Origin of the sequence: Neobacillus niacini (assembly GCF_019749295.1) — a bacterium.
Taxonomy (GTDB): Bacteria; Bacillota; Bacilli; order Bacillales; family Cytobacillaceae; genus Neobacillus; species Neobacillus niacini_D.
In genome coordinates this window covers 519,044-576,046 of sequence record NZ_JACWFG010000011.1, presented here as the reverse complement: position 1 = coordinate 576,046, position 57,003 = coordinate 519,044, and the positions used below count along the sequence as shown (strand labels likewise).

Below are 57,003 nucleotides of genomic sequence, written 5' to 3'. Positions count from 1 at the left end.
TCCCCATTCAGGTAGGCAACACCATTCTTCTCTCCAAAGGTAGATCTTTTCTTTAAAAACATGACTTCCTCCCCTTTCTACCAACCTAAAATATTCATATTTTTCCCGTTCATCAATTGACAGGCACCATTTGTGCGCCCATACATATTGTAAATAAAAATGTCGGGAGGTCATTCTATGGAAGACAAACAAGCATCCTTTACCAAGTCCGCAAGATCAAAATGGCAGACATTTGAAGTAGTTGGTATATTGTTAGTTTTTGGATCCTTGATTCTGCTCTTATTTGCTCCTAATTCGCTGTCCAGCCTTTTTGATACCATTATTAAAGAAGTAAAACCAATCGTCGTAGACATTTTTCTGACAAGTGAAGTGGGAATTGCAATTATTGTAAGCGTTATCGTCGGACGTCTTTTGGAGAGATTAGGATTTACAGATGGGTTAATTCGTCTTTTTGTTCCGATTATGAAGTGGTTCAAAATCAATCCATCGGTCATCATTCCAAGCGTATACAATATTCTAGGTGATATTAACGCTGCTGGAAAAATTTCTGGTCCGATTCTAGTCAAAGCAAATGTAACCAAAGCAGAGCAAAAAATTGCGGTAGCAACGATGATTCAATCTCCACAATCCTTTGCAACCTTTGTGTTAGGGCTCATCGCACTTTCAGCATTCAGCATTAATGCCTTCCCACTCGTCATTCTTTCTATTTTTGTCCCAATTATTGTTGTACCGTTTCTCTTATCTAGAACCATTTACCGTGATACTAAAAAAGTGGAGCTTGAGGAATTGCCCCGTTTTACACCTACTACTAAATTTTTGCAAACCATTTTCTCATCCGCTAAAGAAGGTGTTGAACTGCTGTTTTTAATTATTATTCCAGCGGTTGCGGCCGTCTTTTTCTTTATCGGAGCCTTAAAATTTATAGGTGTTTGGAGTTTCATAGAATCTAGCTTATCTTCTGTTCTTACGTTCCTAAGTATTGAACCCGCTACCGGTATTGTATCCATACTAGCAGCTCCTACATTGGCAGTTGCTCAGCTTGCGGAACTCGCCAGCACCATTGATCCTCGGTTAATTGTAGGTTCATTTGTGCTAGCCAATTCCGGGCTCCCACTTTCCGTCATCTTCGGTCAGGTGCCTGTCACTTGGGCTGAGACATCCAGTCTAAATGAGAGAGAAACGTTAGAGGCTGCCATTATTGGCATGGTTCTTAGGTTGATTACGGCATGTGTCTTGGGGTATTTTTTTACTCCATTTTTGGTGTGATGACTGATGAATTACTTGATTCGCAGTAAAAAGTTAGTAACGGTAAGTCAGTTAGGGACTGTAAAAGATGGTGCAATGGTTATTGAGAATGGTAAAATCGCTGAGATTGGCATCTGGGAGAGTTTGAAGGAGAAATTTCCGGGGTTAGATGTGATGGATTGTTCGAACTATGTGATTACACCTTCACTGGTAGATTGCCATACTCATTTACTAGAATTTGCCCCAACCTCTCTCTATCCAGTGAGTTCTGAAACTCATTTTTTAGCCGGAAAAGCGATACTCCTTCAAGCATTATCAGCTGGTATAACGGCACTTGGCGAGCAGATCTGCGGCCATCCGCTGTGTGATTTTTCAAAAGAAGATTACCAAAAAGCCGTTGATGGTATTCCTATTGATGTTTCCTTTGCAACAACAAGTATCTCTATTGGGTTTGAAAATTTGGCTCATTTTACTGCCATCACCCAATCGCGCGGCGTTACTCAATACGATTTGTCCGATCCCATTTTGGTACAAATGATTGCGCTTCTAAGTGATTATCCTGGTGAAAATATCTTTATCAATGCGACACCGGCAAATTTTACCGAAAAAGAAGTCCCGCGGGCTGGAGAAATCATCTACACGCTCGAGGAATTAAAAAAGATTGTAAAAATCTATCATCGATTAGGAAAAAGAATTGGTGCTCATGTTGGAGGTGAAGAAGGAATCAAACTTGCACTAGAGGCAGGTATCGATGTCCTGCACCATGCACATGGAATCTCCGATAAACAAATTAACATTGCTGCAAAGCAAGGAGTTAAAGTGGTCGCCACCCCAATGGGCGGTACCCATTTACAGCCGAACTCGCCAGAAGAAATTCTTAAGTTCTTTCAAAAAGACATCCCGGTTTCGATTTCGACGGACTCCTATCTTCCGCCCTATCCAGGAACTTCCTGGCTGCCGTTTCAAGATCAAACTTTAAAAGGACCTGACGTCTTAATGCTGATTGCTCAGCCAGCTATGCAGCTTTTAAAGAAGCATCATTACGATGAAAATAAGATTCTAGCATTATTAACAGACAATCCTGCTAAGCTATTAGGAAAGGATGACACTTTCGGACGACTAGAAGCAGGTTTGGAAGCAAATTTCTTAGTTTCTGAAGGTATTCCTGGCCTGGAAATAACAGCAATCGATCAGATAAAGCATGTTTTCTATAAAGGCGTTAAAGTAATTGACCGCCTATAAAAAGTATATAGGCAGAGTAATTCGATTACCTAGGAATTAGCTCTGCTTTTTTAATGGCTACCTCTCTAAAATCAAGTAATCCTTAGTCTTAGTAACCGGAATATCATACACATTAGCAAAATCAATTAAATCCTGATATATATTGTTGGGGTTGAAGTTTGCTATTTTAATAGGGAACCCTTTTTCATTTTTTATCATGACGCATTTCTGTGCCCAGCCAATCCGTTTAAACTTCATTGTTTTAATATTTTGATGATGAACCACTTTTTTGTACAGTGTTAAATTAAATAACTGAATTTGATACGTTAAATATCCTTCATTTATTTCAACCTTATATTCTGCCAAAAGTGCCATACCAATAATAAAGGCCAAGACTAACTGCAATATTTGTAACCCTTGGGGAAACTCCTCAACCTTGAACAAAATCAACACTAGAAATAATAACGAACCCAAAACCCTTCTCTGTGCTCTTGCATAATACAAACACTCCACCTCACTCTTATCAATAAAAATATTAAACTAATACAATTATTTCAAATAATGGAAATATTAGCAATGGCGAATCAACCTGTTGATTAGAATTATAGAGTTAAAGAAAAAAGCGGTTTTATTCTAATATAAGAATAAAACCGCTTTTCATTTTCCCATTATGATACATTTAGACAAAATTCAGGAATGTCGATTTTCACTTCACTGCCCTGCTCGGATGAACGTAATATCCCATCAATGATCGCCTGATTGATCACAATTTGTTCACCTGGAATGGGTGCAGGTTTACCACTCTTTATTGCCACAACAAAGTCGCGTACCTTTTCATAAAAAATATTTAACTGATGATTTTGAACAGGAATTGCAGATTCTACATGGTGCCCTTTTATATCATGGAATAAGCTGATTGTGCCGATTCCACCGTCCCACACACCGCTCCATGGTCCGCTGCCTGCTGGCGTTAATTTCAACCCAGCATCTTTTCCCAGGAAGAGAGTTGGACCGAGAGAGTCCATATGCATGGCCCATGATATTTTAAAATTTAGAACAATTCCGCCTTCTAGACGGATCATCGCTGCACCAAAATCCTCGACTTCAAACTTATCCGCCTCCTTGTGATATAGCGGATTGGTTCCGAAATGATTAGACGTATAAGCTGATACAGTTAAGGGCTTAGGATAGCCCAATGTATTTAAAGCTAGGTCTAATGAATAACAACCAATATCCGCCATCGCACCTGCACCTGCTAATTCTTTATTGATAAAGGTTCCTTCTGGCATTCCCCGCCGTCGTCCGCCGCCTGTTTCAACATAATAGACATTCCCTAATTGACCCGATTGAACGATTTCTTTTACCGCTTTCATATTCGGATCGTATCTTGGTTGAAATCCGACAGTCAGGATTTTATCTGCCTTTTTGGAGGCCTCCACCATTTCAATTCCCTGGCTTAAGGTAACAGCCATCGGCTTTTCTACTAGCACATGTTTTCCGGCATTAAGGGAATCAATGCTTGTACGGTGATGGGCCACATTTGGAGTACAAATACTCACACCATCCAGATCCATATGTAAAAGCTCTAGGTGGTCATCAAAAGCTTGAGCTTCTTTTAATTCAAGCTGTTCAATAAATTGCTTAGCCTTGCCTGGAATCACGTCGGCAACAGCTACAATCCTTACATCTGGCATTTGCTTATAAGCTCTTGCATGAGCAGCTGCAATTCCGCCGCTGCCAATAATACCGATATTGAGCGCAGTTGACATCGTATTTCCTCCAACTATTAATTTTCCGTTACTTGACTAAAGTAATAGGTTGATAAGTTCCCTCAATCAAGTGTCTTAAATTATCTAAGCTCTCATTAATTCGTAATAAAGGAAGATTGCTCTTGAAAGTAAACAGCTTTTCCTGTCTTAGCAGATTCATAGATTGCCTCTAAGATTTGCGTCACCACCAATGCTTGTTCCGGCTTTACCACTGGCTCTGTGTCGTGAAGGATATTATCAATCCAAAGCCTTGCTTCTAGGTCGGCATCTGACTCCGAGTTTCCATCATAAAAGGCTACTCCACCGGCACCAAGCTCAATATTGGTTGTATAAAGCTTTCCGAAGCTTTCCCCGTTGATTCTAAGTCCATCCTTCATATCCGCTCCTCCCTCTGTTCCGCTTAGTGAACATTTTGCCTCATCCTCATCTAGAGAATTTAAAGCCCAGCTTGTTTCGAGCACAATGGTAGCGCCATTTTCCATCGTAATAAAGCCAAAGGCGGAATCCTCAACGGTAAATTTTTCTGGGTCCCACGTTCCCCATGCATTGGCAGCATTTTTCTTTTGGCTTAATTTATGATAAGTGTTACCCATAACGGATTTAGGTTTATAGTTATTCATCATCCATAATGTTAAATCCAGGGCGTGGGTGCCAATATCAATTAACGGGCCTCCCCCTTGTTTTTCTTCATCCAAAAACACACCCCAAGTTGGAACTGCACGGCGGCGGATCGCATGGGCCTTCGCAAAGTAAATCTCGCCTAAATCCCCGCGTTCACATACTTGATTCAGATGCTGGCTATCTGGACGGAAACGATTGTTATATCCGATTGTCAGTTTTTTACCAGAGCGTTTTGCCGCCTCCACCATGGTTTGGGCTTCAGCAGACGTCTTCGCCATCGGTTTTTCACACATTACATGCTTACCTGAATCCAGAGCAGACACAGTTATTTCCGCATGCGAATCATTTGGAGTTAGAACATGGACCACATCAATACTTTCATCCTGAAGGAGTTCATGATAATCTTCATACACCTTCGCACCGGGAGCTCCGTATTTAACGGCCGCCTTTTCAGCTCTTTCAATCAGTACGTCACAAAAAGCCACTAATTCAACATGCTTCAGCTTAGATAAACTTGGCATATGTTTTCCATTTGCGATACCGCCACAACCAACAATGGCTACTTTCACTTTTTTTGTCATCTTCATTTCCTCCTGTTTTGTTTATTTAAAATAAAGAGCCAGATGTTCTTTCGCTTTTCTAATTCCTTGCTGCTCCTTCTCTAAAGACCCCCAATAGCGATGATCTTCTAGTTCTATGCTAATGGGACCCTGATAACCGACTTTTTCTAATCGCACCGCTACCTTTGACCAATCCACATCCCCTTGCCCAGGGATGGTGTATCTCCAAGGCCCTTCTGAAAAATCATAGTTTGCTCCAAAGGTGGCAGTAAGGGTTCCAAATTCATATTGTTCATCATGTAATATTTCAGTGTCTTTACCATGACAGTAATTAATTCTATCACCAAATTCACTCAATACTCGTAAATGGTCAATTCCTAACCTTACTAAATGGGAAGGATCATAATTGATCCCGAAATGTTTAGAAGGTATAACGTTGAACATCGCTCTTAGCATTTCAGGTGTGCATCCTAACGTTGGATAATAGGGAGCAGGTCCCGGCCACCCTTCTAAAGCAATATAAATGTTTTCTTGTTCTGCGTGTTTAACAATAGCAGGAAAGGTTTCTTTCCAGATTTCAAACGCCCTTTTTCTCGGCAAGGTTATATCATCCGGAACCAAACACATAAACATAACTTTTCCGCCAAGCTGAGAAATCTCAGTCATTTGCGTTTTTAAAGCAGTCACTGCTTCTTCACGACTTTTCTCGTCTTCACTTAAGAGCTTTGTATTGCCAACGGCACCTACACCATCAATGGACCCTACTTCAAGCCCAGCATTTTCTAAAGCGGATTTCACCTCTTGGTTATAAAAGGGAACATCGATGACATCCAAGCCAATACTAGCAGCGAATTTTGCTACCGATTCCATTCCCTCTGCACCGATTTTTGGTGATATTCTCATTCCTATTTTTTTATTCATATGAACAACCTCCTACTAGTTTTAATTACTATTAATAGATTCCTATTTAATTCCACTGAAAGTGATACCTTTAATAAATGTTTTTTGCAAAAAGAAGAATAAGATCACAACAGGAATCGTCATCATTGTCGATACAGCCATCATGAGTCCCCATTCAGAACCCTTCTGGCTTTGGAATTGCTGTAAACCTAGAGATAAAGTGTATTGGACGGAATCTGTTAAATAGAGTAATGGGCCGATAAAGTCTGTCCAACTTGCCATAAATTGAAATAGTCCTACGGCCAATACCGCTGGTTTTGCTAGTGGAAGCATGATTTGCCAATAGATTCTAAATTCGCTGGCACCATCTATTTTCGCTGCCTCTCTTAAACTATCAGGTAAGCCCATAAAAAATTGCCTTAATAGGAAGATGTAAAAAGGAATTCCGAAAAATGCCGGAAGGATTAATGGATAAGGTGTACCTACCATCCCTAATTTTTCAAACAATAAAAATAATGGAATCATGGTCACCTGCCCTGGAATCATCATCACACCAATGGTAATGATAAAAAGGATATTCCTCCCTGGCCACTTCAGTTTCGCGAAGCTATATGCAACAATTGGACACGATAAAACAGCGCCAACGGTACTTAGCACGGTAATAATGATGGTGTTTTTTAAATAAGTGAAAAACGGGATATAATTCATGGCATCAATATAATTGCTCCACTTCACCGGCTTTGGAATCCATTCAGGCGGAAATGTAAATACTTGTGTTAATGGTTTTAATGATGTTGAAACCATCCAGATAAATGGAATCATAAAGAAAAATGATGCGATGATTAGAACAATATGTGCTGAAAAAACCGATACTTTCTTTTTCCTTGCTGCATCCATTTTTTCTCCTCCCTTATTTGCCCTGGTAGTGAACCCAGCGCTTGGATGTTAGAAATACAAAGGCCGTTAGTGCCATAACAATTACAAATAAAACCCATGCCATAGCAGACGCATAGCCCATTTTGAAAAATTTAAAGCCGTTATCATATAAATACATCACATAAAATGTTAACGAATTCGCGGGTGTCCCTTTTCCTTGTGTCAATGTGTAAGGTAATGTGAATTGCTGGAATGCCCCAATAATACCCATGACCAAATTAAAAAAGATAACCGGTGTTAATAAAGGCAAAGTAATATGAAACGTTTTTTGAAACCAGTTTGCTCCATCAACATTTGCTGCATCATAATAATCCTCCGGAATATCTCCCAGTCCCGCTAAATAGATGACCACAGCCTGCCCTATTCCCCACAAGGACATCAGGATTAGTGAAGGCTTTGACCATGTCTCACTTCCAAGCCAGGATGGCCCTTCAATACCAATCGTACTTAAAATTCCATTTACTAACCCAAACCCTGGATTTAACAGCCACATCCATAAAACCGCCAACGCTACATGCGGGACAAGAGTCGGTAGGAAGAAAATGGTTCGGTATACGGCCATCCCTTTAACCTTCATGTTCAACATCATGGCCAGTGCCACACCAAAAATGATTCCTAATGGCACATAAAACACCGCAAAGTAAACGGTATTATAAACGGATTTCCAAAATAATTGATCTTTCAATAAATCTTTATAATTCTGCAACCCGATGAATTCACCTGGCTGTAGAATGCTGTATGTAGTAAAGCTAAAATAAATGGATGAAAACAAGGGAATCGCATAAAAAACAAGTAAACCGATAATCCAAGGTGAGGCAAATAAAATTCCGGTTTTGTATTGCCCCCCATTAGGAAGCCTTTTCTTAGCAGTGATGTTTATTTGATTAATAGACTCTGTTTTAGGAGAGTTCTTATTTTCAGCCAATTGTATGTTACCTTTCACTTTAATAACCGCTCCTCTCCGCTATTCATATTTCAGGAGGAGAAAAACTCCTCCCTTGTTTATTCATTTCCTGCACCTGCATCTAGCCGCGATACGATGCTGATTAGGCACTTAGATTTTTCATTTACTTAGTTCTTTATTTACTTTTTCATTCACTTTTTCCAGTAACTCTTCTGGAGTTCCATTTCCACGTGTTGCATTTTCCACCGCGCTCGCCAATTCATTCCAGTATAAGGATCCTTGGGTCATAACAGGTCTATGGTGAGAAACAGGCAGGATATTGACAAACTCTTTTAAAATTGGGTCTTCTTTATATCCTAGTTCTCCGTTGACGGAATCGATAACAGAGAAGTCTCTAGCGATTCCACTAAAAATCTTTTGACCTTCCTCCCCGCCAAAGAACTTCATAAATTCCCATGCAGCGTCTTTATTCTTCGCGCCCTTAGGAATCACAACAGACCATCCGCCAGACCATGTTGTATGATTTTCTCCTGTTGGAGTCGGCATAGGGAATACCCCATATTTCAAATCAGGTTTGAATTTCTTAATGGCGGAAACCTCCCATGGTCCGCTTACCTTCATGCTTAGCTGGCCCGTTAAGAATGGGTCCATAGCACCCTGTCCTTGTGAATCAGTAAAACCTGCAATATCCTCGACATTGTATTTTTTTGCATAGTCTGTAATCCATTGAAGAGCCTCTACAACCTTTGGATCAGTGGCAGTTGCTTTATTTGTTTCAGTATTAAAGAATTCTCCTCCGAACGACCAGCCCCAGCCATAAAACCAGCCTTGTCCAAACCAAGGAATAAAACCAATACGTTCAAAGCGCTTTCCTTTTTTCTTGGTTAATTTCTCTGCCGCAGCTTCTAATTCTGCAATTGTTTTCGGTGGGTTTTCAGGGTCTAAGCCCGCCTCTTTAAAATGATTGATATTAAAATACACGAGCCTAGAATCTGTAGTGGTAGGGATTCCATATAGTTTTCCTTGGTAATTAGCCTCATCCCATGCAAATGGATAGTAGGTATCCTTTGTAACACCGCTTGATGCAGCTAATTGAGTCAAATCCTCCAAGGAGCCTTGTGCTGCCCATGATCCGATTTCGAAACGATCGAAGTATGCAACATCAGGTGGATTTCCTCCAGAGATAGCAGTCATTAATTTTTCATTTTGGCCTTCACCTTGATTTGCTGTATAGACTGCATTGATTTTGATATCTGGATTTTGTTTTTCAAATTCCTTAATAACTGCGTCAACCGCTTCACCCGTAACATCTGTCATCGGATGCCAAAATGTCACCGTTGTTTGATTTTTGTTTCCTTTTTCTGAAGAACTAGATTTCGAGGAACATCCAGAAAGAATCATTGATAATGTCAGAACGAATATTAATGCTAAAGCCCCGATTCTTTTTTTCTTTTGTTTCATCTTCATCCCCCTGCCTTTTTTACTATTATTTTTTAATCACTTCCTATGTACTTTCTTAGATGCACCATTAATAAAAGCGCTTTCAAAGGTTGATAAAAAAATATAACTTAAGATGATATAACAACTCATGCTTGTTATTATTAATGGTATATTGATAGATTACCAAGTGCATATATTTATGTCAACATATTTTTTGAATATTCGTTCTTTATGTTCTCTTTAGGTATTCCATATCATCTATTCCTTTCTTTTTTCCCAAAAAGAATGGGAATAAATAAAAAAAAAACAATCCTTACTCAATGGATTGTTTTTTGGATTAATTTATTATGGAAGATTCGGAGCCGTTGATTTTCCTTTAAAAAGTGTAAAATCAATAACAGTATGCTTGGGAATTTTTTCTCCATTTAACTGTTTCATTAATAAATGAACGGCCTTCTTTCCCATTTCTTCCTCATGTTGATGGATATGAGTAAAGAGAGGCTGTTCATAACGGTCTTCTGGACAGTCAAAACAAACAATGGAATAATCTTCGGGAACTTTTTTTCCCAACTTGTTTAATACATTATTAAGAGTAAGAGCCAAATTATATTCACCTACAACAAAGGCCGTGACTTCCGGATGGTTTTCAATAAAACGTTTGATGGATTGCGAATCGGCTTGCAAGGTTATACCTGACTGATCTTCATTATTTTGCGGTAAGGAACTGATCAAATCAATTACTAATAAATCAGGATTCAATTTCAATCCTTGCTTTGAATAAGCGATGTGAAACCCTTGGAGTCTCTCTTCAATCGTCGAATTACCGTTTGGAGTCGGGGACATGAAAGCGATTTCCTTATGACCTAAAGTGAATAAATAATTCGTTAAGGTTTCAGAGGCTGATTGATTATTTGTACAAACAGAACTTGCGGGAATTCCCTTCAAGTAACGATCCACCAACACGATTGGAAAATCCTTTAATACTAGTTTTAATATTTCTGTATTGTAATGTTCACCGTGGACAGGAAAAATGATGAGACCATCCACTCCACTATTTACAAGATCAATTATCGCATTTTCCTCTTCTTTTGTTTTCCCTCCTGTACGACGGATAATCAAGTTGCAGTTGTTTAGCAGACAGACTTTTTCTATGGTTTTCACTAGGTTTAAGCCAAAGGCATTATCAAAATCAGGTATGATTAAAGCGATTAATTTACTATTTGGTAGAATGGGACTTGGGATGTCATTTGTAGAGCAATCGTTATTTTCTTGCTGCAGATTGGCCACAAATGATCCTTTCCCTCTTATCCGCTCAATGATGTTATTTTGAGCTAGCAAATCCAACGCTTTTTTTGATGTAATTCTGCTTACATCAAATTCTTCTGCCAGCTCCTTTTCTGAAGGAACTCTATCTCCCTCCATTAAATGTCCTTGTTTTATCTGATTGATAATATATTCATATATTTTTTCGTATAAGGGAGTACTCATTCTCTTATTCACCTTTTAAAGTTGATATATTTATTATATATAAATATATCATCTAAAAGCTGTTAAAACAACTAAAATAGTCATTTATTACTAGTTAGTATGTGTACCGCAAACAAAAATAAACCCGTCCTAAGGAAAGAACGTGAGATAAAATACGCATTATGTCACTTATTTAGAAGGCAGCTCGTTAAAGAATGCTACATCCTCTATTGGAAGTCGTGTAGTAGGATGTCCTGGTTTTGCTGCTTTTCCGATAGCAATGAGCATAACTGGCACAAACTGTTGGGAAATTCCGAATGCTTCCATGAATTTCGCTTTATCGTACCCGCCCATCGGAACCGTGTCGTAACCTTTGGATCGGGCCACAAGCATAAGCAGCATGGAGATTAGGCCGCCATCGGTATATACGATCTGGCGAGCTGTTTCAGGCGGTAAGCTTGAGTACATGCCAACTGTTCGTTCGATGAAAGATTTAGCCGTGTCAGCTGGCATAAAGCCTGCTTCCGCTGCCTGACCATAAATTTTTTCAGCATTCTTGTAGCTTTCCACATCGCCAAGTACTGCAATAACAGCAGAAGCTTCGACTACTTGTTGTTGGTTAAACGAGATGGGTAAAAGCTTTTCCTTTAACTCAGGTTTATCGATGACTAGAAAACGCCATGGCTGCAGGTTTGATGACGAAGGAGCTAATGTTGCTAGCTCCAGTATTTCAGTCATTTCTTCACGTGAAATCTGCACTGTCGGATCGTAAGCACGCACAGATCGACGTTCACGAATAACATCTATAAACTTTTGCTGTTCGATTTTTTCTAAGGTTTGAGTGTTTGACATTCTAATTCCTCCAAGTAATACATGATAGTTCGTTCAACTCTATTGTGAACATTTTTATAAGATTCTTATATTAGTAATGTGATTAACCCTATATGTGGATAAGATATATCGTATCTTACAAAGTCACCTTACCCACTTTAATGCTAATTGTCAAAAGTAATGCATTCGCCGCTTATTTGGTTTTCTGTTTTCTTAAATGATGCTCTTATGCATTAACTTCCTTTATAAGTTGAGTCATTGAATTCAATTTCGCTGACAGCTCATTAAACCATTCTTCATCTCCGGTTGATAACGCCAAGTCAATTAGGAAAAGGATTTGTTCCTTATTAGATACATTCGCAGCTGGCAGGCATTTTAGCTGGCTGGTTAATAATGCTACTGTTTTGCCGCATATGTCTTTGTTGTCACTTGTGACAATCGTGACCTTAGCCACTCCTTCTAAAATGCTCAGTGAGTCAATATAACCTATAATTAATTCCCCGCTCAGCAAATTACCCTTAACCCAATCACCTAGTTCTAACATTGGAAAATGATTATTATTCAACATAATTTTTCACCTGCTCGGAAAAGTATTGTACTACTAAATATTCAACATTTACTGTAATTTAAATTATTACAGTTAAATTAGAAAGAAACTTGTTGCCAAGTCTTTATTCTTTTTGATTGATTAGATCAACAATTTCTCTAATGGTGTAGTCTTTTAAATATTCACCCAGATGGTCTTCCGCACCTAAAAAAATGGTAAACAAGACACTCTGCATATTTGCCCCTACAATGCACCGTTCATTTGATTCAGGGCATTTAGGCTGAAGTGTACCTTCAGAAGTAATCTTATATATATCCCAGAGATTAACCTCACTAAGATCTAGAGCAAATATAAATCCGCCGCCTGTTCCTTCTTTTGATTTAATAAAACCATGTTTTTTTAATAAACTTAATACTTTTCGAATACGTACTGGGTGGACTCCGGCACTTTCTGCGATATACTCACTTGTTGACATCCGATCTGGCTGTAATGCAAGCAGTGTTAAACTGTGAATGGCAAGTGTAAAATCACTGTTCATGACCTTCCTCCTAAACATTCATCATATTTTATTATAGCTACTATTACCTATTATATCATTTACTATACTGTATTGATAAACGTTACAGATTGGCTGCACATAACTTTCATTTACATCCCTATTAGTTAGCGGCTTTTTGCGATTCAATGTGTACAAATGTACGAAGCCTGCGTGGTAAAAACCTGCTAATTTCGTCCTCGTTATATCCAACTTGTAATCTCTTTTCATCTAGGATGATTGGGCGTCGCAACATTTTCGGGTTGTCGATTAATAATTTATATAAGGCATTGAGTGGCAGAGATTCAATATCGACATTCATTTCCTGGAAAGCTTTTGAGGTTGTTGAGATAATCTCGTCCGTCCCTTCTTCTGTCAGGCGAAGAATCGATTTAATTTCATCAATGGTAAGTGGACTAGCAATTATATTTCTTTCAATATAATCAATCTGACGATCCTCCAGCCACGCCTTTGCTTTTCGACAAGAACCACAGCTTGGTGTTGTAAATACTGTTACCATACCTTTACACACTCCCTTTTTATCATTCAACCATTGCTTAATATCCTAAATGTAACGAAAAATATTACAGTTATAAGGCCATAAGAACATGTAAATTACAAACTAATTTAGAGAGCTAAACTCAATGGCTATACTGTAATATTAATTTTTACAGTTGAATTTGTCAAATGTAATTATATGGGTAAATGAATTATTTTTATGAATAACGATTAATTACGGGTCTAACCTCTTTCTTTGAGGCTAGACCACTCTTCCATTATCTTATTATTTCCTATTTCTTATGCAGCGTTTAACCAAATCCTAATAAAATTGAATAAATCGGTTATAGACAGCTCGCGCATTTTTCGCTTCATTCGTACCGTGAATAATTGCACGGCCATCCTTAAAGAATACAACTCGATAATCCTCAAATTTACATGAAAGCAAATATTGGTTTAATACAGGATTCTTAACGTGACTCTCCAATCTCTCCAACAAGTGAGGGAGGGAATATGTTCTTCGTCCTAGCCCTGGACGAAGCTGGACAGCATCTCTTCCACATAAGACATCTGTTTTCATCTGGTTTTCAAACGATAAAAAAGGATGGGATGGATGTTCTCCACAAGTTGGACAAAGTTTGTTTTTTAACTGAGTCACATTAATCTCCGCTTTTTCATTTTTCCAAATATCCATGGATTGAAGTATCGGAAAAAGTGTTTCACCTGAAAGAATCTGTAAAACTTGTGTAATTTGTAATGCCGCCGTAATTTGAACAATCGGACTTATCACGCCTACAGTATCACAAGTCATCCCATCCATTGGCAAATAATTTAGTAAACAATGTAAACAAGGTGTTTCTCCCGGAATAATCGGATATGTAAGTCCATAACTTCCCACACATGCTCCAAATAGAAATGGAATTCCATGTTTCACAGCTGCATCATTTACAATTAAACTAGTTTCAAAATTATCAGTTGCGTCCACAATCACTGAATGACCTTTTATCAATTCTTCAATATTCAGTCCGTTAACATCTTCTATGAAACAATTAATCGTAATTTCGCTGTTTATTTGTTCGAGTCTTGTTTTGGCAGCAATGGCCTTTGGTAATTGATTACTTACGTCTTCTTCTGTATATAATTGCTGCCTTTGTAAATTGGTCAGATCGACATAATCTCGATCGACTACCGTCAGGACCCCGATCCCAGCTCTTACTAACATTTCAGCACTTGCAGATCCAAGTGCTCCAGCACCAATGATGATTACACTCGCCTCATTTATATTAGCTTGTGCCTTACTTCCTAAAAATAACTCCTGTCTGGAATACCGATTACTCAAGATGTCACCATCCCAGTTGTTGGACTGCTCGCTATCGCATACTCCTTTTCTTCTATTCTTCCAGCTTCAAATCCTAAACGCCCTGCTGTTACTGACAGCTTCATTGCCTGAGCCATTTTAACAGGATCTTTCGCACCTGAAACGGCTGTATTTAGTAACACTCCGTCCGCACCAAGCTCCATCGCAAAGGCTGCATCTTTAGGAGAACCAATACCCGCATCAATGATCACCGGAATCGAAGACTGTTCAATAATAAACTTTAGGTAAAGTGGATTGATAATTCCCTTACCAGAGCCAATCGGTGATGCAGCTGGCATGACAGCGTGTACCCCAAGTTCTTCAAGACGTCTTGCTAACACAACATCATCGGATGTATAAGGCAAAACAATAAATCCTTCTTCCAATAACATTTCAGAGGCTTTTAATGTTTCAATAGGATCTGGTAAAAGTGTTCGATCATCTCCAATCACTTCTACTTTAATCATGTCACATAATCCAGAGGCTTTTGCCAGTTTTGCAATCCGCACCGCCTCTTCAGCTGTTTTAGCACCTGCCGTATTAGGAAGAAGTGTATATTTTGACAAATCTAGTTGTTCAAGAAAATTCGGCTGCTCCTCAGCAAATATATTCATTCTTCTAACAGCAAAGGTTAAAATTTCTGCTTCGGATACTTCTACCGCCTTTTTTTGAATTTCAAATGATGGATATTTACCCGTTCCTAATAACAATCTTGATTGAAACGTACGATTGGCAATTTTTAACATGTTTCATCCTCCTCCTACAAAATGAATAATTTCAACGACATCCCCATGCGAAAGACTCATTGTTTTATAGTTTTCTTTCATGACAATTTCCTTGTTGATTTCAACTATGACAATACGATTTTCTAAATGATAGTGGGAAAGTAATTGTTCCACCGTATTGACTCCCTCTCGAAGGTCAACACTCTTTCCATTTAATGTAATGGACATTTATTCACCTACTTACCAGCAATGGCTGATGGCGGTCGATTTTAAAGGCCTCCACCCATTCGCTTTTTATTTGTCTTTTAAGTATCAAATCAGTAATCATCTGCCCCGTTGCAGGAGCAAGCAGGATCCCATTTCGATAATGGCCTGTAGCAAATAAAATCCCTTCTTCTTCAGGATGATGCCCAATGAATGGCTTTTGATCAAATGTTTGAGGACGTAATCCAGCCCAAAATGAGTCCATTTTCATATCTGCAACAGTCGGAAGCATCGTTTTTGCCTTCGCAATGATACTGTCAATTCCACTGAGACTAACTCTTTCATTCCAGTCATTCTCAATCATGGTAGCTCCAATCACAAGCCTTCCGTTATTTCTAGGGACAATATAACAGTGATCATGAAAGATGGTTTTTTTCAGAGTCGCTTTTTCATCTATTACAGAAAGGCATTCCCCTTTTACAGGAGTCAATTGATGGTCTAACCCAAGCTGTTTAAAAAATGTTGTACTCCAAACCCCGCTTGCCACCACAACATGCTTAGCTTCAACTTGACTTGTTGCTGTTTGAATCAAGTAGCTATTATCTTGCTTTTGAATATCGAGTACAGGGTAAAATTCGAAAAGAGAAGCTCCAAGTATTTGGGCACTTTTGGCAAATGCCTCACAAACAGCGGTTGGCACAACATTGACATCTTCTTCAATGTAGGCTGCCCCTGCTACTTCGGAAGACACATCAGGTTCCATCTCCCATACAGCCTCTTTATCGAGCCATTTTACAGTGTGTTGAGATAAGGTGGAACGAAGCTCATTTATATCCTTTTCATTATAAGCAAGCTTTAAAATCCCGCCTTTTCTGTACCCTATATCGAGACCGCTCAAATGATGTAATTCTTCTTTAAGTTGGGAATAGGCATACTGACTGCTTCTTGCAAAAGGGAAAAATACATCAAAATCCTCGTCACATTCAGAGTGAGCTCCAAGCATTCCAGCTGCAGCACTAGTCGACTTCGACCCTATTTGATTGCCCTCAAACAATGCCACATTCATCTTTTCCTTTGCTAAATAATAGGCAATTGAGCAGCCAATGATTCCGCCTCCAATGATGGCTACTTCAAATTTTTGTTTCATGATTTATCGCCTCATAATACTGTTTTGTTGAAGAGAATGGATTTTCTGCAGAAAAAATTCCTGACATCACCGCTATACCATCTGCTTTTACCTGTTGTAAAGTATCTATTTTATTCAATGTAATACCACCAATAGCATAAACAGGGATCCTAAGCTCCTGTTTCATTTTGAGAATAGGCTGAATGCCATTGGGAGTCTTTCCTTTTTTACTATCCGTCTCAAAGCAATGACCATATAAAACATAATCCGCGCCATCTCTTTCCGCTTTCTTTGCTCCCTCATAAGAATGAACAGAGCGTCCAACCCTTATATGTGGATAATTTTGTTTAACCATTTTTACTGGAAGACCTTTTTCTGGTAAATGAGCACTTTGGATACCCATTAACAAAGCAATATCCAAAGTGTCATTTAGGATAATTTTATCTTTTTCAACACCACCCTCCTCTAAATATTGGAGCAAGGTAATAATTTCTTGAGCTGTTTTTGTTTTTTCACGTATTTGGACAATATCGACCATATCTTTTATCGCAATAATCTTAGATGCCAGATCACGTACTGATTGCCTATCATCTGTTACTGCTATTAGCTTCACGTTTATCTCTCCTTAAATACAATTAAAAATCGTCAGACACCTCCTCAAAAAAACATTTAGGATCAATCCTATCAGCATTTTGCCAATAAAAAAACCACTTTCCTAAATAGAAAAGTGGTTTGGTTTGAAATTTGTTTACATGCAAACAAGTACAAACATTCACTACTTTCCTACGCAGGTACTAACCTGTTCAGGTTTTGAGGGTTTAAAAGTAACTACTTTATTCTCAGCCCTTATCAAGGGATCCCCTAGCAATTTAATTATTTGGTTTATTTGATTATTCTGATTACGATTGTAATTCTAATACAATAATTGGAAAGTTTCAAGTGTAATATTCAGTGTATAGCCATCCAGGTATGTCATTTGCATAGAAAAGAGCCATAATATACAAGTAGTGCATACACACTTGTATATAACGACTCTATCATTTTTGTATAAATTCCTTTGTATCTAGTCTAGTCGAATTTTTCCCCTTAACCTGTTTTAATGTTGCTACTATTAGGAAGCTAACAATCACTAATAAGAGCCAGGAACTTACCTTTCCTAGATGAACGAGGCTCCAGGCCTCAGTTTGATTTGGATATTCCCATGCTCCAAAGAACGTTGCGATATTTTCGGCTATCCATATAAAGAATCCAATCAACACAAAAGATAGTGCAAGCGGCATACGATAACGCGTTCCATTCACCTCGTATGTTACCCAAGATTGCGAGAAAACGACCAACACAAGTCCAGATAACCACCAACGAATGTCGACCCAAAAATGGTGAGTGAAAAAATTCAAATAAATTGCTGCCGCTAGTGGCACAACCATTAAAAATGGCGGCCACTTAACCAGCTCAACTCTTAATCTCCTCCATGCCTGACAAAGAAAACTAGCGACACTTGCATACATGAATCCACTATACAAAGGTACTCCATAGATTTTGAAATATCCTTCTTCTGGATAAGACCAAGAACCCATGTGTGTCTTGAAAAGTTCAAGCGCCAGTCCAATAAGGTGGAACAAGGTGATTACCTTCAGTTCATCACGTGTTTCAAGTCCCGAACGCACCATCCACCACTGCATCAAAAGGCAGATGATTAGCAGCCAATCATACCGTGGAAGAAAAGGAAGCGGCACGATTTGTGTAATAGCCAAAGAGGCAAAAATAACGACAGGAAACAAACATGATAGTGCCTGTTCCCAACCAAAACTAACCAGTTGTTTTAGTGCTCTCATGCGCTGTGCCTCCACAGATTTTTTAAACAATTACATCTTGCTATTCGGTATCCTCATCACTTCGGTATTCTAGAATGTCTCCCGGTTGACAGTCCAAGGCTTTACAAATCGCCTCTAATGTAGATAATCGTATCGCTTTTGCCTTTCCATTTTTCAAGATTGAAAGATTAGCCATCGTAATTCCCACTCTCTCCGAAAGTTCCGTTACACTCATTTTCCTTTTTGCCAACATCACATCAATATTGATTATAATCGCCATCATTATCACCTCAGACCGTTAAGTCATTTTCAGATTTTATATCAATCGCTTCTTGTAAAAGCCTTTGAAGAACCGCAGCAAATACGGCAATCACCATGGAAGCAAAGATAGGTACCATTCCGACTATGACCAGACCCGGTGCATCATCCAGCTCTGCAACCATAAAAACAAATGGCAAAACGATTGCATACACAACAGAGATTGTGATGGCACAGAATTTAATATTCTTTAGAGCTTTCACAGACAATTCAGAGAAAGCTTGATTTCTATCAATATAGCCTAATAATTTAAAAGCCTGGACCAATGCTCCGAAAAACGGTATTACTGATACATACATCCCTATTACAATAGGATATAGTATGTGGGCATATTCTGGGTTTGCTGGATTCTTAGTTAACCATGTCACACCAAAAATACCCAAAGCTAGAACTGGAATTCCAATCAGAATTACAGCCATCTTTAAAAAGAGTGTTGTTCCTCGTTTCATAAAAAGCACCTCACCTATTTATTTTCCATCTCAATTTACCACGTTATTTATCGTTTTGCAATAAGGAATTATTGTTTTAGTTCATGTTGTTATTGTTAATGACTCGAATCACGATAAAACATTGACTTTATAAATTAAACAAAGAGGATATAGAATAATAATAAAAAATAAAGGAGTAGTTCATTTGAGAAGAACCAATGTACATGCCTGGACCGAAGACTGGGGTAGATTATACCAGCAAGAAGAGGAAAAATTAAAAACGGTTTTTAAAGATGAATTAATTGATATTTTTCATATCGGGAGTACCTCTATCCCAGCAATAGGGTACGCAAAGCCAATCATTGATATTTTGGTTGTTGTGAAGGATATCGAAAAAATGGATCGATACAATGATGAAATGGTGAAATTGGGGTATGAACCTCGAGGTGAAAAAGGGATCATTGGCAGAAGATATTTTCCAAAGGGCAAAGATAATCGAACCCATCATCTACATATCTTTCAAGCTGGAAGTGAACAAATTAAAAGTCACTTAGATTTTAAACATTACCTAATAGAGCATCCAAACGAAGCAAAAAAGTATGGTGAACTAAAAATTAGTTTAGCAAAACAATTTCCAACTGACCATTACAAGTATCAAGAGGGAAAGCAGCCGTTTGTTTCTGAACTAGCAAATAAAGCTAAGGAATGGGCGTTAAAGAAATAAGGAACCACTACTTCCTGTTTTCAGGGAGGTAATGGTTCCTTTTTGTTTCCATGGGGACGGTTCTACTGGTCTTCTTTTTTGTAACTTGTACCAAGAGAACCGTCCCTCTGGATAAGAGAACCGTCCCTCTGGATATTTGTTCTATTCACAGTAGAACAGAATGTGTTATAATATATATAGAACAGATTGGAGGGGAAATTAATGATTATTCGAATTGAACCTGACTCTGACATTCCCATTTATGAGCAGTTATCCAATCAGATTGTCGAAGGGATTGCTAGAGGTTGGATTCATCCAGGAGATTCGCTGCCTTCGGTAAGGGCATTTGCCTCTGACCTTGGCGTGAACATGCATACGGTTAATAAAAGCTACCACCAATTAGAGAAGAAAGGAATTATTACGATTGTTCCGAAATCAGGTGCAATTATCTCTTCTCCCCAAGATTTTAATGAATCTTCTTTGGCCCGGCTAAAAGAAGAATATAAGCCACTTGTTGCAGAATCCCTTGTGGCAGGAATGCCTCATGAACAAATACTGGACCTTGTCTCCTCAATTATCAAAGACTTTAAGAAAATCTAACTCTAGGAGGAACTTTTATGACTTTAGCCATCTTTTTATTTATCTCCATTATCCTCGTTGGTATCCAAACGGCCATTCCCTTCTTAGTAAAACGGACGATCGTATTTGGGATCACCGTCCCAGAAAAACACATTCAAGATGAGAAGCTCTTATCCTACAAAAAAAACTATACTTTACTAGTTTCCCTCCTTTCAATAATCGTTTTAGCAGGTTATGTATTTTGGGCACTAGTAAGTAATCCTGGCGAAGAACAAACTGTACTAATTGGGACGTTCATTCAGTTTGGCATCATTCTTTTCAGCCTCTCACTTTATTTCTACTTCCATGGAAAGACACTTCAATTAAAAAAGAACCAAAATTGGATGGAAAATTTAAAACAAGTAAAAGTATCCGATTTGTCTGTACGGTCTCAAGATGAAATGCTTCCTTGGTATTTATTTTTACTCCCGATGATTATGACGATTGGGGTCATCGGATATACTATTTTCCAATATGACCTTTTGCCGGAACAAATCCCCACTCACTGGGGCATAAACGGTGAAGCGGATGCCTTTACCGAGAAAACACCGTTGTCAGCTATCCTAATGCCGCTTACGCTTTTAGCTATGCAGATCATGTACTTAGGAATAAATATCGGTAAGAATAAATCGGGTATTAAATTAAGTGCCACGGGTACGAATGCATCGCGGATTCGTCAGCTAACATTACGGAAATACTCGAGTTGGCTGATGTTTGGAGTTAGTTTATTGCTTACGATTTTGTTTTCTTTCTTCCAACTAACAGCCATTCACCCTGATTTATTTGCTGGAACTGCCATGATGACGACGCCGATTATTTTCCTTGTTATTATTTTGGCTGCAACCATAGCTTTTGCTGTAAAAGTGGGTCGTTCTGATAAACACCCTGTTGGTGAAGTAGATGAGGAAATCACGGATTATGACGATGATTTACACTGGAAAGGCGGTCTCTTTTATTTCAACCGAAATGACCCTTCTATTTTTGTAGAAAAACGCTTCGGCGTAGGCTGGACCATTAACTTTGGAAATCCAATTGGTTATCTTATTGTCATAGTCCCGCTAGTGGTCGTTTTAGTACTTTCATTTTTGTAAAATAACAAAGAGAGCGTATCCTTTGATCAGGGTACACTCTCTTTTTGTTCATACTGTATGGTTTTTGTAGAAGCTGTACACTTTATTGTATAAACTGTACGGTTTTTTGTAAAAGCTGTGCGCTTTTTTGTATAAACTATACGGTTTTATTCTGTCACTTTCTTATTATCTCTTTTGTGTAAAAGCTCCATTGGGATATAGGTAATAATAAATACAATAATTGCAGCTATTTCAAGATTAATATAGTACATAATTCCACTTCCGAAAAATGACAATAATGTCTCAGATTCCGATGGGCTGGCTAAAAAGAAGAAATTCGTATCTAACCATACATTCAGGAAAAACACAGGTACGGCGATCACGTTCAACGTGAGATAGCTAGTGATAATGGCTTTACGAGGAACCCTGTAACCTTCAAACAGGATAAAATACAGGACGGCTAACGGAATGGCTGAATGATGAAGGAAATATTTTAAGAAACGAAAATGAGGAAATTGGTAGACGATGTCAGGTGTGACCATACTTAATATGGCTGGCAGGAGACCAATAAAAAATAACAAATTAAACACTTTTTGGCTCTTTTTCAAAAATAAAAATAGTGATAAAAACGTACTCAGTGAGCAGAGTTGTAATGGGAGATCCCCCACTTCCCATTGATGTGTGAGGATTAACCACAAATGAAAAGAGACCTCACAAAGTATTAACGTAATAAATAAAGTCCATTTTACAATCCGCGAGTATGACGTAAGTTTCTTTCTGTAATACACGAACATAAAACATGCTAGGGAGAAGAGAACTAACGTTACAACATGAGTCATAGAAAAAAAGGTAAAGGTCTGCATTCCTGTAACAGAAAACATGATGACAACACCTCTTTTTTCGCAAGTATTCATATCCTTAGAGTCCTTAGAACTCTAAGATAGTAAGAATATATGACATTTATAGGCTGTATTAGACTTATGTACCTATGTGTATAACAAATTATTTTCGAAACTCAAAAAAAATAGGACTTTTTAATAAAAAGTCCTAATCTATATTTCCACACCATTAAACGAATTCAGCACTGGCTTTAATAACTCTTTCTCTCGCAGCGCTATACTCTTTATGAAGCTTTTCCACATACTCAGCTGTTGTCGTGACCTCACTAACTACTCCTATTCCCTGCCCGCTTCCCCAAATATCCTTCCAAGCCTTCGCCGATCCACTGCCTCCGAAGTTCATTTTTGATGGGTCACTTTCTGGAAGTGCGTTTGGATCCAAGCCTGCAGCTCGTATGGATGGTGCGAGATAATTGCCATGTACACCTGTAAATAAATTGCTATTTACCACATCATCTGAGGTAGATTCAACAATGGCTTGCTTATATTCTTGTGCAGCCCTAGCCTCGTGCGTGGCAATGAATGGCGAGCCAATATAAGCAAAATCAGCACCGATGGCCTGCGCTGCAAGAATCGCATTTCCGTTTGCGATTGATCCTGACAAAGCTAATGGTCCATCAAACCACTGACGAATTTCCTGAATCAGAGCAAACGGGCTCTTATCACCTGCATGTCCGCCCGCCCCTGCAGCAACCGCTATCAAACAATCTGCTCCTTTATCAATGGCTTTGTGTGCAAACTTGTTATTAATCACATCGTGGAACACTATTCCACCATAGCTATGTGCTGCGACATTGATTTCTTCACGTGCTCCAAGTGAGGTTATGATGATAGGAACTTTGTATTTCACACACAATTCCATATCATGTTCAAGACGATCATTGGTCTTATGGACAATTTGATTAATTGCAAATGGTGCGGCTGGAGAATCCGGATTTTGTGCATTGTACGAAGCCAGTTCTTCTGTAATTTCTGCTAGCCATTCATCAAGCTGTGAGGCTGGTCTGGCATTTAGTGCAGGCATAGAACCCACAATCCCTGCCTTGCATTGCTCGATGACTAACTTTGGATTACTAATAATAAAAAGAGGTGAACCGATAACCGGGATTCTCAACTTGTTTAGGATTGCAGGAATCTTTGACATATGTACTACTTTCCTCCATTCTACTTTTCGCTTGCGAAACTATTACTAGTTAAATTCTATATCGAATGATTACCTTCCTTTATTATTTGGAAAAATTATTACAAAATAGTGGTATGAAAAATGCCAACCCTTTAAAAGGCAGCGGGTTTACTTTAGAGCTGCAAACATTGTATAACACATAGGAAAATATACTTGTATTGAAAATACAAAGAGTGTTGGATATTTATGTTAAAATGAAATTATTGGATATTGAAGAGTATGTGAAAAGAAGAACTTTTGCTGATGAAGCAGATGAGTAAAATAAATGGGAAAATAATAAGTTGATAATATTTACAGGGGTTGAGAATTATTAATAATGCACAAATAAACAAATTTTTTTATTTACCACTTTTTATAGGGGAGGTAATTGAAAGAAAGATAGGGAATAGGAAAAGAGGGATGATTGTCTATACATTACTATATCTCATTTTATCACCCTTCCCTTCAATTCTAACTAATGGCATTAATTTATGGATACTGAATACACTTCTTCCTCTAATGATTCAAAACTATTTTTTACTTGGTATGCTCTATGTTTTTTTTTTTATTTGGTGGGACAAAAAGAAAAAACTATAAAAGTTCCACAAATTTGAAATTTCACATGTATTAGAAAAGAATTCGAAAAGGGCTTAGAGAAAATTTCAACTCTAAGCCCTTTTTTAACTGAGAAATATAATGTGAATGATAGTGTGAAATTTTTTGTGATTTGTCTCTGTTTTTCTTCTATACGAGAATGTTCATTCGCTACGAAATAATTTCCCATTTGTGATGATTAGCAATTTCTAATAAACGTGGTTCAGGATTGACAGCTACAGGATTTCCGACTAGTTCAAGAACATTTAAATCACTGTAGCTGTCTCCATAAGCAAAGCTATTTTGCCAATCCACTTTCATGTTAGAAAGATGCTTAGTAATAAAATCAGTTTTTCTTTCCCCGTAAATATAGTTTATGGCAGCATTCTTTCTTAGTTTTTCATCCTCATACGGTATACTGCTTCCAATGATACAATCAAAGGTGACATCCTCCGTAACGGAATTTAGGAGCGGTTCGTATGCTCCTGAGACCAGCATAGTATAGTAACCCTCTTTTTTATGTTGTTCTAACCTATGTAACATACTATCACTCAGGTTTTGACTCATGATCCCGCCAATTTGAGAAAAAAACTGCTCTATTTCAGTTTTTGAGCTCGAGCCAAAAGAGGAAATATACGCCCACATGGAGTACTCTTTCATTTTTTGTTCGGGGTAAAGTTTGCATTTGTATGCTAAATAAACCGGCAGGATCCTCAGGAAAAATTTCCGATACTTTTGAAAATGGATCGGATGTTTCTTTAAATGTCTCATCAACAGCGGAAAAGTCTCCTCAGGGAATAATGTTCCATCAAAATCAAAAATAGCAACCTTCATATTACCAGCCTTTCCTATCATTCATTTTTCACAATTCAATTATACTCTCCATGCGATATAAGTTTCCTAAACCTCTATACCTGCAATTCCGAATCCTCCAGGTCCAGCATGAGTAGAAATCATGGCACCTGCTTGAATCCATTTGACATTTTTGAAGCCAAATTCTCTTGCAGTATCTTCCATCCCCTGCTTGATGCTTTCATCAAGTCCGATAGAGTATATTAGATAAAGTTGGTCTCTATCAATGTCGTACTGAGTGAGATAATCTTGCATCAGTTTTTCTGAGACGACATCCATTTTTCCACGATACTTTTTGGTTGAAACAAGATTTCCATCCACCAATTCAATACGCGGCTTTATTTTTAACAAAGCCCCTCCAAGATATGCAAGATTACTGACTCGTCCTCCTGCTCTTAAAAATTCTAAGCTCCCGGGAACAAATGCCAGTCTCGATTTTGGAACCACAGATTTTATCTTCTCCACTAAAAGTCCAGGATCAATCAAAGGTTCTTTTTCTAACAGGTTAACCGCGTACATCACTATAGCTGTTAATCCTCCCGTTACGTTTAAAGCATCAATGAGAAAAATATCTTTTAAATCCTCCGTTGCGATGATGGCATTTTGGAAGGAAGAAGATGCCTTTGAGGTATAACCAATATGCACAATGATACAATCAGGGTTATCATTTTTAATCTTGGTAAAGAATTCAAGATATTCATGTGAATTGGTGGACGTTGTAGAGGGGATTTTCTTTGTAGTGTCGTAGTAATCATAAATGTCCATTACAGGCAAGGACCCATCTAAATAATCCTTTCCATCCATGATTACATGCATTGGGACCACCTGCACATGATGTGTATCAGCTAAATCGCTCGGTAAATCTGCTCCACTCTCAGTTGTCAGTATAATTCTTCTCATCAATATCTCCACCTTTACATTATAAGCCGATACAATTGGTATTATCTTTCTTCTACTCTACTATACATGAAAAAGATGGGTAGACTACAAAATTCCAGAAAGAAATATTTTGATAAAAAAGGCCGACTCTCTTTTGGTGTTTCATGGAAGGAGAGTCGGCTTTTTCTGACTTGATATTCAATTACGCCTCTATAAGGACATGCCTAGGACACGTTTAGACATTACTCGCCAGCGGCAGTATCTAGAAACACTTGTAATCTATTCTTGTATTCTTCTTCTGCAACGGTATAGGCTTCGGTGTGACCTGCACCTTTTACAATCCATAAGTCTTTTTCACTTGAAGCAGCATTATAAATTTCATTGGCCATTTCAGTTGGAACGAGCTCATCCTGGTCACCATGAATAATAAACAACGGAAGTTTGTTCTTCTTAACACTCTCTATTGCAGAAGCTTCTTCAAAGGTATATCCCGCTCTAATATTCGTGATAACACTTGTTACTTCCATAAGTGGAAAAGCTGGAAGGTTGTAGAGATATTTTAATTGATGAGACAACTCTGCCTTAACGGTTGTATAACCGCTATCTGCAATAATTCCCTTTACTTCTTCAGGGAGTTTTTCACCTGATGTCATGAGGACAGTTGCTGCCCCCATAGAAAATCCGTGAAGGAAAATACTATTCTCTTTCTTTTCTTTTATCAAAAAGTCAATCCAGTCGACATAATCCTTGCGGTCATGCCATCTGTAGCCAATATAGTCCCCTTCACTCATGCCATGCCCTCTGGCATCGGGCTTTAAAACATCATATCCTAGGTCAAAGTAATCCTTTGTAATCCACGGCATTTGTTCACCGCTGCCCTTATACCCATGTGCCAAAATGACCACTTTGCCGTTAGAATCAGGGTTTTTCAAAAAGCGGCCTATTAATGTTAAGCCATCATATGATTTTATTTGAACCATTTCAAATTCCTGCTGTTCTGTCCATTTCATTAACTGTGCTACTTTTTTCTGTTGTTCCTCTGAGCCCTCTATGCTGGCAGCTGCCGCAGAGCTGCCGCCTCCGTGAAGGTCAGGTCCATCTTGGCTGCGATTGATACCGACATTATAGAAGTAATTTCCAGCAACCCCCATTCCGATGATAAAAATCAGAACAACAGCAATACTTATTCTCGTAAATCTCTTCTTCAACTTCATTCCCCTTATCTACTATTCTCTAATTAGAATGTCTTATTCCATTGTTAAGCAATGAAACTAATATATTAATATATTATAATTCAAATCAGAACTAAAGTGGAAATTTTTAAATTAGGGATATCAAATCATGACATCGGAACAAAAAAAAGTGCCATGTTGGTGCCAGGCACTTTAATCGATTCAATTAGATTTGGAACGTTAGGATTTCATCATCATTGCTGCCTGTTCCCAAATAATCCGTTCCTTACTGTTTGGATCGTTTTCAACTGAACTTTCTATGTTGAAAATCATGGTTGAGCGCTCATTCAGGTTATACTGCTGCCATTCAGGAAGATTTTCAGTATTTGGATTACTCTTATGGGCAAAGTTGATCCATGCCTGATGCATCTGACCTGCTACCAATTGTCGGTCTGGAGAAGACCCTGTGAAATTTTCCGTATTTGGCGTATTTAATGTATTAAAGACAAATGGAATTTCTAAAGCGTGCGTTGATTTAAGTACGCCGCCAAATACCGGTGTTTCCCAATCAAATCGATACATCCAAACAGAAGCACCTTGTTTCACCTGCAGCTCGGATAATTTTTGTGCAGGATATGTAAAGACACTCATGGTTAGTAGTTTGTTATAAAGTTCTTGGGATAGCGGCTTGTTCCCTCCGAGGTAAGTTGAAATCAGCTGTACCATTGGTCCAAAGGTTTTTTCAAAAATCTTGGTAACCTTACTCTCATCTGCGTTTTTCCACTCAGGGTCAAATGCACTGAAAATATTGTATTCATCTTTGTTGGTACCGATTAAGATTGTGATATCCTTAGCGGAACCTTCTGCTATCGCGTCTTCTGGGTGTTTTGGCAATGAGATTCCATCAATCACAGGCCCTAAGCTCATCGGTGGAACGAGGTCTGCCGCTTGAATTAACTGTTCCACTGGCAATTCTGCTAATTTTGATAGATTCGTTGGTTCTACTTGTAAAGTCTCTAAAATATGACCTGCAATTTTTGTAGCTTTTTCCGAGGAATGTACATTTGCTGCCGCCCCACTTTGTAAGATCGCTTTATGAAAAAGACCTTGAGCAGAAGGGAATCCAAGCAGCACACCAATGCTCATTGCTCCTGCAGACTCACCAAAAATGGTTACATTATTTGGATCACCGCCAAACGATGCAATATTCTCCTGCACCCATTGCAAGGCAGCGACTTGATCCTGAATGCCGCAATTTCCAGATGTCGCATACTCCCCGCCGCCTAATTCACCAAGGTGAAGAAAGCCCAATATCCCCAGCCTGTAATTAATCGTAACAACGACAACATCACCTTCTGCAGCAAATGAAGTACCGTCATACCAACTGCTCGACCCTGAACCAGAAACAAAAGCACCGCCGTGAATCCAAACCATTACAGGACGTTTTTTATCATCTGCTCCTGGCGACCACACGTTTAGGTAAAGACAATCCTCACTCATATTCGAGATATCATTACCAAAAAACTCCATTATCTCTCGTTGTGATTGCGGAGCGACTGGTGAGAATGAAGTTGCATCACGGATTCCTTCCCATGATTCCGGAAGCTCTGGAGCACAAAACCGCAAATCTCCAGCAGGAGGCTTTGCGTATGGAATCCCCTTCCAGGTAAATACACCACCGATTTGTTCACCTTGTAGTTTACCGTAAGCGCTTTCAACAATTGTTTTACTCACTTTCCCTTCTCCTCTCAATATATAAGGTTACTAGCAGCAATAACAAAAACCTTCTATGGTGCTATCTAAAAGTATTCTACCAAGGGTGTTACTTTTCCTGTTATTTACAAATAAATCTTTCGTAATAATCTCTTGAAAACCAAACAGACTCTCTATTAGTCTGTCTTCAACTTTAATTTATATAGTCAATAATTAAATTATTTAATAAAGGAATTAACTTATTGAATAAAATTATAAATTTTAATAAATAATTCTAAGAATTTATTTGAAAATGTAAAGTTATAGTGTATGATATGGTTAAATAAAAAGAAAGGAGAACGGTATGGCATATCCTTTACTCACTAATTGTCCTGTTTGCAATAAGGCACTTAAAATTACGAAACTACACTGTAACCATTGCCAGACAACGGTGGAAAATGAATTTGAAGTTTCAAAACTGGCTGCTCTCGGTCAGGAACAGCTGCATTTTATTGAGATTTTTCTTAAATGCCGTGGAAATATCAAAGAGGTCGAGAAGGAGCTCGGAATTTCCTATCCGACTGTCAGAGGAAAATTAGATGAAATTATCTCTGCGCTGGGATATTCCTCTCAAAAGAAACCGGAAGTGGATAAGAAAAAAATTGTGTCGTTATTAGAAAAAGGAGAAATTACAGCTGATAAAGCCATTCAGCTATTAAAAGAGGGGGAAGAATAATGAAAGACGAAATTTCAAGAGTCTTAACGCTGGTAGAAGAAGGTAAAATTGATAAGGAAAAAGCAAGCGAATTAATTACTATTTTACAAGGTAAAGATCAGCCAGAGCTAGTGACAACGAAAAAAGAAGCCCCCTATGGAAATAAAATGTTAAAGATTCGAGTGACCTCCGAAGAAGGTGATAATGTTAATGTGAATTTACCAATTAATCTGGTAAAGGCTGTTTTAAAAGTAGGCACCAATATTGCTGAAAAAATACCTGAGGCAGAAAAATATGTCAAAGATATCAACGTTGACCTGCTCATTGAGGCTATTGAAAACGAATTGGATGGAGAGATTGTTAACATCACCTCGGCCAATGGGGATAAAGTTTTTGTGGTGATTGAATAGTTTATGTTAAAAGTCAAGGTAAAAACAAAGGATATACGCTTCTCTATTCCAGTTCCCTATGCTGTTTTACGTTTGGGTAGTTTAATTATTACATCAAAGAGAATTACTTCCTTATTAAATAAAGCCATTGAGAAGGATGGCAGCACCAAATTCATCTTCCCGCAAATTGAAAGGAAAGATATGAAGCCGTTGCTGCAGGAACTTTCTAAGCACAGTGGTGTGACCCTTGTTGAAACGAAATTGAAGGATGGAACTGAGGTAGAAGTAAAGCTTTAATATAATTTTAAAAACGCTCAAAGATTGAGCGTTTTTTATTGCTATTTTCGTTAAAGCTCTCATTCGCTGAATATGTAATTATTTAATAAATTTTGTGTACTCATCAATATAGAGTGCTACATTACCACAATTTGGACATACAGATGCTTTAGTCTTAGCAGAAATACTATTGAATAGTCCTTTACGCTTTTGACTAATCGAAATTCCATTCACATCGTATTCAACACTTACTTTACAATCATTTATCATCTCAGTTTGGCATTGATTGCAAATCCTTTTCATGATTAAATCCCCTTTTTAGGTAAATGTTTTTCCAAAAAATTAAGAATAGCCTTATATCCGTTTATTTTGTTTTCCTTCTTCTTAAAATCATGTCCCTCATCAGGAAAAACGACATATTCCACAGGTACGTTATTTTTCTCTAGTGCAGCTACAATTTCATCCGATTCTACCTTAAGCACTCGAGGATCGTTTGCACCTTGCAGCACAATAAGTGGTTTATTTATTTTATCGGCATGGAACAATGGTGAAATACTGCGAACATATTCAGGTTGTGTATAAGGATTCCCCATTTTTTTATAAAGCGCCTCTCTTATATTCTCCCACCAGGATGGGATGCTCTTTAACGTTCGCTCCCAATTGGAGACACCAAAAATGTCCACTCCTGCCTTAAACTCTTCCGGTCTAAACGCTAGCGCGGCAAGCACCATAAAACCACCGTAACTTCCACCCATAATGCCGATTTTGTCGTCATCTATATAATCTTGTTCTTGAAGGAAGTTTTTTGCTTGAATGCAATCCTCCAAGTCCACTTCCCCGTGTTTTAAATCTGCAGCACGAAAGAATGACTTTCCATACCCGGAGCTGCCTCTGTTATTAACAGCTATGATCGCATATCCATGATTCGCCAAATATTGAAATAATGGATTATATTGCAATCTAGACTGTCCACCCGGACCCCCATGAACATACACTAGTGATGGCACCTTTTCCCCTGCTTGTATTACAGGTTTATAATATATCGCAGGTATTTCCAATCCATCAAATGACGGATAGGTGATAATTTCAGCCTGAGTTAAATCCTCTGAATCAATCTCTGGATTTAAGGTATCAGAAAGCTTCTTTAATTTTTCGGATAAAAGATGATAGCTATACAAGTTCGATGGTTCGTTTGAGGTATTAAACAAAAATGTCATTACTTCCTCGCTTTGAGAAAGCCTTACATTCACCATTTGCCCCTCAGGCAGTAACGGCAATTCAAGCTGTTGGCTGGCAGAAAGATTGATGATTTTCACTTCTGTTTTGGCATCATAGTTAATGGTGTAAACCAGATAGTTATCCTTACTGGAAAAGAACGAAGAGGTGATATCACCATTTCCTTTTACCACTTCGATTGATTGTTTTGTATCCATGTGAACTTTTTTCAATACTTGAAATTCATGATTCTCATTACTTAAATAATAAAGATACTGAGAATCTCCACTGAAGGATTGCGGAATAAAGTTACTATCACCTTCATGGACCGTTAGATGAGATACTTGACACTGACTTCTGTCATACAAATAAATGTCAGAGTCATTCGCATTGTTCACTTTCCCTAAAGCTATATATCGCTTATTAGGTGAAACTGCTCCAAATTCATATCCTTCATCATTTGTAAAAATACAGGTTGATTCGTATGTATCAATATTGAGTTCATAAACATCCATAAAGCTTGGATTCCTTTTATTGGATCCATAGTAAAAGCTTTTCTGGTCCTGACTCCAGTGATAAAATTCTGCACGGGCGTTTTCTTCAGGCGTTAAGTCAACACTTTCACCAATTTCATTTTGCACGTAAATATGTAAGATTTCATTTCCGCTTTGATCACTTAAAAATAAAAAACGATGGTCGTTTGGAAAAAATGAAATAGCATGGACTGCATTTGTACGTGAAAAAGTAACTTGTTGCTGGCTATTATCTTCTAACGAAACGATGTAAGCATTATAGATTCCACTTTTATCACTAGAGAATAAAACGTATTTTTCATCGAAAGAGATGGAGTTCGAAATAATAGACTCCGTATTGATAAATTGTTCAATTGTATATTTCTTTCCCTTTGTATCCTGCGTATCTTTTGACAACGATTCTACCTCCTTTACAGTTTTTATCTATATTCGAGATTAAATATAAAAAACCTTTAAAAAGGGAGAGATTTTACCACACTCCCCATTTAAAGGTTTCATTGTTTACTTTACTAATAGATCAATAGAATCGATTGCCCCTTTAAGTCTATTAACATAGTCACCGTTCAAAACTTTATAGGTAATCCTATGTTTTTCTAGTAATGCCTTTAGGTGCTGATTGTTTTGGGCTCTAACGTCATCCTCCCCGTGCACCCGCAGGCCGTCATCTACCCATTTCACATCGGGTTCAAGGTAGAGCCAAAGATCATATTCTTGTAATTTAGCAATCTCATCGAGAACAGGCTGGTGTTCTTCATTATAGAGGTGTGAGTAGAACTGGGTTACAATAACTTCTGTATCAATGAAAACAACTTTATTTGCTTTTTCAATTGCCTCAATTTCTTTCATTTTATGGCCATAAGCAATTTTCTGATAGTCTTCCTTCACCATTATTCCCTCGCAGCCTCCCAGCTCTTCACATACCGTCCGTCCGTATTCCTCTACATACGCTGTATTGTATATTTTGGCGAGGTTTTTTGTGAGGGTTGATTTTCCACAGCTTTCCGTCCCAACCACCACAACCTTTTTTATAAAATAAGGCTTAACAAAGTCGGGTATAAATTCCCAATGACGGTATACCCCTTCATTACGAATGGCGGTAGCCGAGATTGTAACATGAGTGCGCTCTGGATCAATCATGAAATGCTTTGAATCTGGATATAGTTCTCTAAAAATACCATTATAGTCAAACTCCGAACTAAAAACATAATCGATAGGCTTCCCAATAGCCTGTTGGATTAACTGGGCTCCTTGGTTCCAGTCATAATCATCATTTCCTTCATAATCCTCAATGGATATTACTTTTACATGCGGCATATCTCTTGTTAATTGTGACAGCCAGCGCAGCCGAATATGAGGTGGAATATAGTCCATTTTGGGACCTTTACACAATTCTTTGTCGCGGATTTGACTGTGTGACAACACAACATACAGTTCATCAACCATCGATGAAGCATGAATGATTGCATACACATGTCCCTGATGCAGGGGCAAAAATTTGCCTCCAATAAAACCAACACTCATTTAAACCACCTCATGACTTTGTTTTTGATACAATTTCCGCCAGTTTACATAACCATAGATACTGTTAACTAAGAAAGCAGACCACATGACTAACATCGATAAGTCATTTCCGCCTTGTGAAATGAGTGCACTTAGCCAAAGGGTAATCGATAAAACATTGACTGCGATCCAAAGAAGCCATTGTTCCGCAAATCGTTTTAACATCAATATTTGTGCCGCAATGGATAGAACATTGGTGGCAGCATCATTCCAAACAAAATTGCCGCCTAAAAATTTCAAGAATAATCCATAACCTATCGTTAGAATCAGAATCGATAACACTGTGTATAACCAGCCTGTTTTTGTTAGACTTTTCACTTTAACATCTTCACCTTTAACAACCTGGTCACTTTTGTTCTTTTTCCACAAATAAATTCCGATAAACTGAATAGGAAAGTAAAACAGAGCATTCAACATGACTTCTCCGTATAGTCCATAGCCATACGCAATGTAAGCATATGTTAATGTTTGAACAATCCCGAAATAATAGTTAGCGATTTTCCCCTTCGCCACTAACACCACACAAAGCATGCCGCTTATAGATGAAACCAATCCAATCAGTGAATCACTCCAGGCGAAGAAAAGATAAATGTTCACCATTGTAAAAGTAAACAGCCAGCTTATCTCAAATTTAGTCCAGTTCTTCCATATCCCCATTTGTATCTCTCCCCTTTTTGTTTTTTACCCCTTTAACTTATTTTTGTACACGGAAACGATGGGCTGAAAATCAGTAAACCGATAAAGCTGTGCCGGAGTTTTGGAATAAGCATTTGATTTCTTTGGCTTACCGTTTTCCGTTACCGCTTCAATAAATGGCAGAGTGGGTGCTTTTCTAAAAAAAGCTGCATCTGATGAAATGGATGGGTCATCTAATACCGTTAATAAAACACCTTGCAGCTCTGAAAGGACAAACTCCTTGGGAAGAAAGTGCTTGGCTAGGGTTGTGAGTGCCATATCCTTCTTGATGAACCATAGGGCATCATCGATAATGGTTCGATGGTCAAAGGCAAGATCGAGTTCGAGTGCTTTATTGATTGTAAATAGTTGGATATCAGAAGCGTCATAGGTGGTTTGACGTTTTTTTAATGCTGCTTCATTAGCAATGACATAATGAGCATTCGAAATAATCCAGCCTCTTTTGTCTCGATTCGGGGAATCATAGACGCCAAAATGTTTAATTCGCAGCCCGTCTACTCCCGTTTCTTCTAATAGCTTACGTTCTGCTGCTTGAAAAGCTGTTTCGTTTGGACGAACAAAGCCTCCTGGTAAGGCCCACTTTCCTGCTTCACTATTTGGATTGCCTTCATGGTCCAGTTCACTTCGTTTAATCAACATGATCTTTAATTTTTTTATCGGCGGTTTATACTCACCATTGCTTTCGGATGTGATGGTAAAGACAGCTATATCACTGGTATATCCATCGGGGGTTGTAAATTTATTTTTCATTTCCTTTTCTCACTCCTTTAATTAACAATTTGTTAATCGTTAATTAAAATATATTCCAGTATTTGTTTTTCGTCAAGAACTTTCTGACATTTGTATCAAAAAATAGGCAAATATCATAGGATGTATTCTTCCCAGAAAAAAGGAGGTTCTCATGATGAGTTCAGAATATGGAGTAAGTTTAAGCTTACCTTTAGTGGTAATATTGTTTATCTTGTTAATTATAATCGGAGCGGTTTTTTGGAATTATGATGATGAGTGTTACAGCAGCGGCAGTTATTGTGGCTAAAAGCCCATGGGGAACAGATAATAACTAATGAAAATTTATAAGAGGTTTATTTTCCTAGTGTTTCGTTTTCGGGTGCTTCATAATTAAGTGATTGACGTATGAATTGGCATACGTCTTTTCTTTATTTATTTGGTACTTTCGATTTTCTCAAATCACAGGTAAACCTCATTGGATAAATAAACGGAATAATTCCGCTTAATTCGTAATTTAAAATAAAAAAAGAATAAATAACCGGAGGTATTCCGTTTATTGGCTCGAAAAGCGTGATAATGGTGGAATTTCCTCTGCATAGTCGGAAATTCTCCGCTTATATACCCCGTAACAAGCTCCATTTTACATCTAACCGGAAATTCTCCGCTTATTTACTTGTAACTAAAATTAATATTTAAGTGAGTTTTTTCTTTATAGATCAGTACTACTGATTTTATCTATTTCCATCTCGTACATTTTGATGTGATTTTCATAAAATTCATTCGTTACCTGAAACCCGGCTTTTTCATAGCACCGAATGGCTCGAAGATTATCTACTCTAACCCCTAAGTATATAGATGTAACATCAGGTTCTCGCAATGCACCAGAGATAAAATACCTTGTTACCTCGGTCCCTAAACCTTTTGAGTATAAGGCAGCATCACCGATTAAAATTGAAAATTCAACACTATTCCCCTTCTTTTTTAATCCCACTCTTCCGATCACTCTTTCATCTACGAGAATTACATAATACTTTGCGTTAGACCGGGATAATTTTTCGCGCCAATAGTTTGTTAGTTGATCTAATGTATAAGGTTTAAACTTTTTGGCATTAGCTATGTAATGTAAATCTTCGTTGTTATACCAATCCAATAATATCGGAACATCCTTCATTTCCAATTCTCTAACAGACCAATTCATAATCGACCCTCTTTTCTATATTCTTTCCTATTATAAAATTTTATCACAGACCACTTACTGATTATTCTTTGTACCTTTATTATGCATTAAAAAAGTGCCAGACACTGGACATTCATTTCAGTGTTGGCACTTATAAATCTCATATTAGTTAATTACCAAGTCCAGTTAGTAATAGACAGTAACATTAAAGCAGCAGCCGCTAATGCAATGTTTTTTAGGAATTGATTCATCTCGCCTACTTTTGCATTCTGATCGGTTTCCTTCCAGAAATTATGCATGATGAATGCTGAAAGAACGAGGAATATTACAATTAAATACAGTCCCCATTCAATCCAATATGCCGTTAAGATACTTAATCCCCCGGCGAGGAGCATTAGTCCGGACACCACTACAGATAATCCTGGTGCTGGTACCCCCTTATAGGATGCATACTGCTTCAAACCTTGAAATTGGATGAAATGATTTAGACCAGAATAAGCAAAATAAAGACCAAATACTGCCCGACCAACCAGCCACAGCCAATCCATTCAGACATCATCCTTTCATTAGGTTGATTCCTTACTCTATACATATATACGTATATTTATGAGAATATTCCGTCTTTTTTTAACATTATACATTATCCTATTTATTCCACCTATGGGACTACTCTCCTAATGACCAATGTCCCTTTAAGATGATATATTTATTACCGTAGTCGAGAGAAACAACCATGAAATGGTGAGTAATCGCGGCTCATGTTTTACATGAGTTGAGGAAAGTCCAGGCTCGCCCGGTGCTGAGATGCCCGGAGTGTTCGTGCCATCTGCAAAGGTGGGCAGCAGTTTATACTGCTGACGGCGGGGAAATGATGCTAAGTCCTTCATGGATATGCTCAAAGTACCCTGAAAGTGCCACAGTGACGAATTCTTCTGGAAACGGAAGAAATGGAACGGGTAAACCCCACGAGCGAGCAACCCAAACTATGGTAGGGGCACCATCATGCGGGAAAATGAACCAAAGTGATGGATCGGTCATCTTTTTGACTGATAGTTATATGATTACTCCTGTTGTGCGAGATTGGCATCGTTTGAAGCACGCAGGAACAGAACCTGGCTTACAGCCATTTTATGCGCCGGTACTACAAACAAACATAAGCGAAAGTCTAGCCTATACATACCGTGCTAGACTGGGAGTTGGCGGTCCCTTAACCCGCATTTCCGCCATAGCGGGGTCGAAAACCTGCCTTTGGTTTGAGTATGTATGGTCTGCCTTGTGAAAAGTAGTGTTGACAATTAGGTCCAACGCAATAGATTCCTACGAATCGGGTCAGGTCCGGAAGGAAGCAGCCATAAGTAGACACTTCTATGTGCCGTTGGGCAGCCTAGTTTGAGCTAACTATTACAAGTAACGCTTGGATGCTCTTATCCATGTCAGGTGCACGGTTTAACTAATGAATAAATGAAATGAAAAATAGTACAAAGTGCCAGGCACCAACCAATTTATTGGATGGTGCCTGGCACTTTTCTTATTTACTGTAAACTAAAATGTTCACTACTGACTCTATTTAATAGTAAATCTGATTGATTTTTCCCGTATAAATACAATACATGCATCGGCCTCGTCATTGCGACATATAACAATTTAACATCTAGCTCTTCCTCACTATACGCTTCCTCTAAGGTGAGAATCAGTACGGCGTCAAACTCCAATCCTTTTGACAGGTAGGATGGCAGTATCACTACACTTCCCTTTTTCATGTCTTCTTTTTCTTCTAAAAGCTGAATGGGAAGATTACTATTTTCTAACATCTCATGTATTCTCACACATTCACTGTCGGTTCTTCCAATAATCGCAATCGAGTTCAGTTCTTCCTCTTTAAGTAAGTGGATATCCTGTTCAAGGGTCTCTCTGACCTGCTGCAGATTGGCTGGGTCAATTTTCGTAAAACGTGGTTTGTTTCCATGCCGAATCACTGGTTCTACAATAGGCAAATCTTTATTCATAATTGATAGAATATCATTAGCCAATTGCATAATCTCGACTGTGGTTCGATAACTCTTTTGTAGAGAATGGTAATTGGCATTCGGGAATACTTCCTGAACTAGCGGCTCCCAGCTATTCAATCCTCTGTACGAATGAATTCCTTGGGCTAAATCGCCAACAATCGTAAACAATTCCGTCTCAAAGCCTTCTTTGAGAGCGGCAAATTGAAAATAGCTGTAATCCTGTGCCTCATCAATGAAAACACTCTTCATTTTATATTTTTCGTCTATTCCTTCAAGTTTTGCCTTCATGTAAAATAACGGAGCTAAATCCTCTAGTTCTAGCGCTTTTTTATTAAAAATTCTTTGACAATATTTACTTAAAGATCGGCATTCTTTTTCTGATAACGTACCTGAATATTTTTGAAGAAGTTCGGGTGAGGTCATCAGTTCGTTGTACAGAGTAAAAATATCTTTTTTCACAAAAGGGTCCAAATAATTTTTTACCGCTACCTTCGACTCCTGTTCAATCATACTGATTCTTTTTGCTTTTGTATCCATGATGTAGACAACTTTTTCTTTTCTCTTCTCTGAATCCAGCCTGCGGGTATATAACGCTTTATCTAAGGCTTCATCATATTTCGTATTAATTTTAGAGAGCATGATCGATTTTTTCATTCTAACATCATTGGCTAATAAGCTTTTTATCTTATCCAACCTCTTGTAAATCGGTAAATAGTTAAATTCTTTTAAAAAGAGTCTTTGGATTTTCTGTCCTCTCATTAAAAGAGACTTTTCAATCATAAAATCCTGTGAAGGTGCCAATTTTAATTCAATATCCTTCAAATAGGCGTCGATTAACACCTTGAATTCCAGGGATCCTTTATAACTTGAAACCCATTGTATCCATTTTGAATTTTCTTTCCCATTAATCAGGGCCATTAACTTTGAAGTAGGAGAAAATAGATTTATTTTCTTCCCTAAAGCTTTTCTCATAAATTCAATATAAGTAGTTTGTTTAATCTTGTTTACTCCTAAATCAGGTAAAACAGCGGAAATATAGTCGATGAACAATTTATTTGGTGCTAGAATCATTAATTTTTCTGGAGGAAATCGATATCCAGAAGAGTATAAAAAGTAGGATATGCGATGGAGTGCTATAGTGGTTTTTCCACTGCCTGCAGCTCCTTGTACGATGATGGGGTGTTTTAGTGAAGCGCGAATCACTTCATTTTGCTCATTTTGGATAGTCGCCACAATTTCTGTCAAGCGGTTATCAGCCTTGCCTCCCAGCGATTTTTGTAACAGCTCATCATGGGTGGTTAAATCAATATCTCGAATTTCTTTTAACAGTCCTTCCTCAATTTCATACTGCCTCTTCAGTGATAAATAACCACTTTGCGTTTCGCCATAGGCGTCATAGGTTACCTCCCCTAGGCGTCCGTCATAGTATACATTTGCAATAGGTGAACGCCAATCAACAATAATGGGAATCTGGTTCACACGATCGAACAATGATGCTTTCCCAATGTATAAGATCTCTTCTTTGGTATCACCGCTGCTAGTAAAATTGATTCTAGAAAAATAGGGTTTGCCTATGACACTCTCTAACCTCTCAAGTTCACTTTGTGCTAGTTCTAAATACTGGGCATTTGTTAAGAGGGTCATGTAGCTTAAACTACTATCTGAAGTATCAAGGTCAGCAAAGGCTTCCTTTAAATTCTCAACAAACTGTTCTTTATTGCCCTTTGACATTTCCAAAACACTTTTTATGTATTCCTTTGTAAACTCTAAGCGCTCTACCTCTGATTGATAATCTTTGTGTTTATGAACGGATATCCGTTTTTTTGAACTCATTCTCTTAAACACTCACCTCTCCCTACTATATATTCACAACCCAACAGGCACAAAAAGAAACATCTACAGTTTATTGCAGATGTTTACATTCACAGTGGAGCTATATTTTACCATTTAAAAAGTGAAATGACAATATTTCAACTGTTTTTAACCTTGAAAATATAATAAAACTATCAAAAAAATAATCAGTCCAATTAAAAGAATCGAGCCCACACTCGTACTATATACAATGTGTATCTTAATATGAAGAATCGCGTGAATAATAAGGATGACTAGTATGCCTATGAGAACGAATATGGCCATTTGTACATTTCGATTACGATTACCTTTCAAAGACTTAACTCCCTCCTAGAAGCACTATAGGGACACTTTTGTTTTTATATAAATATTTACCTTTCGCTAAAAATATTCCACTATCAGACAAACCCTCAGTCGCCGAATTTATGTCTTGTTTCTTCTTTACAAAAAACAGTTCTTTAAAAAGATATAATAAGGTTGAAACTAATATCATTTATTCCCGTATATAAAAATAAGAAAATGATGAAAACGGAGTGACCTTTTTTGATAAATGTTGAATCAGAAGATTTTTTAAAAGAAGAATTGAAAAAGATTGAGGTTTGGGAGAACGAGCAAAAGGATTTATGGTTTTGGGAGAAGATTGGCCGTTTGCCATTCATGCTGCTAGATAAGCTTACACCGAAATTCATTCAGGATAAAATCGGCCTGGCTATTGATGAGTTAGGGAACTATATTCAGACTGGCGGCCAATATTTAGTAAAAGAAGATACAATTTTAAAAAAGTTTACTACAAATGAAACATCATCAGACGAGATTCGCCTTAAACTCCGTGAGCAGGTCCCACTAGCTAAAATGGATGAAATTGCGGATGAAATCGCAAATTCAAGAACAAAAATCGCTACAGTTCAAGGAGCAACAACGGGGATTGGCGGTCTCTTTACACTCGCTGTTGATATACCTGTTTTATTAGGATTGTCCCTTAAAGTACTGCAAGAGATTTCTCTATGTTACGGGTATGACCCAAAAGACAAAGCTGAGAGAATTTTTATTGTAAAGTGTCTGCAGTTTACTTCCTCTGATATTGTAGGAAAAAAAGCGATATTAGAAGATCTATCTTCCTTTCATCAAGGCAGCCAAAACCAGCAGATGATTTCCCAATTACAAGGATGGCGTGAAGTGGTGACCACCTATCGCGATTCCTTTGGCTGGAAAAAACTATTTCAAATGATTCCGATTGCGGGAATGATATTTGGTGCTTTTATCAATCGCTCATCCATCAATGACGTTGCAGAAGCCGGAAAAATGTTATACCGAAAACGGAGAATCATGGAGAGATTACAACCCATAGAATCTGGTCAGAATTAAGCAAAGGGAACTCGGACAAGAAGCTATACGGCTTCTATCGTCCGTGTTCCTTTTTATGCATTGTTCTGAGCTACTTTAATTTGTAAACCATTGGTGTAAATCTCATTCCATTCATGTTCTGCTCTATGTCTGTGTCTACAAAGCCAAGTCGATGATAAACTTCTACTGCATAAGGAGATGAGTTTACAGTTATTGTGTTAAGAGGGTTCTGATTATTAACGACTTCTTGGAATAAACGTTTCGCTATCCCTCTTCTATGAAATTCTTTTTTCACAAACAGCAGGCAAATGTGATTGCTTCCTCTTGTTGCTATGACCCCTGCTAATTCGTTATTACCTTTACACCCCCAAAAAGATATCTCTTCTCTTTCAAATTGCTCCATCATTGAATCGCAGGCAATGAATTTCTTAAATTCCTCAATGCCCTGGGATGAGTAATCAGGTGCTTCATATTCTAGAAAAACACTCCAAACTAAATCAAGAGCATTTTTAATATCGCTCTTCTTCAATTTTAAAATAAACATGTGCCTACCCTTCCCTTCTCTAAACTAACTTAAACTAGAGTTGTCTGAAAATGGTTGATTTGTGATAAGCTAATAGGTGAAAAGGGGGAATTGAATGCAAAAACGTTACCTTTTTGCGCTATATAGCTTTATTATCATTCTATTTCTAAGTGGATGTGGACAAGAACAGGTCAATCCAAATAAAACGGATATTACAGAGCGAGAAGAAAACACAACACAAAAGTCCTTGCCTCCTCCAGAGACAAAAGAGAGTGAAGAAGGCAAGGTGTCTCCTTCAGATTTATCAGGGCTAAAGGTCCACTTCATAGATGTCGGGCAAGGTGATTCGACCTTACTTCAATATGCCGACAAGGGTGAAGACTTTACGATTTTAATTGACGCCGGAAACTGGACGGGAGAAGAAGTTGTTAACTATCTTAAGGCTCAAAATGTTTCACAGATTGATATTGCCGTCGGGACCCACCCGGACGCAGATCACATTGGGCAGTTGGATAAAGTGATTAACATCTTTAATGTTGGCGAAGTATGGTTATCCGGCAATACGAACCCTTCCCAAACCTTTCAAAGGCTATTAGCGGCAATTGATTCTAAAAAAGTGGATTACTATGAACCAAGAATGGGTGACCGGTTTGAAGTTGGACCCCTCAAGATTGATGTTTTATACCCAAAAACCATTAGCGAACATGACAATGAAGAGTCCATTTCGTTTAAACTGACCTATGGAAGTGTTACGTTTGTTTTAACAGGAGATGCCACAACAGAAGATGAGTTAAAAATGCTCCAGAGCGGAATTGATGTAAAAGCTGACATTTTAAAACTTGGGCATCACGGCTCCTCCACCTCCACTCACCCAGCCTTTCTTAAGGAAGTAAATCCGAAGGTTGCCATTTATAGTGCTGGTTTGAATAATACATATGGTCATCCTCATGAGGAAGTCGTCAATCTTGTTCAAGACTCGAAGATTCAGCTTTATGGGACAGATGTTCATGGTACGGTACTGGTAGAAACAGATGGAAAAGACTATAAAGTACTTACGAAAAAAGACGGAACCATTACACCCCCTAGCAGCGGAAGTACAGCAAAAGATGAAGCGAAAGTTGAAGTGCCGTCTGCACCAATCGCTGGCAATTGCATTGACGTAAATACAGCAACCATAGAGCAATTACAAGAAATCATGCACATTGGTGCCGCGCGTGCACAGGATTTAATTCAATTAAGACCTTTTAGCTCCGTTGATGATTTAGGGAGAATTAAAGGTATTGGACCTGCAAGGATTGCGGATATTAAAACTCAAGGACTTGCTTGTGTAGGAGGTTAAAACCATTAAAGGTTATTTAGACAGAATTGAAGATAATCAATTTGCTGTTATTTTAGTTGAGGAAATAAAAAAGGAATTCATCATTCCAAAAACCAGCCTGCCCCAGGGCAGCGAGGTACATTCTTACTTTGAGCTTACGATTGAAGATGATAAAATCACTTCCTTGAAATTGGACGAACAGACCACTTTTTCTGAACAGGAAAAAGTCGATAACATGATAGCCAAGCTTCGTTCTACCAGTAAAGGAAGTAAATTTAAAAAGAACTAAATTTACGATAGAATCAACTCGCCATTTTGTGATGGCGAGTTTTCTTTATTGTAGAATCCTAGTACTTTTTCCATATCAACTGATTGGTACAATGCTTATCTAATATGGGAAATATATAATCTTTTACGTTCTGAATTAGATTGGTATAATGATGTGTATGAACTACTTTGGAGGGATCATTATGACCACATTTGAAAAGTTAAAACCTCTTATCGCAGACCAGCTTGGCGTCAAAATGGAGATCATTAAACCGGAATCATCCTTTAAAGATGACCTCGAAGCGGATTCACTCGATATGGTGGATTTGACGATGGAAATTGAAGATGAATTCGCGATTGAAATTAATGACAAGGTTGCAGCAACACTTCAGACGGTCGGTGATGTTGTAAACTATATCGAAAGCAATCGTAAATAATAATGAAGCGGATAGCCCAAGCAAGCGACCACTGTAATGCCATGTGACGTATCGCAGAAGGCATCCGCTAGTTTAAATACTCCAAAACCACTCTTATTAATGCCCCCTTTTTCCATTTTCCAAGATTCGATGTTCTGCTGCGATAGTAAATGCCCTTATCCCAAAAACTAATCATAGAAAATAATCCTTTTCTGCTTTAAAATAGTATAGAGAATTATTTAATCGAGGTGATACGTCATTTTTGAATTATCCTACATCGAATGGTTAGTTGTTATTTTAAGTACTGTTTTTATCGGGTTTACAAAGACTGGTGTTTCCAGCATGGGCATACTCGTTGCCACAATCTTAATGTACGTTTTTCCAGCGAAAGAATCTATTGGAATTCTATTACCGATGCTTATCGTCGGAGACTTGTTTGCAGTCATTTTTTACCGAAGAAGTGTGGTTTGGAAATACCTCATTTCATTGATTCCATGGGTATTAATCGGAATTATCTTTGGTTACTTTGTCCTTAATCAAATCAACAGCGATCAATTAAAACCATTAATCGGCGTAATTGTATTAGCACTGATTATCTTGCATGTCAGTCGTGAGAGATTAGGAGAAACATTTACCAAGGTCCTGCCTAAGTCCTTATGGTTTACTGTCTCTATGGGTATATTAGCTGGGTTTACCACGATGATCGGCAATGCTGCCGGCGGTGTCATGGCCATTTATTTATTAATGAAAGGCTTACCGAAGAATGAGTTTGTTGGGACTGGAGCCTGGTTTTTCATGTTTGTAAATTTAATTAAAGTACCATTTTATATTAGTTTAGGTTTAATTACTTTTGATTCTATTACATTTAATATGTGGTTAATTCCTACTATTTTAATAGGAGCATTTATTGGAATCAAAGTGGTCCCGCACATTCCACAGAAAGTTTTTCAAACACTGATTCTTGCATTTGCTTTGATCGGAGCATTAAGACTTATCATTATTTAAAAAAGTAACCGTTCCTGGCTGGACGGTTACTTTCTTTTTAATGAATCATTTTTTATTCCAGTTCTTTATAAACGTTTACTTCAATGCTTTCTCTTAGTTTTCCCAGTTCAGGAACAATTCTCTGAACATGTTCACTTTTACCGTGTTGTTTTAAAGCCTCTTCATCCACCCATTCTTCTAGCATAGTAACCACTGATGGATCCTTTATATCTTGATGCAGGGCGTAGTAGATACATCCTTCTTCTTTTCTTGTTTCTGAAACTAAGTCTCTAGCCAGTTCTAAATATTCTTCAACCTTAACTTCTGGTTTTAGTTTGCCTTTCGCAACCACTCTGATCATCTTCTTAACCCCTTTCATTTTTTCTAATTTACGAAAAGTTCTTTCTTGCAAAAGAAAATATGTACGTTTCAATTATTGACTGTACTAATAGTATTCTAACAAATATACTCATTATTTTCTTAACATTTCTGGATTTTTCACTTTTATGGATACCACTTCTCCACAATCCATACAAACAGTGTAAACTCTTTCAGTACCATAAGACATTTTCTTATTAATCGGACGAAGGTTGATAAAGTCCATTGCCTCTACAAAAGAATTCCCGCCGCAACATTTACATTTCATTTCTGATCTGGTCATTTTATTTCCCCTTTTTATCCTTTTTCATTTGTACGTTTTTATGAGGAGAAAGTTTCAAACCAGATTAATATAATTGCCTAAAGTGGTCCTTCAGTTCTTTTTCTGAAAGAATAAGTTTTCCATCTAAATTACCGGTTTGTAAAACGAACTCTTTCACTCCAATAAACTCAGATTCTGAAATAACATAGAAAATGGTTCCTTTCTTATGTTTACCTCTGAAATTTTTAATTAATTTAAATCTTTTCATTAATAATACCTCAATCTGTGTGATTGATAGTTATTTTACATTTGGTTTAGAAATCATTCAACAATGTTGAAAGAAATGTACAAGGAACAGCTAAAGAAGCGCAAGGTGAAACCCGCGCTTGAAGTCTGTTCATTATACTGTTGAACTCTGCTGCAGCTGTTTCAAAACATCGTCTGTTTTCACGATGGTTGCGAACTCTTTGTGTAAGGCTGCAATCTCATGCTTATGTACATCCTCCGGAGTAATGGTGGTATTAGTATGGTCAGTAATTTCGTAGGCAGCGGTGGCATCTTCTACTAGGAACGTTTCAAATCCTAAATTGGCACTCATTCTTGCGGATGTGGAAACGCAGTGTTGAGTAGATAACCCCGTAATGAGGACTGATTGAATCTGCTTCTCTCTCAGATGGGATTCTAGTTCTGTCCCAATGAAAGCACTATTCACATTCTTTTGAAAAACAATCTCTTGCTGTAAAGGTTTTATGATTTCCTTAAATTCAACACCTGTTTTATTTTTATAATGGAGTGGTGAATGGGGCAATAATGACAAATGCTGTGAATAAATGATTTCCCAGTCACGTTTCCTCCACTCTGTTAAAAGCAATAATATATTTTCCTCTGCTTGCGGATTATTTCGCTTCCCCCAAAAGGGATCATCAAAACCTTTTTGAACATCTAATACTAACAATGCAGGGTGATTTATTATCTTCATACTGTTCTCCTAAGAAAATTATTTGACATCATTACTTCCAAATAAGGTGCTGTTCCATCTTTATAGTTCCCAAATCAAAATAAGATATTTAAAACCAGGTAACTGTCCGCCTGAGGTGGACAGTGTCCACGGGCGGTGCCTGTCACCGCAATTGTTTCACCGCGATTGTTACCGCGCTAATCTTCCACTGCCTATTTTTATTGATTTGTAAAACATGTTGTCCTCCTTCTGCATAGGATATCTTGAACACCAAAGGCAGGAGGTGAATTTCTATGAGTAATGGTCATTCTTCCTATGGCATTTTGGGACTTTTCCTTGGATTCTTAACTGGTGTAATCTGGTTATTGCTTTCCATTTTGAATATCGTTACTGGTTTCTTTGCTTTACTTGGGTTAGGCAGCTTAGGAACTATTTTAAACATCCTTATTGCGTTAGTGGGGTTCCTTGTTTTTATTGTTTTTGGACTACTCATATTTAAGAGAGTCTGGCACTTTTATTTTAAGAAGTAATTGTAAAAAGCCTATTTAGATAATTTTCATTATCTAAATAGGCTTTTTTTTGGTACTGAGGGATATAATTTTACTTCATTATCATTTTTAATTAACCTGATTTTTTGCACAAATTCATGTATTGATTTTTTGTAGCTTTGTATGTCTGATGAGTATAATAAACTTTTGCAGATGCGGTGTTATCACATTGCGAACACTTTATTTTATATGGTGCTTTACGTATATGGGGAGTTTCTAATAGTGTTAATGCTTCTTTCATATGCGTGTGACAAACCCACATTATTCTCACCTCGAATGATTTAATTGAATTCACTGACAAGTACAGATGTCTAAAATTTTTATTTATTCGCAGACACTTCTTGCTTTAGTTTATCTGGTTTTCTCATTTTTACTTGTTTGGTAATTTCATCATCCCATGAAATTTCAATATCTCCATTTGTAACAAAGGTCTGGCAGCCTAAGCGATACCCTTTCTCCAGCCATTCCTCTCCTAATTTTCTTCTTTCCTGAATTTTTACATTATCAAGGAATTCAGCCCCTTCTTCCGCCTTAAAAACGCAAGTGCCGCAAATTCCTCCTCCACATCGATTTGGAAGCTCTCCATCATAGCGAAGTGACATTCTTAAAATATTCGAATCCTCCGGAACATCTAACTGTTTATTACTATTAATAAATCGAATTTGTGGCATCTATGAATTCCTCCTTAAAATCTTCTCCTTGGTATACAATATACCATATATTCGTTAACGAGACAATGTGTAAATTTTAAAATATTCTAAATATTAGTTCCTATTATTATATGACTCTATTAATAAAGCTAAAAATAAAACAGGCTGCATGAAATATAGCTGCCTGCCTTAACTTTTATTTCTAAGAAGTTTCTCTTGGATATTATCCATATAAGTGATATACGCCTTTTTAGAGTTCTCAATATGAATCCTCATCAAATTCTCAGCCATTTCTGTTTCTTGATTACGTAACGCCTTCATAATATCGATATGTTCTTTTAAAGAAATTTTCCTTCTGCCTGGTGTCTCGTAGCCCATATTCGCAGCCATATGGATATAGTCTATTAATCCAGATAGTATTTCAAATAATTTAGGACTTTTCGATGCTTTATTAATTAAATGATTCATTTTAATATGTTCAAAGTTAAAGTTTTCTTCCTCATTCTCTTCAATTTCCATCAGTTCTTTTATTTTTTGATCCAATTCTGATTTGGTCTCTTGATCCATTCTCTGTGAAGCTAGTTTTACTGCTAGGACTTCTAATGATGCAAGAATCGTAAAAACCTCAGTAACTTCATTTACAGATATATTGGAGAGAACCACACCTTTCCTTGGTACTGTTTTCACAAACCCTTGTGATTCCAGCCGGAACAAGGCCTCCCTTATGGGCGTACGGCTAATTTTCAATTTAGCTGCTAGCTCTCTTTCTATTAGACGGTCCCCAGCCTTAAACTCTCCTTCAAGGATCATCTTTTTTAAATAGAGATAGGCATGCTCTCTTATCGATAGCAGATTATTTTCCTCCCATATTACTTCCATCACTTCACCTCCTGATTGAATCTGTTTCTTTTTCAAGATTAAGAAAGAAAAATGCCGCCATAGAGCAGTGCACCAATAATCACAAAAGATGGATGAACCTTCATCCTGCTTAAGGTGAGATAACTGAGTAAAGCTAAGAGTACAAGGTGAAAGATACCACTGTTTTCAAATGCTGTTAAAAAGAACTGATATGCCATTACAGCAAGTAAGATTGCAATGATTGGCTGGACAGATTTTGTCATTAGTTTTACTTTTGGTGAATCCTTGAATATATTTACAAACTTAAACAACAAGATAACTGCGATTGCTGATGGGAGAATCGTTGCTGCAAGTGCAACAATTGAACCAATAACACCGCCCACTTCATACCCGATAAAGCCTGCCATCTTCGTCGCGATTGGACCTGGTAAGGCATTGGCGATAGCTAACAGGTCACCGAACTCCGATAGTGTCATCCAGTCTCTTTCGTTGACTACTTCGATTTGTATTAATGGGATTGTAGCAGGTCCTCCTCCGTATCCCAAAAGATTCGCAATAAGAAATGACCAAAATATCTCTAAATAAATCATGAGCTTTTCTCCTTTAGTTCAACCACATCTTTTTCAGGAGTTTTTGCAGCCTTTTCTTTACGGCTGGCAATAAAAAAGGCAGAAATTAGAAAAGTGGCGATTAAAATACCCGGGTGAAGTCCGACCAATTGAATAAGGATGAATGAAATGGCTGAGAACAATAACATCTTCGATAATCCCAAACCTTTTTTGCCATTTTGGAAAAAACGATAAGCCATTTCCGCCAGCATATACCCTATAACAGGCGTAACCCCTTGAACCATTCCACCCACAATAGGAGAATGACTAAATGAATAAAGAACACCTAATAAACCAAGCATGGCAATGACGGAGGGAAGAACGTGGGTTAAAATTGCTACCACAGCACCTATGTTGCCTTTTACTTTATAACCGATATAAGCAGCCATCTTTGTAGCAATAGGACCTGGAAGCGTATTTGCTAGAGCCAATACCTCACCAAACTCTTCTTCAGACATCCATTTATATTTTTTCACTGCCTCAAATTCGATTAACGGGATTGTAGAAGGGCCGCCACCATAGCCTGTAACTCCGGTACGTGCAAATCCAATGGCTAATTCCAAATATTTACTCAATTGATTCTCTCCATCCTTCCATTGTAGCTAGCCTTTGAAGTGTTAAGCCTATTTAGGGACCCCATAGTATTCATTGTTCTACCATTAATGGGGTCCCCATTTTTCTAAATTTTAATATCCGCTTGTGTTAATACTGACAGGCCGTTACTCTCTACATGCTTTTGTAAAGCTTCAAGCGCTGCCGTGCCGACTGCTATATCCTGCTCTCCGTTACCACCGCTGACACCAACGCCGCCTACAACTTCTCCATTCACCACAATTGGGAAGCCTCCCACAAAAATAGCAAATTTACCTGGAAGCATTTGTTGAATGCCAAATGCCTCGTTTCCTGGTAAGGCAGGACCATTTGGCTCTTTATTAAATAAATGAGTGGATCGTTTATGACCAGAGGCCGTGTATGCTTTTGCAATCGCAATTTCAGGTCCAGTGATTCTCGCTCCATTCATTCGTTCAAGAGCAATTAAATTCCCTCCATCATCAACAATGGCGATTGTTTCAAATACACTGATTTCTTCTGATTTTTGCTTTGCTGCTTCAATCATTAACTTTGCTTCTTCTAGTTCTAATTTTAATATTGTTTTCATTTATTCTCCTCAATCTTTCTTATTTAATATCCGATATAAACGGTCTTTAATTGTGTAAAAAATTCCAAACCAACCCGGCCGGATTCACGGAATGTAGATGTACTTGAATTTTTCAGCCCGCCAAAGGGTGCATTCATTAAATTCCCAGTAGTGGTTCGATTAACCTTTACAGTTCCGGCTTGAATATCCTTTGTAAATTTATTTGCAATCTTCAGACTGTCTGTAACAATCGCTGCTGCTAAACCATATTCAACATCATTTGCAACCTGAATGGCCTCTTCATATGTATCTACTTCAATGACAGCCACTACAGGACCGAAAATCTCTTCTTTTGCAATTCGATGATCAGGTTTTACATTGGTAAAGATTGCCGGCTGAACATAATACCCCTGTTGAAATTTGCCTTCTGTAAGTTGTTCTCCGCCATAAACCAATGATGCTCCATCTTCTTTCCCATACTCAATGTATTTCAGAACGTTTTTCAATTGCTTTTCATTTGCGAGAGGTCCGATTTTCACGCCCTCCTCAAAGCCATTTCCTATTTTCAACGCATTCGTTTTTTCAATTAATTTTTCCACAAATTGCTCTCTTACATTTCTTAAAACAATTACTCTGCTTGTTCCCGTACACGCCTGCCCAGTTAAGGAAAAACCACCGTTAACCGTTAATGTAGCGGCTAGTTCAAAATCTGCATCATCCATGATGATTAAAGGATTTTTTCCGCCCAGCTCCATTTGTGTTCGAGTTGTAAATGAGGATTTTTTGTGAATATCTTCTCCTGCAGCTGTCGAACCTGTAAATGTAATAGCCTTAATAGCTGGATGGGTAACTAAAGAATCGCCTACTTCAGAAGCTTTTCCCGTCACGAAATTGATGACCCCTTTTGGTATACCAGCTTGATGTAATGCCTCAACAAGTCGTAATGCAATTAATGGTGTATCGGAAGAAGGCTTGAAAACTACTGTGTTACCTGTAATTAATGCTGGTGCAATCTTTCTTGCAGGAATGGAAAGCGGAAAGTTCCATGGTGTAATAACACTGACAACCCCAAGTGGTTCTCTTTCTGAGGACACCTTCATATCAGGATCATCATTCGGATAGGTTTCTCCTGTAATTGTCTGACCTTCTACGGCATAAAATCGAAGAGTTTGTGCCGACCGAATCACTTCATTCTTAGCGTCTGTAACATGCTTTCCTTCTTCCCTTGTCAACTCTTCTGCGTATTGATCAGCATTTTCCTCCAGTATGCTTGCTGCTTTATTTAAGATTGCTGCACGTTTTGAAGGAGAGGTCTTAGCCCATTTTGGGAAAGCAGTTTGAGCTGCTGCAATGGCTGCCAGGATATCTTCTTCAGTGGAAGCTTGGAAGGCGCCAACAATATCTTCTGTATTCGCTGGATTTACACTTAAAAACTGCTTTTTGCTTACTGATTCCTGCCACTCACCATTTATATAGTTATTGAACGTTTTCACTGTTGTTGTTAACAAAGTATCACCTTTTTCTTTTTTAATAGAAAATGGCCGTCAAATAAAACCTCGATACTACAAGATTATTATGACGGCCAGGAAAGATAGATTTTTAAAGGACGTTTATCCTTTCGAAATCCAATCTATTTGTATGAAACTAAGTATTTTAGTTGGTTTGAACTAAAGACCCTAAGTCCTGCTCAAGATACTCTCTCCATAAACCATCCATGTACATACGGCGCATTTTAGCACCTACTCTAACGATTTCGAGGCAGCGTTGCTGTAATTCTGGCGTATCTGCATGGTCTAGAACAATCTTATATCCACGTTCACCATGAATTTCATCTGAAACAATGTGTAAGTCGAAGAATTCAATTTCTTCATCTGTAAATCCGTATTGAGCGCGTAATGCTGGAGTTTGCTTTCTATAAATATCAGGCACTTGAGATTCTAAGCCTACAACTAGGGCAGCAGTAGCAACAACGAAATGTTCACGAGCCGCTACAGCGAAGCACCAGCTTTGAAGACCTAATGTGGTCGGTGCCATATTATCTGGGTTAATGACTCGTTCAGCAGTGGTTCCACAAGCTTCTGCAAAACGGATCAATAAATCTGTATGACGATCTGCTGCAATCTCTTCTTCATACATGTTTTGTAAAGTAAAGTCTTTTGCAGCTGCAAATTTTGGATCGCTTGGAGTATTGTGATAGATATACGCTAGGTAATCTGCGAAAGGTCCTACGTAGTGATAATGGTTTTCAGCCCATCTCGCAAAGTGTTTTCTTTCTAGTTTTCCTTCAGCCCAAGCTACTGTAAATGGAGCCTTCTGGCTATGGTTTCCTTTAATTGCTTCTTCTAGTTCTTTACGAAATTCGTCTTTTGATAATAATTCTGTCATTTTTACTCCTCCTGTTTCCTGGGCATTTATTGCCATCTTTGTATTTGATATTTTGTATACCAAATTAGTAGTAAAAAAATAGAGATTGTAATGAGTTACTCTCTATATTTTGAATAATTGTATTTGGTATACCTTAATGAAAATACTAACCTATTATTTTTTATTTGTAAATATAATTTTTAGAATTTTTTAAAATATTAATCAATACTTTTTATTTCTTAGTTTTCTATATAAACATCCATATTTAAATTTAATAAACTGTTGAGCTCTTTTGAGAGATTTGCCAATGCTTCCTCAACGATTTGTTGACCCAATTCCCAACTAGCTTGTGTGGCATCTCCAATAGAACCGTTTTGGGTCATTTCTTCATAAAAATAAAAGCCTTGAATAGCCTTTCCAGGTCTAAGCTGCTTCCATCTCCCAGTTTCTTGGATATCACCTTTCTCTAGTTGATCAGGACGAACAAGTTCTGGAGCTAAATACAAAGCTTCTGAAACTTCCCTTTCACAACTGTGTCCAAATAAAGGTGATGTAATGAAATTCCCGATTGTTTTTTTAGCAGATGCGGTGGTTTTCGCATAGTAAATGTCAACATTAAGTTCTTTTGTCAGTGTCATAGATGCAACATTTAATGTAGTTTGGTTTCCACCATGTGAATTTAACAATAAGAATTTCTTAATTCCATGATGGCTAAGCGATGAGAGCATATCCTTAAGGATTGCAATTAATGTATTGGGCTGCAGGGAAATAGTCCCCGGAAAGTTCAAATGGTGCGGTGATACTCCCATATTTATGGTAGGAGTAATCAATGCATATGGAAACATTTTTTCACCAAGCTTTTCTGCCATCTTTTCAGCCAATACTGCGTCGCAGCTTTCAACCATATGAGGTCCATGCTGTTCATGCGCTCCAATTGGAATGATCGCAAACTTAACAGTCTTTAATGATTCTTCAACTTCCTGCCATGTCATTTTTGTTAGATTATAACACTCCAATAATATCCCCTCCCAATAACTTTATTTATTTAGGTATTTTGTATACCAATAATCCTTTAAAAAATGATCTCCTACCGTAATGTAGCAGATTGCTTCTTTGGTGCCTGAATCGTGATATTCTCTTGAGAAATTTCTATATCCTGTTCAATTGTTAACTGACAGGTTAATCGATATCCTTCCTCCACCTTATCACCTAACATTTTAATTTCTTTCCAGTTTGGCGGTGCAATCGATTCTCCACCGCTAATCACTCGGCAAGTGCATTTCGTACATCGTCCCATTCCACATCCATACTTTAATTGAGGAAATTGACGTATACCTGCTAAGACTACTAGATTTGCCTGATCCTTAACTTGCTGTTCCACAACCGTTCCATCCACATGAAGAATTACTTTTGGCATAACATTACCCCTTTTCTGTATGATCAATTATTTTGATACTTTTCTGAATTATACAATCTTTTCATATAGAAAGAAAAGAAGTTTTTATAATTTTTTAAAAATTTTAAATTTATCATTGAACAAATTGACAACTTAAGATAAACTACTCATAAGGTATTTGGTATACAATATATCAAATTTAGGGATAAACCTTTCTACTATTTATTCCTACGATTCAACTGCTATCAAATAATATTAAAGGGAGTGTTGCAAATGGGGAACTATATTGTATTAACGAACAAAGATACTTTTCAAACCATTCTTGAAAACGAAGGGTTACAGGTTGTTGAAACCTATGACTTTTATTTCTTTGATAAGTTAAAGGCCAAATACACAATCGCAAAAGTGATCGATGAAAATATTAAAATTCAATTATTCGAGGAATTTGAAGGAAAAGAATATGTAAACCACATAGCTGTGAAGTTTTTTGAACGATTTGAAACGATTGAAGATGCACGAGAAGAATTAAATGAGATTGTTAAGGCCTCTGGGAATAGTGAAGATTCTATTCACTCAAAACTGGTAAAAACACCAGAAGCAGTTTTATAATCTAGTCGAATCTTATACATTACTCATGTAATAACCGGAGCACACCCATCTCACCTCCGGTTTTTATTTTGGGCATTTTCAATACGTCAAAAACCGCCACTATATAAAGTGACGGTTATTTTTATTCATATGGGAAAGTTAAAAATTTAATGTTTTTCTAAGCCGTGCTAACTTCTTCTCAGCTTTTTCCATTGCTTTCTTTGAGCCAAATAGAAAATTAAACATCCCCATTACCTCCTATTTTGTTTTGCTTACTCTTATTCTATTACGGTATTAAAAAAATTACAACAACATTGTATACCAAATACCAAAATTATAGTGTATAATATGTATAAATGGTGAACAATTTAATTGAATTCTTTTATTCGGTATACCAAAATAGTAATTCTTACAAAATTCCTACGATAAACAAATTTCAAAAAAGCTGGTGCTGCTATGCTGAGATTCCTATTTTTATTAGTCATTTTTATGTATTTACTATCTACTTTGCTGCCTCAACTAGACCTTGGTGTTCTGCTATCGATTCTATGTTTTATTATTGTATTATCTACCATTTTTCTTGCTAAACGCTCTGTTCAATTACTTGGCAGCACTTTTCTGCTCCTTGGTGTAATGCTGCTTTGGCAAAGCGGATCACATTGGCATAATTACATATTATCTTTTGGCCCTATGTTAGACCTGATTACTTTGTTTACATTAGTTCCTATATTAGGAATCCCAATCAAATTAGGCGGATATAGCGGCGGCATACAAAGAATTATTCAAAAAAGGATAAATAACTCTGGTCAGTTATATATAATCACTTCAGGTATTTCCTATTTCTTTAGTATTTTTATGAATCTTGCAACTTTACCGATGGCCTATTATTCCATCCGTCCAGCTTTGAATTTGTTTTCAGTCGAGAATAAAGAACGATTCATGAGTAGAGCTATTACTAGAGGTTTTGCTATGCCTTTGCTGTGGGCTCCTGTTACACCTATTGTTGGGATCGTTATTTCTGTAACACATGTAAGCTGGATTTCTATTTTACCGTATGTTGTACCACTAAGCATTTTAGGCTTGGGGATGGATTGGTTCATCGGAGCACGTAAATCTAAAAAAATGATTCCATCTGTCCAAGATGTTTCTTCTCATGAAACAGCAGCAGCGATTGAACACACTCAAATGAATTCTCCTAGAAGAATCTTGCAAATTTTCTTGGCAATCATTATTTTTATTGCAGCGATTTCCTTGGCAGAGTCACTGTTACATTATTCCTTTTTGATTCTTGTTTCATTACTCGTGATTCCATTTGCATTTTCCTGGTCTCTTTTTCTAAAAAAAGGAACAGATTTTGGCAATCAATTACTGAAGCATTTTCAAACCTTTTCAATCAGTATGAAGGATCAATTCTTTATTTTTCTATCTGCTGGATTTTTTATATCAACAATCAATATTTCCCATACCGATGAAGTGTTAAATGATTGGATACTGAAATTTATTCAGGGTGCTGGTGTGGAAATTTTTATGATTTTACTTCCCTTGGTACCTTTGGCTTTTGCGTTTTTAGGTCTCCATCCTGCCGTTTCCCTTGCACTTATGACAGGAGGATTGGATATAACTGCACTTGGACTTAATCCACACATTCTAACAGTGGCCATGTTAGCTGGAGCGGTATCTTCCTTCCTAGTAGGTCCATATAATGCTACATTAGGTTTGATGTCAAACCTAGTAAAAGGTACATCTTATAAAGTATCAAATTGGAATATTACATTTGCCGCATCTTATATCATCTGCGTTATGCTGTACTTGTTTATCTTGCAAGCCTTTACTGGCTAGCAAAGACTATAAAATAGGAAAACCAGGTGCTGGGAAAAGCTGCTCCTGGTTTTTTCCATACATTTATTCTTCTTCTGTTTCTGACTGAATTTCTTTTATAATTTCCTTCGCAAAGTGGCCAAGGGTCCCGTTACTATAGGAACGAATAACTTCAGGTGCAAGGGATGTTAATGCCCGTTTAATATATTCTTTTGAAAATTGTTTTTTTGTTAATTCATTCTCGATTGCTATTGCTGTTTTCAATGCATAAGAGGTAGCCAATTTATTTACTTGTATTAAATGATCCTCATGATCCATTATTACTTTTCCTAACGGTAGAAATAATTC

The 57,003-nt window shown here is 37.6% G+C and carries 66 protein-coding genes, 2 other RNA genes, 1 pseudogene and 1 riboswitch (2 of these 70 only partly in view); of the genes and pseudogenes, 19 read left to right on the top strand and 50 right to left on the bottom strand.

The features are described 5' to 3' along the window. Positions 1 to 62, bottom strand: a pseudogene (locus H0184_RS16685) (MBL fold metallo-hydrolase); it reaches 761 nt to the left of the window's first position. Between the two features lie 115 nt (positions 63 to 177). Here H0184_RS16685 and H0184_RS16680 point away from each other — a divergent pair. Then, complete coding sequence (locus H0184_RS16680; RefSeq protein WP_221827120.1) at positions 178 to 1,266, top strand: hypothetical protein; 1,089 nt, start codon at positions 178 to 180, stop codon at positions 1,264 to 1,266. Between the two features lie 6 nt (positions 1,267 to 1,272). Beyond that, positions 1,273 to 2,487, top strand: a complete 1,215-nt coding sequence (locus H0184_RS16675; protein WP_221827119.1) for an amidohydrolase family protein — start codon at positions 1,273 to 1,275, stop codon at positions 2,485 to 2,487. A 57-nt stretch (positions 2,488 to 2,544) separates the two neighbouring features. Here the strand turns inward: H0184_RS16675 and H0184_RS16670 are convergent, their stop codons facing one another. From H0184_RS16670 to H0184_RS16575, 20 genes are all read right to left on the bottom strand, one after another. After that, positions 2,545 to 2,970: a hypothetical protein gene (locus H0184_RS16670; RefSeq protein WP_221827118.1), complete on the bottom strand. Its 426-nt coding sequence runs from the start codon at positions 2,968 to 2,970 to the stop codon at positions 2,545 to 2,547. Between the two features lie 164 nt (positions 2,971 to 3,134). Next, on the bottom strand, positions 3,135 to 4,235 hold the full coding sequence (locus tag H0184_RS16665) for a Gfo/Idh/MocA family protein (protein WP_221827117.1): 1,101 nt from the start codon (positions 4,233 to 4,235) through the stop codon (positions 3,135 to 3,137). A 95-nt stretch (positions 4,236 to 4,330) separates the two neighbouring features. Next, a complete protein-coding gene (locus tag H0184_RS16660; RefSeq protein ID WP_221827116.1) occupies positions 4,331 to 5,437 on the bottom strand; it encodes a Gfo/Idh/MocA family protein in 1,107 nt (368 codons plus the stop codon). Between the two features lie 21 nt (positions 5,438 to 5,458). After that, positions 5,459 to 6,337: a sugar phosphate isomerase/epimerase family protein gene (locus H0184_RS16655; protein ID WP_221827115.1), complete on the bottom strand. Its 879-nt coding sequence runs from the start codon at positions 6,335 to 6,337 to the stop codon at positions 5,459 to 5,461. 42 nt (positions 6,338 to 6,379) lie between these two features. Further along, the gene (locus H0184_RS16650; protein WP_221827114.1) at positions 6,380 to 7,213 is read right to left on the bottom strand and encodes a carbohydrate ABC transporter permease; all 834 of its coding nucleotides are present in this window, start codon (positions 7,211 to 7,213) and stop codon (positions 6,380 to 6,382) included. Positions 7,214 to 7,226: 13 nt separating this feature from the next. Next, positions 7,227 to 8,141, bottom strand: coding sequence for a carbohydrate ABC transporter permease (locus H0184_RS16645; RefSeq protein ID WP_221827204.1), 915 nt, complete (start codon positions 8,139 to 8,141; stop codon positions 7,227 to 7,229). Positions 8,142 to 8,315: 174 nt separating this feature from the next. Further along, complete coding sequence (locus H0184_RS16640) at positions 8,316 to 9,617, bottom strand: ABC transporter substrate-binding protein (RefSeq protein WP_221827113.1); 1,302 nt, start codon at positions 9,615 to 9,617, stop codon at positions 8,316 to 8,318. Positions 9,618 to 9,941: 324 nt separating this feature from the next. After that, positions 9,942 to 11,084: a GntR family transcriptional regulator gene (locus tag H0184_RS16635; protein WP_221827112.1), complete on the bottom strand. Its 1,143-nt coding sequence runs from the start codon at positions 11,082 to 11,084 to the stop codon at positions 9,942 to 9,944. Between the two features lie 168 nt (positions 11,085 to 11,252). After that, positions 11,253 to 11,915, bottom strand: coding sequence for a nitroreductase family protein (locus H0184_RS16630; RefSeq protein WP_221827111.1), 663 nt, complete (start codon positions 11,913 to 11,915; stop codon positions 11,253 to 11,255). Between the two features lie 205 nt (positions 11,916 to 12,120). Continuing rightward, a complete protein-coding gene (locus tag H0184_RS16625; protein ID WP_221827110.1) occupies positions 12,121 to 12,462 on the bottom strand; it encodes an IDEAL domain-containing protein in 342 nt (113 codons plus the stop codon). Positions 12,463 to 12,565: 103 nt separating this feature from the next. Then, positions 12,566 to 12,979, bottom strand: a complete 414-nt coding sequence (locus H0184_RS16620; protein ID WP_221827109.1) for an RrF2 family transcriptional regulator — start codon at positions 12,977 to 12,979, stop codon at positions 12,566 to 12,568. Between the two features lie 121 nt (positions 12,980 to 13,100). Continuing rightward, positions 13,101 to 13,496 (bottom strand): transcriptional regulator SpxA, encoded by a 396-nt coding sequence (gene spxA / locus H0184_RS16615; protein ID WP_221827108.1) that lies wholly within the window; start codon positions 13,494 to 13,496, stop codon positions 13,101 to 13,103. A gap of 300 nt (positions 13,497 to 13,796) precedes the next feature. Further along, positions 13,797 to 14,813 carry a ThiF family adenylyltransferase gene (locus H0184_RS16610; protein ID WP_221827107.1) on the bottom strand — a complete coding sequence of 339 codons (1,017 nt, stop codon included), beginning with the start codon at positions 14,811 to 14,813 and terminating at the stop codon, positions 13,797 to 13,799. After that, positions 14,810 to 15,577: a thiazole synthase gene (locus H0184_RS16605; RefSeq protein ID WP_221827106.1), complete on the bottom strand. Its 768-nt coding sequence runs from the start codon at positions 15,575 to 15,577 to the stop codon at positions 14,810 to 14,812. The genes H0184_RS16610 and H0184_RS16605 overlap by 4 nt, the downstream gene beginning before the upstream one ends. Positions 15,578 to 15,580: 3 nt before the next feature. Continuing rightward, entirely contained in the window at positions 15,581 to 15,784 is a 204-nt protein-coding gene (thiS, locus tag H0184_RS16600; protein WP_221827105.1) for a sulfur carrier protein ThiS, read from the bottom strand. Positions 15,785 to 15,788: 4 nt separating this feature from the next. After that, entirely contained in the window at positions 15,789 to 16,907 is a 1,119-nt protein-coding gene (gene thiO, locus H0184_RS16595; RefSeq protein WP_221827104.1) for a glycine oxidase ThiO, read from the bottom strand. Next, positions 16,891 to 17,499 (bottom strand): thiamine phosphate synthase, encoded by a 609-nt coding sequence (locus H0184_RS16590; RefSeq protein WP_221827103.1) that lies wholly within the window; start codon positions 17,497 to 17,499, stop codon positions 16,891 to 16,893. Before H0184_RS16590 ends, thiO begins: the two co-directional genes overlap by 17 nt. 150 nt (positions 17,500 to 17,649) lie before the next feature. After that, positions 17,650 to 17,759, bottom strand: a riboswitch (TPP riboswitch). A 164-nt stretch (positions 17,760 to 17,923) separates the two neighbouring features. Beyond that, positions 17,924 to 18,721 carry a DUF817 domain-containing protein gene (locus H0184_RS16585; RefSeq protein WP_221827102.1) on the bottom strand — a complete coding sequence of 266 codons (798 nt, stop codon included), beginning with the start codon at positions 18,719 to 18,721 and terminating at the stop codon, positions 17,924 to 17,926. A gap of 40 nt (positions 18,722 to 18,761) precedes the next feature. Next, positions 18,762 to 18,980 carry a helix-turn-helix domain-containing protein gene (locus H0184_RS16580; protein ID WP_221827101.1) on the bottom strand — a complete coding sequence of 73 codons (219 nt, stop codon included), beginning with the start codon at positions 18,978 to 18,980 and terminating at the stop codon, positions 18,762 to 18,764. Positions 18,981 to 18,990: 10 nt separating this feature from the next. After that, complete coding sequence (locus tag H0184_RS16575; RefSeq protein ID WP_221827100.1) at positions 18,991 to 19,467, bottom strand: DUF2975 domain-containing protein; 477 nt, start codon at positions 19,465 to 19,467, stop codon at positions 18,991 to 18,993. 184 nt (positions 19,468 to 19,651) lie between these two features. On the opposite strand from H0184_RS16575, the gene H0184_RS16570 reads away from it, so the two are divergent. From H0184_RS16570 to H0184_RS16560, 3 genes are all read left to right on the top strand, one after another. Continuing rightward, positions 19,652 to 20,170 carry a GrpB family protein gene (locus H0184_RS16570; RefSeq protein WP_221827099.1) on the top strand — a complete coding sequence of 173 codons (519 nt, stop codon included), beginning with the start codon at positions 19,652 to 19,654 and terminating at the stop codon, positions 20,168 to 20,170. Between the two features lie 201 nt (positions 20,171 to 20,371). After that, positions 20,372 to 20,749 carry a GntR family transcriptional regulator gene (locus H0184_RS16565; protein WP_221827098.1) on the top strand — a complete coding sequence of 126 codons (378 nt, stop codon included), beginning with the start codon at positions 20,372 to 20,374 and terminating at the stop codon, positions 20,747 to 20,749. Between the two features lie 17 nt (positions 20,750 to 20,766). After that, positions 20,767 to 21,858 carry a DUF1648 domain-containing protein gene (locus H0184_RS16560; protein ID WP_221827097.1) on the top strand — a complete coding sequence of 364 codons (1,092 nt, stop codon included), beginning with the start codon at positions 20,767 to 20,769 and terminating at the stop codon, positions 21,856 to 21,858. A gap of 146 nt (positions 21,859 to 22,004) precedes the next feature. On the opposite strand, the gene H0184_RS16555 is transcribed toward H0184_RS16560, so the two are convergent. The 6 genes from H0184_RS16555 to H0184_RS16530 form a co-directional block, all read right to left on the bottom strand. After that, complete coding sequence (locus H0184_RS16555; RefSeq protein WP_260631636.1) at positions 22,005 to 22,700, bottom strand: YwaF family protein; 696 nt, start codon at positions 22,698 to 22,700, stop codon at positions 22,005 to 22,007. A 205-nt stretch (positions 22,701 to 22,905) separates the two neighbouring features. Then, positions 22,906 to 23,880 carry an NAD(P)H-dependent flavin oxidoreductase gene (locus H0184_RS16550; protein WP_221827095.1) on the bottom strand — a complete coding sequence of 325 codons (975 nt, stop codon included), beginning with the start codon at positions 23,878 to 23,880 and terminating at the stop codon, positions 22,906 to 22,908. Between the two features lie 783 nt (positions 23,881 to 24,663). After that, positions 24,664 to 25,326, bottom strand: a complete 663-nt coding sequence (locus H0184_RS16545; protein WP_221827094.1) for an HAD family hydrolase — start codon at positions 25,324 to 25,326, stop codon at positions 24,664 to 24,666. A gap of 66 nt (positions 25,327 to 25,392) precedes the next feature. After that, entirely contained in the window at positions 25,393 to 26,244 is an 852-nt protein-coding gene (locus H0184_RS16540; protein ID WP_221827093.1) for a DegV family protein, read from the bottom strand. A gap of 221 nt (positions 26,245 to 26,465) precedes the next feature. Continuing rightward, positions 26,466 to 27,437 carry an alpha/beta hydrolase gene (locus H0184_RS16535; RefSeq protein ID WP_221827092.1) on the bottom strand — a complete coding sequence of 324 codons (972 nt, stop codon included), beginning with the start codon at positions 27,435 to 27,437 and terminating at the stop codon, positions 26,466 to 26,468. A gap of 198 nt (positions 27,438 to 27,635) precedes the next feature. Beyond that, positions 27,636 to 29,129, bottom strand: a complete 1,494-nt coding sequence (locus H0184_RS16530; protein WP_221827091.1) for a carboxylesterase/lipase family protein — start codon at positions 29,127 to 29,129, stop codon at positions 27,636 to 27,638. Positions 29,130 to 29,451: 322 nt separating this feature from the next. Between H0184_RS16530 and H0184_RS16525 the strand changes: the two genes are divergently transcribed. The 3 genes from H0184_RS16525 to H0184_RS16515 are packed head-to-tail and all read left to right on the top strand — an operon-like array spanning position 29,452 to position 30,488. Then, entirely contained in the window at positions 29,452 to 29,823 is a 372-nt protein-coding gene (locus H0184_RS16525; protein WP_221827090.1) for a DUF2089 domain-containing protein, read from the top strand. Further along, a complete protein-coding gene (locus H0184_RS16520; RefSeq protein ID WP_221827089.1) occupies positions 29,823 to 30,212 on the top strand; it encodes an SHOCT-like domain-containing protein in 390 nt (129 codons plus the stop codon). Before H0184_RS16525 ends, H0184_RS16520 begins: the two co-directional genes overlap by 1 nt. Positions 30,213 to 30,215: 3 nt before the next feature. After that, positions 30,216 to 30,488 carry a hypothetical protein gene (locus tag H0184_RS16515; protein ID WP_221827088.1) on the top strand — a complete coding sequence of 91 codons (273 nt, stop codon included), beginning with the start codon at positions 30,216 to 30,218 and terminating at the stop codon, positions 30,486 to 30,488. Positions 30,489 to 30,566: 78 nt separating this feature from the next. On the opposite strand, the gene H0184_RS16510 is transcribed toward H0184_RS16515, so the two are convergent. The 5 genes from H0184_RS16510 to H0184_RS16490 form a co-directional block, all read right to left on the bottom strand. After that, positions 30,567 to 30,770 carry a nucleic acid-binding protein gene (locus H0184_RS16510; protein ID WP_221827087.1) on the bottom strand — a complete coding sequence of 68 codons (204 nt, stop codon included), beginning with the start codon at positions 30,768 to 30,770 and terminating at the stop codon, positions 30,567 to 30,569. A gap of 2 nt (positions 30,771 to 30,772) precedes the next feature. Beyond that, positions 30,773 to 32,611 carry a S9 family peptidase gene (locus tag H0184_RS16505; protein ID WP_221827086.1) on the bottom strand — a complete coding sequence of 613 codons (1,839 nt, stop codon included), beginning with the start codon at positions 32,609 to 32,611 and terminating at the stop codon, positions 30,773 to 30,775. A gap of 105 nt (positions 32,612 to 32,716) precedes the next feature. Further along, positions 32,717 to 33,736 carry a multifunctional transcriptional regulator/nicotinamide-nucleotide adenylyltransferase/ribosylnicotinamide kinase NadR gene (nadR, locus tag H0184_RS16500; RefSeq protein ID WP_221827085.1) on the bottom strand — a complete coding sequence of 340 codons (1,020 nt, stop codon included), beginning with the start codon at positions 33,734 to 33,736 and terminating at the stop codon, positions 32,717 to 32,719. Continuing rightward, entirely contained in the window at positions 33,737 to 34,432 is a 696-nt protein-coding gene (gene pnuC / locus H0184_RS16495) for a nicotinamide riboside transporter PnuC (RefSeq protein WP_221827084.1), read from the bottom strand. Positions 34,433 to 34,456: 24 nt separating this feature from the next. Next, positions 34,457 to 35,221, bottom strand: coding sequence for an NUDIX domain-containing protein (locus H0184_RS16490; protein ID WP_221827083.1), 765 nt, complete (start codon positions 35,219 to 35,221; stop codon positions 34,457 to 34,459). A gap of 151 nt (positions 35,222 to 35,372) precedes the next feature. Here H0184_RS16490 and H0184_RS16485 point away from each other — a divergent pair, with 151 nt between their 5' ends. Beyond that, a complete protein-coding gene (locus tag H0184_RS16485) occupies positions 35,373 to 35,507 on the top strand; it encodes a YjcZ family sporulation protein (RefSeq protein ID WP_260631608.1) in 135 nt (44 codons plus the stop codon). A 402-nt stretch (positions 35,508 to 35,909) separates the two neighbouring features. Here H0184_RS16485 and H0184_RS16480 read toward each other — a convergent pair whose 3' ends face one another. After that, a complete protein-coding gene (locus H0184_RS16480) occupies positions 35,910 to 36,398 on the bottom strand; it encodes a GNAT family N-acetyltransferase (protein ID WP_221827082.1) in 489 nt (162 codons plus the stop codon). 152 nt (positions 36,399 to 36,550) lie between these two features. Next, positions 36,551 to 36,925, bottom strand: coding sequence for a DoxX family protein (locus H0184_RS16475; RefSeq protein WP_221827081.1), 375 nt, complete (start codon positions 36,923 to 36,925; stop codon positions 36,551 to 36,553). A gap of 189 nt (positions 36,926 to 37,114) precedes the next feature. Here H0184_RS16475 and rnpB point away from each other — a divergent pair. Both rnpB and ffs read left to right on the top strand, forming a co-directional pair. Then, positions 37,115 to 37,502, top strand: an RNA gene (gene rnpB, locus H0184_RS16470) — RNase P RNA component class B. Between the two features lie 54 nt (positions 37,503 to 37,556). Next, positions 37,557 to 37,822: signal recognition particle sRNA large type (gene ffs / locus H0184_RS16465), an RNA gene on the top strand. 87 nt (positions 37,823 to 37,909) lie between these two features. Here the strand turns inward: ffs and helD are convergent. Then, entirely contained in the window at positions 37,910 to 40,231 is a 2,322-nt protein-coding gene (helD, locus tag H0184_RS16460; RefSeq protein WP_313771779.1) for an RNA polymerase recycling motor HelD, read from the bottom strand. 549 nt (positions 40,232 to 40,780) lie between these two features. Between helD and H0184_RS16455 the strand changes: the two genes are divergently transcribed. Further along, the gene (locus H0184_RS16455; RefSeq protein WP_221827080.1) at positions 40,781 to 41,602 is read left to right on the top strand and encodes an EcsC family protein; all 822 of its coding nucleotides are present in this window, start codon (positions 40,781 to 40,783) and stop codon (positions 41,600 to 41,602) included. Positions 41,603 to 41,672: 70 nt separating this feature from the next. On the opposite strand, the gene H0184_RS16450 is transcribed toward H0184_RS16455, so the two are convergent. Then, entirely contained in the window at positions 41,673 to 42,125 is a 453-nt protein-coding gene (locus tag H0184_RS16450; protein WP_221827079.1) for a GNAT family N-acetyltransferase, read from the bottom strand. A 94-nt stretch (positions 42,126 to 42,219) separates the two neighbouring features. Between H0184_RS16450 and H0184_RS16445 the strand changes: the two genes are divergently transcribed. The 4 genes from H0184_RS16445 (at position 42,220) to H0184_RS16430 (ending at position 45,110) form a co-directional block, all read left to right on the top strand. Continuing rightward, entirely contained in the window at positions 42,220 to 43,443 is a 1,224-nt protein-coding gene (locus tag H0184_RS16445; RefSeq protein ID WP_221827078.1) for an MBL fold metallo-hydrolase, read from the top strand. Positions 43,444 to 43,447: 4 nt separating this feature from the next. Continuing rightward, positions 43,448 to 43,711 carry a DUF3006 family protein gene (locus H0184_RS28100; RefSeq protein WP_221827201.1) on the top strand — a complete coding sequence of 88 codons (264 nt, stop codon included), beginning with the start codon at positions 43,448 to 43,450 and terminating at the stop codon, positions 43,709 to 43,711. Between the two features lie 181 nt (positions 43,712 to 43,892). Next, a complete protein-coding gene (acpP, locus tag H0184_RS16435; protein ID WP_221827077.1) occupies positions 43,893 to 44,126 on the top strand; it encodes an acyl carrier protein in 234 nt (77 codons plus the stop codon). A 237-nt stretch (positions 44,127 to 44,363) separates the two neighbouring features. Further along, positions 44,364 to 45,110, top strand: coding sequence for a sulfite exporter TauE/SafE family protein (locus tag H0184_RS16430; RefSeq protein WP_221827200.1), 747 nt, complete (start codon positions 44,364 to 44,366; stop codon positions 45,108 to 45,110). 52 nt (positions 45,111 to 45,162) lie between these two features. Here H0184_RS16430 and H0184_RS16425 read toward each other — a convergent pair whose 3' ends face one another. The 4 genes from H0184_RS16425 to H0184_RS16410 form a co-directional block, all read right to left on the bottom strand. Further along, positions 45,163 to 45,450: a putative quinol monooxygenase gene (locus tag H0184_RS16425; RefSeq protein ID WP_221827076.1), complete on the bottom strand. Its 288-nt coding sequence runs from the start codon at positions 45,448 to 45,450 to the stop codon at positions 45,163 to 45,165. 111 nt (positions 45,451 to 45,561) lie between these two features. Beyond that, a complete protein-coding gene (locus H0184_RS16420) occupies positions 45,562 to 45,750 on the bottom strand; it encodes a hypothetical protein (RefSeq protein WP_221827075.1) in 189 nt (62 codons plus the stop codon). A 64-nt stretch (positions 45,751 to 45,814) separates the two neighbouring features. After that, complete coding sequence (locus tag H0184_RS16415; protein WP_221827074.1) at positions 45,815 to 45,997, bottom strand: hypothetical protein; 183 nt, start codon at positions 45,995 to 45,997, stop codon at positions 45,815 to 45,817. Between the two features lie 132 nt (positions 45,998 to 46,129). Beyond that, positions 46,130 to 46,708, bottom strand: coding sequence for a cysteine hydrolase family protein (locus H0184_RS16410; protein WP_221827073.1), 579 nt, complete (start codon positions 46,706 to 46,708; stop codon positions 46,130 to 46,132). Positions 46,709 to 46,980: 272 nt separating this feature from the next. Between H0184_RS16410 and H0184_RS16405 the strand changes: the two genes are divergently transcribed. Then, on the top strand, positions 46,981 to 47,217 hold the full coding sequence (locus H0184_RS16405; protein WP_221827072.1) for an ABC transporter: 237 nt from the start codon (positions 46,981 to 46,983) through the stop codon (positions 47,215 to 47,217). A gap of 338 nt (positions 47,218 to 47,555) precedes the next feature. Here the strand turns inward: H0184_RS16405 and H0184_RS16400 are convergent, their stop codons facing one another. The 9 genes from H0184_RS16400 to H0184_RS16360 form a co-directional block, all read right to left on the bottom strand. Then, a complete protein-coding gene (locus H0184_RS16400) occupies positions 47,556 to 47,906 on the bottom strand; it encodes a 2Fe-2S iron-sulfur cluster-binding protein (RefSeq protein WP_221827071.1) in 351 nt (116 codons plus the stop codon). Positions 47,907 to 48,074: 168 nt separating this feature from the next. Beyond that, positions 48,075 to 48,764, bottom strand: a complete 690-nt coding sequence (locus H0184_RS16395) for a GntR family transcriptional regulator (protein ID WP_221827070.1) — start codon at positions 48,762 to 48,764, stop codon at positions 48,075 to 48,077. Positions 48,765 to 48,802: 38 nt separating this feature from the next. Continuing rightward, positions 48,803 to 49,333 (bottom strand): chromate transporter, encoded by a 531-nt coding sequence (locus tag H0184_RS16390; protein ID WP_221827069.1) that lies wholly within the window; start codon positions 49,331 to 49,333, stop codon positions 48,803 to 48,805. Further along, entirely contained in the window at positions 49,330 to 49,926 is a 597-nt protein-coding gene (locus tag H0184_RS16385; protein WP_221827068.1) for a chromate transporter, read from the bottom strand. The genes H0184_RS16390 and H0184_RS16385 overlap by 4 nt, the downstream gene beginning before the upstream one ends. A gap of 104 nt (positions 49,927 to 50,030) precedes the next feature. Further along, on the bottom strand, positions 50,031 to 50,510 hold the full coding sequence (locus H0184_RS16380; RefSeq protein WP_221827067.1) for a GlcG/HbpS family heme-binding protein: 480 nt from the start codon (positions 50,508 to 50,510) through the stop codon (positions 50,031 to 50,033). Between the two features lie 23 nt (positions 50,511 to 50,533). After that, positions 50,534 to 51,997 (bottom strand): aldehyde dehydrogenase family protein, encoded by a 1,464-nt coding sequence (locus H0184_RS16375; protein WP_221827066.1) that lies wholly within the window; start codon positions 51,995 to 51,997, stop codon positions 50,534 to 50,536. Positions 51,998 to 52,142: 145 nt separating this feature from the next. Further along, entirely contained in the window at positions 52,143 to 52,874 is a 732-nt protein-coding gene (locus H0184_RS16370) for a TenA family transcriptional regulator (protein ID WP_221827065.1), read from the bottom strand. Positions 52,875 to 53,092: 218 nt separating this feature from the next. Next, positions 53,093 to 53,869 carry a creatininase family protein gene (locus H0184_RS16365; RefSeq protein ID WP_221827064.1) on the bottom strand — a complete coding sequence of 259 codons (777 nt, stop codon included), beginning with the start codon at positions 53,867 to 53,869 and terminating at the stop codon, positions 53,093 to 53,095. Positions 53,870 to 53,940: 71 nt separating this feature from the next. Further along, the gene (locus tag H0184_RS16360) at positions 53,941 to 54,270 is read right to left on the bottom strand and encodes a 2Fe-2S iron-sulfur cluster-binding protein (protein ID WP_221827063.1); all 330 of its coding nucleotides are present in this window, start codon (positions 54,268 to 54,270) and stop codon (positions 53,941 to 53,943) included. A gap of 252 nt (positions 54,271 to 54,522) precedes the next feature. On the opposite strand from H0184_RS16360, the gene H0184_RS16355 reads away from it, so the two are divergent. After that, positions 54,523 to 54,858, top strand: a complete 336-nt coding sequence (locus H0184_RS16355) for a hypothetical protein (RefSeq protein ID WP_221827062.1) — start codon at positions 54,523 to 54,525, stop codon at positions 54,856 to 54,858. Positions 54,859 to 55,293: 435 nt separating this feature from the next. Continuing rightward, positions 55,294 to 56,676 carry a hypothetical protein gene (locus H0184_RS16350; protein ID WP_221827061.1) on the top strand — a complete coding sequence of 461 codons (1,383 nt, stop codon included), beginning with the start codon at positions 55,294 to 55,296 and terminating at the stop codon, positions 56,674 to 56,676. 63 nt (positions 56,677 to 56,739) lie between these two features. Here H0184_RS16350 and H0184_RS16345 read toward each other — a convergent pair whose 3' ends face one another. Next, positions 56,740 to 57,003, bottom strand: partial view of an NAD(P)-binding domain-containing protein gene (locus H0184_RS16345; protein WP_260631607.1) — the 3' portion only. 423 nt of this gene lie beyond the right edge of the window; only the last 264 of its 687 coding nucleotides appear in the window; its start codon lies beyond the right edge, outside the window; its stop codon occupies positions 56,740 to 56,742.

Excerpts from the sequence above, each read along its gene's own strand:
- H0184_RS16680 (WP_221827120.1), top strand. The coding sequence starts at position 178 with ATGGAAGACAAACAAGCATCCTTTACCAAGTCCGCAAGATCAAAATGG.
- H0184_RS16675 (WP_221827119.1), top strand. The coding sequence starts at position 1,273 with ATGAATTACTTGATTCGCAGTAAAAAGTTAGTAACGGTAAGTCAGTTA.
- H0184_RS16665 (WP_221827117.1), bottom strand. The coding sequence starts at position 4,235 with ATGTCAACTGCGCTCAATATCGGTATTATTGGCAGCGGCGGAATTGCA.
- H0184_RS16660 (WP_221827116.1), bottom strand. The coding sequence starts at position 5,437 with ATGACAAAAAAAGTGAAAGTAGCCATTGTTGGTTGTGGCGGTATCGCA.
- H0184_RS16655 (WP_221827115.1), bottom strand. The coding sequence starts at position 6,337 with ATGAATAAAAAAATAGGAATGAGAATATCACCAAAAATCGGTGCAGAG.
- H0184_RS16650 (WP_221827114.1), bottom strand. The coding sequence starts at position 7,213 with ATGGATGCAGCAAGGAAAAAGAAAGTATCGGTTTTTTCAGCACATATT.
- H0184_RS16640 (WP_221827113.1), bottom strand. The coding sequence starts at position 9,617 with ATGAAACAAAAGAAAAAAAGAATCGGGGCTTTAGCATTAATATTCGTT.
- H0184_RS16635 (WP_221827112.1), bottom strand. The coding sequence starts at position 11,084 with ATGAGTACTCCCTTATACGAAAAAATATATGAATATATTATCAATCAG.
- H0184_RS16630 (WP_221827111.1), bottom strand. The coding sequence starts at position 11,915 with ATGTCAAACACTCAAACCTTAGAAAAAATCGAACAGCAAAAGTTTATA.
- H0184_RS16625 (WP_221827110.1), bottom strand. The coding sequence starts at position 12,462 with ATGTTGAATAATAATCATTTTCCAATGTTAGAACTAGGTGATTGGGTT.
- H0184_RS16620 (WP_221827109.1), bottom strand. The coding sequence starts at position 12,979 with ATGAACAGTGATTTTACACTTGCCATTCACAGTTTAACACTGCTTGCA.
- spxA (WP_221827108.1), bottom strand. The coding sequence starts at position 13,496 with ATGGTAACAGTATTTACAACACCAAGCTGTGGTTCTTGTCGAAAAGCA.
- H0184_RS16605 (WP_221827106.1), bottom strand. The coding sequence starts at position 15,577 with ATGTTAAAAATTGCCAATCGTACGTTTCAATCAAGATTGTTATTAGGA.
- thiS (WP_221827105.1), bottom strand. The coding sequence starts at position 15,784 with ATGTCCATTACATTAAATGGAAAGAGTGTTGACCTTCGAGAGGGAGTC.
- thiO (WP_221827104.1), bottom strand. The coding sequence starts at position 16,907 with ATGAAACAAAAATTTGAAGTAGCCATCATTGGAGGCGGAATCATTGGC.
- H0184_RS16585 (WP_221827102.1), bottom strand. The coding sequence starts at position 18,721 with ATGAGAGCACTAAAACAACTGGTTAGTTTTGGTTGGGAACAGGCACTA.
- H0184_RS16580 (WP_221827101.1), bottom strand. The coding sequence starts at position 18,980 with ATGGCGATTATAATCAATATTGATGTGATGTTGGCAAAAAGGAAAATG.
- H0184_RS16575 (WP_221827100.1), bottom strand. The coding sequence starts at position 19,467 with ATGAAACGAGGAACAACACTCTTTTTAAAGATGGCTGTAATTCTGATT.
- H0184_RS16565 (WP_221827098.1), top strand. The coding sequence starts at position 20,372 with ATGATTATTCGAATTGAACCTGACTCTGACATTCCCATTTATGAGCAG.
- H0184_RS16560 (WP_221827097.1), top strand. The coding sequence starts at position 20,767 with ATGACTTTAGCCATCTTTTTATTTATCTCCATTATCCTCGTTGGTATC.
- H0184_RS16555 (WP_260631636.1), bottom strand. The coding sequence starts at position 22,700 with ATGCAGACCTTTACCTTTTTTTCTATGACTCATGTTGTAACGTTAGTT.
- H0184_RS16550 (WP_221827095.1), bottom strand. The coding sequence starts at position 23,880 with ATGTCAAAGATTCCTGCAATCCTAAACAAGTTGAGAATCCCGGTTATC.
- H0184_RS16545 (WP_221827094.1), bottom strand. The coding sequence starts at position 25,326 with ATGAAGGTTGCTATTTTTGATTTTGATGGAACATTATTCCCTGAGGAG.
- H0184_RS16540 (WP_221827093.1), bottom strand. The coding sequence starts at position 26,244 with ATGAGAAGAATTATACTGACAACTGAGAGTGGAGCAGATTTACCGAGC.
- H0184_RS16535 (WP_221827092.1), bottom strand. The coding sequence starts at position 27,437 with ATGAAGTTGAAGAAGAGATTTACGAGAATAAGTATTGCTGTTGTTCTG.
- H0184_RS16525 (WP_221827090.1), top strand. The coding sequence starts at position 29,452 with ATGGCATATCCTTTACTCACTAATTGTCCTGTTTGCAATAAGGCACTT.
- H0184_RS16520 (WP_221827089.1), top strand. The coding sequence starts at position 29,823 with ATGAAAGACGAAATTTCAAGAGTCTTAACGCTGGTAGAAGAAGGTAAA.
- H0184_RS16515 (WP_221827088.1), top strand. The coding sequence starts at position 30,216 with ATGTTAAAAGTCAAGGTAAAAACAAAGGATATACGCTTCTCTATTCCA.
- H0184_RS16510 (WP_221827087.1), bottom strand. The coding sequence starts at position 30,770 with ATGAAAAGGATTTGCAATCAATGCCAAACTGAGATGATAAATGATTGT.
- nadR (WP_221827085.1), bottom strand. The coding sequence starts at position 33,736 with ATGAGTGTTGGTTTTATTGGAGGCAAATTTTTGCCCCTGCATCAGGGA.
- pnuC (WP_221827084.1), bottom strand. The coding sequence starts at position 34,432 with ATGGGGATATGGAAGAACTGGACTAAATTTGAGATAAGCTGGCTGTTT.
- H0184_RS16490 (WP_221827083.1), bottom strand. The coding sequence starts at position 35,221 with ATGAAAAATAAATTTACAACCCCCGATGGATATACCAGTGATATAGCT.
- H0184_RS16485 (WP_260631608.1), top strand. The coding sequence starts at position 35,373 with ATGATGAGTTCAGAATATGGAGTAAGTTTAAGCTTACCTTTAGTGGTA.
- H0184_RS16480 (WP_221827082.1), bottom strand. The coding sequence starts at position 36,398 with ATGAATTGGTCTGTTAGAGAATTGGAAATGAAGGATGTTCCGATATTA.
- H0184_RS16475 (WP_221827081.1), bottom strand. The coding sequence starts at position 36,925 with ATGGATTGGCTGTGGCTGGTTGGTCGGGCAGTATTTGGTCTTTATTTT.
- H0184_RS16450 (WP_221827079.1), bottom strand. The coding sequence starts at position 42,125 with ATGTTTATTTTAAAATTGAAGAAGAGCGATATTAAAAATGCTCTTGAT.
- H0184_RS16445 (WP_221827078.1), top strand. The coding sequence starts at position 42,220 with ATGCAAAAACGTTACCTTTTTGCGCTATATAGCTTTATTATCATTCTA.
- acpP (WP_221827077.1), top strand. The coding sequence starts at position 43,893 with ATGACCACATTTGAAAAGTTAAAACCTCTTATCGCAGACCAGCTTGGC.
- H0184_RS16425 (WP_221827076.1), bottom strand. The coding sequence starts at position 45,450 with ATGATCAGAGTGGTTGCGAAAGGCAAACTAAAACCAGAAGTTAAGGTT.
- H0184_RS16420 (WP_221827075.1), bottom strand. The coding sequence starts at position 45,750 with ATGACCAGATCAGAAATGAAATGTAAATGTTGCGGCGGGAATTCTTTT.
- H0184_RS16415 (WP_221827074.1), bottom strand. The coding sequence starts at position 45,997 with ATGAAAAGATTTAAATTAATTAAAAATTTCAGAGGTAAACATAAGAAA.
- H0184_RS16410 (WP_221827073.1), bottom strand. The coding sequence starts at position 46,708 with ATGAAGATAATAAATCACCCTGCATTGTTAGTATTAGATGTTCAAAAA.
- H0184_RS16405 (WP_221827072.1), top strand. The coding sequence starts at position 46,981 with ATGAGTAATGGTCATTCTTCCTATGGCATTTTGGGACTTTTCCTTGGA.
- H0184_RS16400 (WP_221827071.1), bottom strand. The coding sequence starts at position 47,906 with ATGCCACAAATTCGATTTATTAATAGTAATAAACAGTTAGATGTTCCG.
- H0184_RS16395 (WP_221827070.1), bottom strand. The coding sequence starts at position 48,764 with ATGGAAGTAATATGGGAGGAAAATAATCTGCTATCGATAAGAGAGCAT.
- H0184_RS16390 (WP_221827069.1), bottom strand. The coding sequence starts at position 49,333 with ATGATTTATTTAGAGATATTTTGGTCATTTCTTATTGCGAATCTTTTG.
- H0184_RS16380 (WP_221827067.1), bottom strand. The coding sequence starts at position 50,510 with ATGAAAACAATATTAAAATTAGAACTAGAAGAAGCAAAGTTAATGATT.
- H0184_RS16370 (WP_221827065.1), bottom strand. The coding sequence starts at position 52,874 with ATGACAGAATTATTATCAAAAGACGAATTTCGTAAAGAACTAGAAGAA.
- H0184_RS16360 (WP_221827063.1), bottom strand. The coding sequence starts at position 54,270 with ATGCCAAAAGTAATTCTTCATGTGGATGGAACGGTTGTGGAACAGCAA.
- H0184_RS16355 (WP_221827062.1), top strand. The coding sequence starts at position 54,523 with ATGGGGAACTATATTGTATTAACGAACAAAGATACTTTTCAAACCATT.
- H0184_RS16350 (WP_221827061.1), top strand. The coding sequence starts at position 55,294 with ATGCTGAGATTCCTATTTTTATTAGTCATTTTTATGTATTTACTATCT.